The sequence below is a fragment of the Streptomyces sp. BF23-19 genome (assembly GCF_041106355.1).
Taxonomy (GTDB): Bacteria; Actinomycetota; Actinomycetes; order Streptomycetales; family Streptomycetaceae; genus Streptomyces; species Streptomyces virginiae_A.
The window spans coordinates 1-55544 of record NZ_JBGBPT010000054.1; the positions used below are offsets into that span (position 1 = coordinate 1).

Sequence of the window (55544 nt, forward strand, 5' to 3'; positions counted from 1 at the left end):
ACCACACCGGAGGTCTTCGCCATGTTCAAGACCTACCGAGTGTCAACAACGCTCGTGATCAATACACCTAGGGGGTGCGGCGCCGATCGGAACACGCGAGGTCCCCAGGCCAAGGACCGCGAGACCGCGCGTCCGGCGGGGTCAGGCCCCTACGGCAGGTTGCGGGCCTTTCGGATCACGAAGCGGGGACCTCCGTCCTGAGTCCGGAAGGGACGATCGGAGTCGCTAACCTGGCGGCATGTCCATCCCTTGGCGGTCCAGCGCCGCAGCGTTCGAGCAGATACTGGGTCGGCACGGCGTCACTCCCGGCGCCTGCACCATGGAGGCGGCGTGGGCCGCCTTCGAGGAGTTCGTGCAGGTACCGGTCGAGGGAATCGAGGGTCCTGAGGACGACGGGGACGGCTTCATCGTCGAGTGGGGCGTTTGGGACTGGACCGGGAACCGGCCCGCGCTGTCTCTTGGACGGCTGCTGGCCGTCAACGAGGACGCTGATCGGCAGGACCCGTACTGGCAGCCCCAGTACTGGAAGGTGGAGCTCGAGGCATGCTTCGCCGAGGACCCCGCCTGGGCGGACCTGCACATCAGCGGTGGTGGAGACAGTGGCTTCGATCATGCTGCCATCGGCGAGCCCAGAGCTGATGCGCTCGCGGCCACACGCCGTTTCATCGACCAGCACCCGCTGCTCAGCGTGATGTGGCGGTCGGCTCCGATCGACATCGAAGTCACGATCGACCGGGCAGGGTAGCTGCACCTCCGAGTCATCCGTCTGACCAGATGAAGATGGCGGCCAGGTGGAGTCCGGCGAGGTGGAGGGTGACGGTCCTGTCGTAGCGGGCGGCCAGGGCGCGCCACTGTTCGAGTTTGTTGACGCACCACCCAACGGTGTTGCGCCGCTTGTAGGCGTCGCGGTCGAAGGCCGGCGGGCGGCCGCCGGAGAGGCCGCTTCCTGCACTCAGCCGACCGCCCGGAGCCCGTAGTACGCGGCCGCCGCCGCAAGGAGGCCGCCACCGGCGCCGGCTTCACCGTCAAGACCCGGGCCCGTTTCGGCTGCACCGCACCCGTCGGCAACACCGACGACGGCCGTGTCCAACCCGGTCGACTCCGATCCACGTCCAGTTCGCCACCCGGTAGGCGATCTCGCCCTCCAGGCGCGCCGGTCCGCCCCGCGAGGCGTACCTGCCGCCGCCCGATTTCCGCCTGGTCCCCGGAGACGGAAGAATCTGCCGAGCACATGGCGCACGCTGGAAGGACGTCAATTGACATCGGACATAAGCACGTTTACCACCCCTTCATCCGAGCGCCCGCTCTCCTCTGTACCCATCGACTGGGCGGCCGTCGAGCACTGGCTCGGACTGCGGCTGCCGGCTGACTACAAGCGGCTTGCCGATCGGTACGGGCCGCTGGACTTCGGTGCGTACGTGTGGATCCACGTGCCATGCGTCCAGCGGGACCGCTTCGACTACGGCGAGTGGCTGCGCACGACGCACCGGCAGGCGCGGATCGAGGCGCGGGAGCTGCCCGAGGCCGAGCGGCCTGTGCTCCACCCCGAGCCCGGCGGCCTGTTGGCCTGGGGCTGCACGCGGGGCAGCGACCTGTTGTTCTGGGACACCTCGGTCTCCGTCGACCCCGACAAGTGGACCGTGGTGGTACGGCACTCGGGGGCGGTGCCGGGCAGTGGCCTGCTCCGGTGGCACCGGTACGACCTGACGCTCACCGAGTACCTGCGGCACACCGTCCGGGACACCTGGGAGCTCCCTTCTCCTCCCGGCCCGCTGTTGGGCCCGCTGCCAGGCTCCGTCGCGCGGACCGCCTTCCTACCCGACGCCGAGGAGTGGATCCCACCGGCGCCGGTCCCGCCTCGGCTCACCGAGGCCGAGCGCCGAATCGCGCTGGAGACCGGCACCGGGCTGGACGGGCTGCGGCTGCTGTCGCCGCCACCCGAGCGGCCGTACCTCGGCAACGGCTCCTGGGAGGGGCTGTTCGCCGAGCTGGGCACACGGCTGCCCGGGGAGTACGTGCGGCTGATGGACAGGTACGGCGCCGGTATCTGGAGCGGGTGGCTGCGTTTCCACACCCCGCTCCGGACCGGCGAGCGGCGTTTCCTCACGCACGTCGAGGACACAGCGGACGCCTACGGGCAGCTCGAGGACGGCAACGCCACCTGGTACCCGCTGGCCATCTGGCCCGAGCCCGGTGGTTTCCTCCCGTTCGCCAACTCCATCGACGGCGACTACCTCGGCTGGCTCACCGAGGGCGGGGACCCGGACACCTGGCCGCTGATCGTCTGGCCCCGCCACGCGGACCAGGGACCGCCACTCGAAGGCGGCCTCATCGACACCCTCCTCGACTGGCAACGCGGCACGCTGGTCACGCATGGGTTCGCCGCCTTGGACGAGGACGACGACCCTGTCGAGTTCGCGGACTTCCGGCCCTGGGACGACCGCGCCTACTGGTGAGTCCTCGGCCGGCGATCGCCCGGTTGCCCCGTCCGGCCGAGCACGGTGCGGCCGCCGCCGCGCGACCATCCATGTGGTGCAGCACCTGGAGAGATGGCTGTGCGGTGATCGACCGAAGCTCGCTGAGAGGTAGGGCAGGAACAGCGCCGAGGACGCACCAAGTAGCGCCACCGGGGGCACCACCTGCGGACGGTGATGGGCCGGAGCGCGGGGGAGAGTCCCCGGGCCCCGGCCACGGGACGCGGTACGGCCGGGGCCGTCCTCGCGCAGGGGCGGGCCAGGCACGCCGCGCTCCGGCCTGCGGGTCAGGTCAGGCGCAGGTCGATCCAGGGGACGGTGTCGCCTTCGCGCAGCAGATAGCGTTCGAGTTCGATGAAGCCGTGCTGCTCGGCGAAGTGCAGTCCGTCCGGGTTGGAGGCCAGTACCACGGTCTCGATGACCTGGGCGTCCAGCGCACGGGCCTGGCCCAGGGCGCGCTCGTAGAGGCGGGTGCCGAGGCCGCGGCGGCGGTACTCGGGCAGGACGCGGGCGATGACCGTGGCGGTGGCACCGTTGTCGCCGGTGGGCGGGCGCACGGTGGTGCAGCCGACCAAGGTGTCGCCGAGATGGGCGACCTCCATACGGTTGCGGCCGGTGCGGGCACGGACGTCGTCGAGGGACAGCACGTCCCCGGGGATGATCAGGTTGTGGACGAACTGCCAGTCGTGGATCGAGGCGTCGTCGTCCACCGCTCGGATACGAAGATCGGTCATCGGCCCAGCACACCGGTGCGCGCTTCGGCGGGTCAACCGTGATTGCCGTGTGGGGAATTGCAGGTCAGGGCCGCGAACCGGTGAAGGCGAGATCGATCGCGTTCGGGCCGCTGGTGGTCGCCTTGAGCAGAAACGGTTCGCCCTTGGTGGCCACGAGGAACACCCCTTGCACCGTGTTGACCGTGACCGCCTCCTGGCCGTCGATCTCGGTCAGTGCGCCCTTCTCCGCGTCCGGAATGCTGTACATGTCCCGGAGCAGGCCGTCGCGGTCGCACAGGCTGGTCAACCCCTTCATGGAGGGGTCCGAGGCCTCCACGCGCATCCAGCGGCCCGACATCTCCTTGCGGGCCCGGCCCGCCTGTTCCTCGGGCACGTCCTGCGTCCAGGCGAGGACGAAGGCCTCGTCGCCGCGGAGGAAGGTGTGATCCCGGGTGCGGACCACTTCGATGTTGCCGCCGCTCCGGGCCGAGAGGGTGCCCTTGCATTCGCCGGTCCCGCTGATCGACAGGTTCACCTGCGTGGGTACGCCCTGGCTGGAGGAGGTCCCGCTGACGGTGAACGTGGACGCGCCGCGGAGCGCGGTCACGGAGTCGTTCAGCACTCGGGAGCCCGGCCGGCCGGGGAAGGGTTCGGACGGCAGGCAGCCGGTGAGCCCGAACGCCGCGGTACCGGTGAGGGCGACGGCGGCGATCAGGCGGTGAGCGGTGTGCACGGAGGCTCCCTTCGGTGGGGGAGCGGGTCGGAAGGAGAGTACGGGCGTCCGGACGGCGGCCCCAGAGCGGGTTGGACTGTCGATGCGCCCGCACCGGTCGCCGTACGACTCGTGCCGGGCCGCGCGCTGCGTCCGGCCTGCGGGCCGCAACCCTCCGCGGTTCGGGATCCGTCCCGGCGCCGGCCGTTTCGTGGGTACTGCACGGCGAGGGGCCGGCCGGATTCGAACCGGCGTCCTCCCCTCTTGCCAAGAGGGCGCGTCTACCTCTGCGCTACAGCTCCCCGCCGTGGTACTCGCACCCTATGCGTTCCCGCCAGGACCCGCGTAGCGGGTTTTCGAGCCTGCCGTCCGCAGCCGTGCAGCGAACGGCAGCGGCCGCATCCAGCACGACTACAGGCTGCCCGCCGTAGTGGCGCTGCCAGTCGGGCGGCCAGGCCGGATTCTGCGGAGTGATCTCAAGGCGCCCAATTCCCGAAGCCCTGAGGGCTCTCCCGCATGACCGCTCATTGCTCCGGGAAGGGCAGGGTGGCGTCCATCACCTGCAGCAACTTCCGAGCAGATGTCGCCTCATCCGGTCGGACGGAGGAGGCGACACCCTCGATGACTGACCGGCCTGCGTACACGGCTGTCCTTGCGGCTGCCTCCCAGCCAGGCTGCTGCCGGTAGCTCGCGTCGTGCTTGCGGTGCCGGGTCGCCTCAGCGGCGGAATGCCACTGGTCGGTACGGCAGATGCTTCCCAGCAGGACCAGCAACTCGGCCTTGCAAACCACGTGCGGGGACCCGGCCAGTTCGAGAAGGTACGGGACCGTAGGAGCTGTCGCCTCGCCGACGACGAACCCCAGCGCACAGATGGCATCGCCCAGGTCATCGATGGCGATGCGGGCAGTGTCCTCATCGCCATAGGCGATCCGGGACAGCAGAGGTGGAATACCGCCGGCGGCAGCCCCCGTCGCATCGCGCAGTTCTCCCCAGCGACCCCCGGAGACGTTCCCCAACAGACTTCCCACGCCCTGCTCCTCATCAGATCCTCGTGCCGGCTCCGGCGGTGCCTCGAGCATGGTGCGGCTATGGGCGAGGACCCGGCCAGGCGGAAGAACGTGCATCGATGATCCGCTGCGCGCTCATACGCGCCGCTGCCCCTGTGGACCACCTCGCCCCCCGACGGCGAGCGAGCAGTGGCCGCGGCTGCCTTGGTCGTCGCCCAGTACCTTGACGGCGAGCCGGCCGGTTCGCACTACGGCCCATCAGAGCCGCTACCGGAGCTGCCCGCAGACCTTCGAAGCAGCCGCCGCCCGCATCCGGACCGAGCCGGCGCCCGTCCTGGACCGGCCCGAGGCACGAACCGGCCTGCTGACCGTCTGCGCAGGTCGTTCATGCCCAGGACCTCGTCGACCCTTATGCCGAGCCGGCGCCCTGGCCGGTCTCGCTGCTGCGGGGGGATGCGCAAGGCGGTGGGGTGCGCGTCACCGGGAGGCTGCCGGCTGGTCATGGCGGTCGTGGGGGAGCCGTGCGAGGGTTACCGCGCGGAGCAGCCATTCGACCGGGGCGTACCGGCATCGCGCCATGAGCCATCTGCTGAGGGCGAGTTGACCGGCGTAGAGCAAGAGTGCGCCGAGTATGACGACGGCCGGGCTGAGGCGGTCGTACAGGGCCAGTCCGTAGCCGGTGAAGACGAGGGCCATGATCAGGGACTGGCTCAGGTAGTTCGTCAGCGCCATCCGGCCGGCGGGGGCGAAGACAGCTGCGATGCGCGCGCCGCGAGCGGTCTTCATGAGCAGGAGCATCCCGCAGATGTATGCGGCGGTGAGGGCGGGGGCCGTGACCGTTCCCACCACCGTGCCGAAGGTCGACCATCGCGGAGCGAGCGGGCCGCTGACGGCCATGGCCATGAAGAGGCTGCCGGGCAGGCCGACGGCGGCACCGAGCAGGAAGATGCGGCGCATCTGCGCGCGGTGGTTCCCCGTGTCGCAGAGCAGGCGCCGCTTGCCGCAGTACAGCCCGACCAGGAAGGCCGTCATGACGAAGCCGCTCATCAGCAACATGGCGAGAAGCTGGTCGGGCAGCTGGCCGATGTTGGCCCGCACGACGGACGATGCGTCGCCGCGGTAGTCGGCGATGAGCTCGGGCAAGCCTGCAGGGAGTTCGGCGTCCGCCTCAGCTGTTTCGGCACCCAGCATGAGCAGGGCGCCCAAGCCGAGAAGGAGGAGGAAGACGCTGAGGCATCCGTACAGGATTCGGGCGGCGCGGAGTGCCGCGCCGGGCGTGCAGTTGCGTGCCGCGATGAGGACCAGGCCGAGCACCGCGTACGTCGTGAGGATGTCGCCGGTGTACAGGAGCACGGCGTGCAGGCCGCCCAGGACGAACAGGCCGAGCGAGCGGCGCAGCTGCCGGGGAACGGTGCTCGCGCCGGCGCGTTCGGCGGAAGCCAGCTGGAGGGTGAAGCTGTAGCCGAAGAGGAACGAGAACATCAGGTAGAACTTGCCGACCGCGAAGGTCAGGACGACACCCTCGACGGTCCGGTCAAGTGCGGAGGCCCCCGGATCGGTGACGGCTCCGAGGCCGTACGGACCGGCCATGACCAGCGCGTTGACCAGGAGGATGCCCATGAGCGCGAAGCCGCGCAGGGCGTCCACCTCCGGTATTCGCGCCGGTCGGTCTCCTCGTGTGTGCGCTGCCGTGAGAGGCACTACTTCCCCTAGGTAGTCGTGGGCGTGGGGGCTCCTACCCTGCCGTACATGCGGGCAGCGTGGACGAGTGGCTCTCGGGCGGAAGTCGGCAGAGCTGACGGGAGGAGCACCGCACCTTGGTCCGGTGACGGTAGCCCATGTGAAACGCCGCGACGCTGAGGGGTACCCGTGGCCCGGCGGGGATCTGACCGCCCGCCGGATCCTCGCGTTCACCGACTCGATCGTGTTCGTGGTGCAGACGATGCGCCGGGTCCCGGTGTTGAAGCGGAGGAACGGCGTGAACTCCTCCCACGCGTTCTCCCAGAGCCGCACGATCGCCGGGTACTTCTTGCCCCAGGCGTCGGGGAACTCGGCGAACCACGAGGATGCGGTTCAGGGCGGTGGTGTCGGACCCAGACGTCGATGCGGTTTCAGGGCACGGCGGTCGGCCTGCGGGGTGCGCTGGGTATGCGCACCGCGCACCACGCCCGGCGTGCGTCGTCCTGGGACATGCGCGTGGCTCCTTGACCGGCGCGGTCGCCGCGCGCAGAGTCGGGATGCGGTGCCGTGGCAGCGCCCTCCGACCCTATTTCAGCCGCTCTCCCGCGCAAAAGCGGCAGACGGCCCTGACCTGCGGGAGTGGCTGCGCTGATGGTTCTCGACCTGGTCGTGATCGGTACGGCCATCACCCTGGGACCCCTGCACAACAGCGCCTTCATCCTGCTGCTCTCCTCACGGCGCGGCGTCCGCAAGGGCCTGGCGTTCCTGTTGTCGTGGCTCGCCAACCTGGTTGCGGTGATCGCGTGCGTGCTGCTGCTGACCGGGGGTGAGCCCCCGGCCCGCCACAGCACGCCGTCTACCGCCGCGGCGTGTGTGAAACTCGCCATCGGCCTGGGGCTGGTGCTGTACGGCGCACACCGGCACCGTCGGCCGCCCCGTCCGCACGGCCCTCCGCGCTGGACAGCCCGGGTGGACGGCGCCTCACTGGCCACGGCCGCCGGGCTGGCCTGGCTGCTGCAGCCTTGGGCGCTGGTCGGTGCCGGTGCCGCGACGGTCGTCGCCGCGGATCTTTCCTCCCTCACCGACTGGCTCGCACTGACCGGCTACTGCCTGCTGGCCACGTTCGGCCTCATCGTCATGGAGTTGTACACGGTCCGTGCACCGGCGGCCGCGGGCGCCAAGTTGAACGCCCTGCGGACCTGGCTCGAGCAGAACCAGGACCAGCTGATGGTCATGCTCTCCCTGCTCGTCGGCCTGTGGCTGACAGCTCGGGGCGTCTACGAGCTGGTCGCCTGATAGCACGTCTGGCCGCTTTGTCGCTGCCGACCGGGCGCGGGAAGCGAAGGCCGGTGGACCGCGACCAAGCTGCGTTCGGGCCTCGCGGTCGATGAGCTGGAGCAGGACCGGCTGCTCGACCTCGCGGCGGCCGCCTGGGGTGATGTCCGTCCGAGGGTGTGCCTGGGGGAGGGCAGGGATGAGCGGGCGGGTATCTGTAGGGGTTGGGTCGGCCGGACGCCGGCAGTCGAGGAGGTGGTGGCCGGTTGCGGTGCCTGCTCTGGAACCTGATTGGGGGCCCGCGCCCGGATACCAGGGCAATCCGAATCCCGCGGCGCAGTACGGGATGTGGGATTCGATCACCGCGTGGCTCGACCGCCGGCACACCGACGACGAGGCCTCCCTCGCGGGGCTCGTCGAGGTCCTGGGCGTCCCGGGCGACTGCGTCCGCGATCTCACCTGGTGTCCGCACCCGGTTGTCCGGTTCATGGTGTCACCCGCGTCCGAAGACGGCCCGGGTGCATCACGCCGGACGCGCTTCCTCCGGAAACGCGCCAGGCCAGGGGCCGCTCCCGCCGTGCGATGACACCGCCACCCATTGGGTCTTGCGGCCAGGAGGGAGAGGTCAGGCTCCCCCCGTTCTGGCCCCCCTCGGAGAGGAACCGGGCTGCGTCGGCCGGGCAAGCGGGCCGCAACCGGCCGCCCCGCGGGGGCGGTGGACGCCGTACCGCGTAGCGAGCTCCCGCGCCGGGTTGCTGCGCTCCTCGATGCCGATCCGGCCGTCACCGTCGCCGGCGTCTGCGGCGCGTTGGGCGTCGCGCCGGCCACGGCGCAGCGCGCCCTGTCCCGGTTGCGCGATGAGCGGATCGCCCTACTCCGTGAGGTGCGGCCGGCCCTGACTGACGACCAGGCCGCGGACAGGCTCGGATACCCGGCCACGGTCCGACGACGAGCCCGCGGCAACGCCGAGCCCCGCCCCTCACCTCGGGGTGTCATGACGGATGGTCGATCAGCCTCTTGGCCGGTTGCTTCCCCTGCCTGTGATCTGGGCTGTTGCATCGCGGCCCGGTCGTCATCTCGGCCACGGTGCTTTCACCTGTTGGGTGACGCACCCATCCGGCGTGGCACAGCTGGCAGGCTGTGTCCATGGATATGGAGGCGCTCAGCGCAGATGACTACGAGTCGGTGCACCGGGCAAGCCGAGCTTTGGCGGCGCGGTACGGGAACGTGACGCTCAACGCCATGATGGAGGCGTGGGAGGCGTTGGTGGAGGATACCGAAGAGGGGTTCGACACCGAACTCATCTGGGAGTACGCGGAGAGGCTTCGCTGCCGTCGCTGGCTTGCGGAGGCATGGCCCGGGTTCACCGACAGGATTCGGGCGGCACGGCAAGCGGAGCTCGACGCCCTGGACGCCCGCTTCCAACTGGCTACCGTGCCCCTGAACGGCCAGGCAGACGACGTGCGATGGCATTCCCGGCGACCGCGGCTGATCGAAGGCGACCCGTTGCCGGAACTGCCCGGATCCTGGGTCCTGTGACACGTCAGAGCTGATGTTCAGCCGCAGGTCAGACCTGCCGGAGAACGCCTATGAACTGGGAAACAGGGCTTGTTTAGGGTCCTGCCCGGTCCTGCCCACCCCAAAGAGAGGCGCTCTCTGCGAGAGTGAGGAAGCGTAGCGGGACGTACGCGCGTCTCCGTATCGAGAGCGGCGGTCACGGGGTGGTCTCCCAGGCCGGTGCGGTGCTGTTGGTCGAGACCGCCCGCATGAGTGGACCCGATACCGCTCCGGTTCCAACGGCTGCGCTTGGACGTGACCATGGAGGACGTTCCGCGGTTCGGGCGGGACCGTCCGCCGCCGCCGGTTGAGCCCCCGAACAACCTTCGCCCACCACAGGATTCCGACGACTCACCTATGCCGCGGAGCCGGCCGACTACCCGTAGGCCGTCCGAGGGAGTAGCGGGGGCCGCGGTGGCGGCCCCCGCTACCGTCTGCCCGGAGCCGGTCCGCACCCCCGCAAGGGGGATTTTCGCTCTCCCGTACGCGTAGGCGACTTGTGCGGTGGGTCCCCAACTCACCTCGGAATCACGCCTATTGGCATCAAATGAGATCTTTCGGTGCGATCGGGTGCGGCCCGATCGTCGGGCCGCTTCGGTGCGTTGATTGGGGTGTGGGTCGTGGTGCGTTCGGTGCGTGAGGTGTTCGGCGAGGGGCAGGCGGCGGGCCGGCCGCGGGTGCCGGCGTCGGCGGTCGGTCACCTGGTCCGTGCCAGGTTCCTCGTTTACCTAGGCGGTGAGGTCGAGCTTCCCGACGTTCACCCGGACCAGGTCGCCGCGCTCGCGCGCCGCCGGGACCTGCCCGCCCTGCTCGACCGGCACGTCCCCCTCGGCCCCGGCCAGGCCGCCCGCCGGCTCGGCGTTCGCAGGGTCGATTTCGGTGGAGGTGGACTACAAGTCCCACGGCGGCGTCACGGTCGTCCCGCTGTTGTCGGCGGTCGACGTGGCGCCGCTGCCGGTCGTCCGGCCGCGGGTGCACTGGCGGGCGGTGGCCACCGCCCGGACCGGGCGCCGTTCTCCGCTCGCGGCCCTCACCCGGTCGTCCCGGGTGAGGACCGGGTACTGCTGGCGGGGGTGGGGCGGATCGCCGGGGTGGGCCGGGCCGCGGCGGCGAACTGGCGCCGCCGGCACGACGACTTCCCGGCGCCCGGTGGGCGGTAGGGAGACGAGCCCGGAGCTCGACCGGGGCGCGGTCGTCGCCCGGTTCCTGGCCCACGACGAGATCGCCGAATGCGTATCTGGGGTCCCGGATAGGGGCGGAGACCTGAGTAGGGCGCGGCCGCGTCGGCGGCGCTGGCTCCTCGGCGGAGCCTGGGTGAGGGAGGGGGCCACATGGTTCGTCCACGGGTGGCTCTGTTCAGGAGGCGGGTGCCGGTGCCCTCCCGGCCCAGGTCTGTCGGGCTGTGCATTCCGGTTGGCGGGCAAGGCGACTGACCGATGAGAAGGCCGTATTGCCTATGTGAGGGGAGTGTCCGGGGCCGGGTGCTCGGCGCGTCTGGTTCAGCCCTGGAGGGTGGTGAGCCAGTCGGTCAGCAGGCGGTTGACCTCGTCGGGGCGTTCCTGCTGGATCCAGTGGCCGCAGCCTTCCAGCAGGTGGGAGGCGGACAGGGCGGGGAGGGTGGAGGGGTAGGCGTTGATGGCGTCGGCCATCCAGACGGTGGAGGCGTCCAGGGTGCCGCCGATGAAGAGGGAGGGCTGCTTGATCGGGGCTCCGCGGTGGGGGGCGAGGTCCTCCCAGTCACGGTCCATGTTGCGGTAGCGGTTGAGGGCGCCGGTCAGGCCGGTGCGCTCGAACTCGGCGGCGTAGACACCGAGGTCGTCCTCGCTCAGCCAGGCGGGGAGCTTGCCTGTGGGGAAGCGGTCGCGCAGCCGGCCGCCGTGGGCGACGAAGTGCGGGTCGGGCTCACCCCGGGCGGGCATGGTGTCGGCGGACAGCGCCGCATAGAAGCCGGCGAGCCAGCCGCGGACGTCGGGCTCGATCTCCGCCTCGGCGCGGCCGGGCTCCTGGAAGTAGGAGACGTAGAACTCCTGCTCAGGGCCGCCGATCTGGCCGAAGACGTCGGTGGGCCGGGGGCCGCCCGGCGGGGCGTAGGGGACGCTCAGCAGGCCGACGGCCTGGAAGACCTCCGGGTGGAGCAGGGCGGAGGAGGCGGCGATGTTGGATCCCCAGTCGTGGCCGACGATCACCGCGCTCTCCTCGCCGAGGGCTCGCACCGCGGCGACGTTGTCCTCCACCAGGTCGAGCATCCGGTAGGCGTCGGTCGCGGCGGGTTTGGAGGAGCGGCCGTAGCCGCGCACGTCGATCGCCGCCACCCGGTAGCCGGCGGCGGCGAGGGCCGGGAGCTGGCGGCGCCAGGAGTACCAGGACTCGGGGAAGCCGTGCACGAGCAGGACCAGCGGGCCGGTGCCCTGCTCGACCAGGTGCAGGCGCCCGGCCGGGGTCTCGATGGTGCGGTGGTGGAGCTCGGCCGTCGGCTCGGGCTGCATGGGCTTCTCCTCGGTTCGCGGGCGGCGGCGGGTACCCGTCGATCATGCGGCGCGGCGGCCGCCCGACGCGAGCAGCGTTGCCATTCTGGCAAGCTCGCAGGACAGGAGGGTGGAGCAGTGCGGCTGAAAGGAGCGGGAACGGTGACAGGCGATGACCCGGACGGCACGCCGGCGGCGATGGGGCCCAGGCTGCGAGCCGCGCGCGAGCAGCGCGGCGCGACGCTCGCCGGTATCAGCTGTGCGACCGGCATCTCACCGAGCACGCTGTCGCGGATCGAGACCGGCCGACGCAATCCCACCCTGGAGGTGGTGCTGCAACTGTCGAAGGAGTACGGCGTCTCCCTCGACGAGCTTGCCGGTACCGCACCCGCCCCGGTGGCCGAGCACCGCACCTCGGCGCCGCTGAGCTTCGGCGACGACAAGGCGGTGCTGCCGCTCACCCGGTACGTCGGCGGTTTGCACGCCCACAAGCACGTACTGCCCGCCGTCGAGGCTCCGCCCGCGCGGCCCCGGCAGGTCTCCCACGAGGGCTACGAGTGGCTGTGCGTTCTGTGCGGGCGGCTGTGGCTCGCGCTGGGCAACCAGGATCTTGTCCTGGTCGCCGGGGACGTCGCCGAGTTCGACACCCGTACCCCGCACGGGGTGGCGAACGCCGGCCCCGGCGGGCCGGTCGAATACCTGATCTTGTTCGGGCCGCAGGGCGAACGCCTGCGGCCGCGGACCAAGCCGGCCCCCCGGTAGCACACAGACCCCGTGACCGATCCAGACCCGGTGCCGCGGAGCATCGCGCAGCGGCCCGCAGGCGACCAGGCATCGTCGGCAGCCCATGCCCCGACCGTTGATCACCGGACGGTAGTCCGGACCCACGTGTTCCGTGTTTCCTCAAGCGCCTGCGAGGGACCGCAGTGTTGCGGTCCTGGGTACTCAAGGGAGGAACGTCACCGCCGGGAAGGCTGGGGACGGCCCGTCGAGCAGGTGCCCCCGACGGTGGCGTAGGTGCTCGTCGAAGAACGCGAGCGGGTACGCCTGCTGGATCCTCACCGCCTGATCGGGATCGAGGGTGCCGATCACGTCCTGGAGCTGCTGCCCGCTCCATCCGAACAGCTTCGCCACCTGCGGGAACAGCGCCTCGTTGTCACCGTACGAGACATGGACGGCGCCTTGGGCCTGGATGTTCAGCCGCCGGCCCCGCAGGTGCGACCAGAATGCGGCGGCCTCGGGATCCGTGGCCCGGGTGAATACGGCGGACATCATCATGAACGGACGGTCCAGGTCGCCGGCGAGCGGCGGGTTCATCTGCATCGGGGCGTCGAGGCTCAACCCGGCCCGGATGCGCTCGTCCGCGAGCGTGGCGCAGGCGGTGGCGGTCCCACCCTTCGACCAGCCGAACGCGCCCATGCGCCCCGGGTCGAGGGAGCCGAGCAGTCCAGCAGGTAGCTTCCTCTGGGCGACGTCCGGATTGCACCCGGCGGCGAGCTGCTCGACGCAGTCGAGGACGAAGCGCAGGTCAGCGGCGAAGTCTCCGGGCAGCGTCGGCGCCTGCCTGCCACGGAATGGGACGGCGACCCGACCGTCGGGGAACTCGGTGTACGTGTCGTACTGGTGAGCCACCGTCACAACCGCGTATCCGTGGCTGGCGAGCTCCTGGACCATGACGGTGTGGTCGCCCTGGTGGCTGTGCGCACCGTGCGAGAACACGACGACGGGCAGCCGTCGGCCCGACCGACGGACCGGAGCGCCCACGTGGCCGGCCGTGAGCGGCCCCAGGGAGGCCAGAGCACTTAACCCCGTGTCGGCAAGGAACGCCTGAAGTGCGCCGGCCGGCATCCAGGGTGCCACCGGGTACCGCTCGACATCCCGGGCGGGGTACCAGACGGTGGCCATCAGCTCGCGGAAGTGCCCGGGGCCCGCGATGTCGTCCGGACGCGACCGGTCGACGAGGTGCAGCTGGACCGTGCCCACCGGGTGCGGCCCGGTCGGCACGGGCAGCATGAGCCGCGTCGATGCGGGGGCGCTCGGGTCCGCCCACGCGGGGCCGGCGACGGCGGCAAGAGGAACGGTGGCCCCGGCAGCCAGCGCGGCTCCCAGCATGTGGCGGCGCGTCAGCCCCTTCCGGCTGATGAACGGCGTGGTGGTCATGGTCCCCTCCAGTGGTGACGGATCGTCAATCGTGCCGCGTCGGCCAGTCCGTGGGCACAGGGGAACGCTGTCACGTGCCCCTCACGCGCATCATCGGCCCGCCGATTGATCACGCGCGCGAGCGTCGGCCCACGGGTTTACGCTCTGGGGCCGATGCGGTGAGCGGTGTCATCCGGTTGCGAGGCCAGAATGAGAACGCGCGGTGTGTCGGTGGATTGGGACGGGTGGGCGGTGGACTTCGGGGACGCGCACGTGGGCGCGGCGGGCGGGTGTACTGGTCTGCGGGAGCGAGCCGGGCCCGGTGTACTTCGATGGGGGAGCGGTCCCTCACGTGCCGTCGACCACGCACTGGTCGGCCTACGACGGCCGGCACGGCCGCCCGCGCGCGGAGGCGGTGCGGGCCCGTGCGTGCGTGCGGATGGCGCGGCGCCGCGGAGAACCCAGTGGACTGGGACGCTGTCGGTGACCGGCCGCTGTGCGAGGCGGACGTGGATCTTTCGGGACCGCTCTCGGACTGGACCGCGCACCTGTCCCGTCGTCCGAGATGCCGCCGTGCCGCTGCCCGAACGGCTCGCCGTGCTCCTGGTCGAGATGGCGGAGCAGCTGACCGCCACCTTCGCGGACGCGCCGTTGGCCGCGCTGTTCGCCGCGGGTGTGCTGGAGCGGATCGCCGCCCGGGTGAGCCGCGAGACCGCCGGCGTCATCCGTGACGACGGCATGTCCGCCGAAGCGGTGGCCACCGCGCTCGGCACGACCCGCTCCAAGGCCCTGGTCCTGCTCCTGACCGCGCAGGACGGGTAATGCCACGCACCACGGCGGCCTTGTCGGCTTTTCGGTTTCCGCCTACGGCTTCTCCAAGGGCTGGCGCACCGAGCTGGAGCGGGCGGATGTCTTCCACGTCATGGCCACCACCCGGCACGACACCGTCGTCACCCGCTGGGCCATGGACCACCCCGTCCACGACCTGTTCCCCGCCCTGCCCCGGCAGAAGTGGAAGCGCCGTTCCTGCGGCAGCGGCGCCCAAGGCCCGAGGGTCTACGACTGGGCCAGGGTTGAGGTCCGTCCCTGGCACCGCGAGGACCGCCGGCACTGGGTGATCGCCCGCCGAAGTGTCCGCCGGCCCGAGGAGATCTCCTCTACATCGCCTACTGCCCGGCCGAAACCACACTCGACGAGCTGATCCGCATCGCGGGAAGCCGGTGGGCGGTCGAGGAATGCTTCCAGACCGCGAAGCAGGAGTGCGGCCTGGACGACTACCAGGTCCGCCGCTACGACGGCTGGCACCGCCACATGACCCTGGCCATGGCCACCCACGCCTGCCTCACCGTCCTGCGGGCCCGCGAACTCGACACCGGGAAAGCAGAAACGGATCCTCCCAGCTCATACCCCTCACCCTGCCCGAACTCCGACGTCTGATCAGTCGGCTTGCCAGCCCCGCGCGAGCATCGACCACGTCCTGCACTGGTCACACTGGCGACGGCGACGACAGTTCCAGGCCCGCATCAGCCACTACAAACGACGCGGTCACACACCACCAGAAGCCAACAAACCGTCACGGCAAAGACCGTTGCAGTACTAGCCCTTCCTGCCCGCCTTGATGATGTGGTCGATCAGGGCCTGCAGCAGCTTGGCCTCGTTGCGGGTGCGCTCGGCCTCCGCGCGCTTGCCGAGCTGGTCCAGGAGACGTTCTCGACGATGTGCATGCAGCCCCCACGTCCCCTCGTCGAATGGACAGATGTGGACAGCGCGTCCGGATCCGGTGCCCGCGATGCGACCGTCTCGTCTTTTTCACTCTTGGGTGGTGTTTTGCCTGTGAGGGGGTGGGGGAGTAACGCGTTGCTGCCAGGCTGCGGTGTTCGCGGGCTGGGGCGGATCGGGAAGGCGTGTCATGGCTCAGGGGACTGTGAAGTGGTTCAACGCGGAGAAGGGGTTCGGGTTCATTGCGCCGGATGACGGTACTCCGGACGTGTTCGTGCATTTCTCCGAGATCGATGCGTCCGGGTTCCGGTCGCTCGAGGAGAACCAGCGGGTGGAGTTCACCACCGGCCAGGGCCCCAAGGGTCCCCAGGCGCAGCAGGTCCGCCCCATCTGATCTCTTCTCGCCCGACCGCCACCGCGGAACCCGACCCTGGCCCGTAGATGTCCGATCTGCAAGAACTCCTTCAGCGGATCGGGCAGGTGGCCGCCATCAGCTGCTCTCTCCGAAGGGCGGCACGACGGCGGTTCACCCGCGTTCGATGGACGGCTTGAAAACGATACGGCCAAACGGGGCATCTCCCGGGTCGCGCGCGTGGGTAGTGCCGCCCGGCCGCTTCGGTGAGCTGCCGGCGGCCGGGGCAAGTGCGTTGGCACGTGATCAAGTTCCGATTCCGCAGGGCGGCGGCGGGGGTCGCGTCCGGAGGGGTTGCGGGCCGACCTTGAGCGGTCGCTTCCAGTTGACCTAGGAGATTGCCCCCGCACCGGGGGCCTCAGGGCCGGCGTCCGGCCCAGGCCACGAGCCGGTCGATGGCCGGGGCCTCGGGATCCACGGCCACCACTTCTTCGAAGGGGATTCGCCCGCCACGGGTTTCGGCCGGCAGCGCGCGACGTACGACGCCGATCACACGCTCGATGAGAGCCGGGTCCCAGTCCGGGTCCTGTCCGGTCGCCCTGGCCAGGTCCCAGGTGTGCACCGTGAGTTCGTGGGTGTAGACGGCCGCGGCCGCCGCGCCCGGCAGGACGCCCATCGGCAGGCGCAGCTGCCGGCCGAGGATACCCGGATCCGCCCACACCTCCGCGACCTCGCGGGCGCCCGGCACCCAGGCCTCCGCCCATGCGCCGTCGGCGATCTCGTCGGCGAAGGACGGGACGCTGAACGGGTCCTCGCCGCGCCCGATCACCGAGATCCGGCGGACGACCGCGACGAGGTGGCTCGACAGTCGCCGTACATCGAACTCCTCGCAGGGGGTCGGGGCGTCGTACTGTTCGGGCCGGACGGCGGCCAGTGTTCGGCCCGCCAGCTCGACGGCCGCGGCCAGGTCGGTCCGCGGATCGAAGGGGGAGGGGGCGGCGACGGTACCGGTGGAGTCGGACGGGGTCTCGATGAGCTGCTCGGTCTTGTTCATGGGCTCATCCTGTAGGTAAAAGTGGCCACCTTCTGGCCTGTTTTCCGAAGAGAATTGAGAGGCGACGACGCGGCACCCACGAAGACGCGGCACCCACGAAGGAGGAAAAGGGCACATGAGAGCCGACCGGCTGGTGGCGACCCTGCTCTTCCTCCAAGAACGCGGCCGCGTCACCGTCCCCGAAGTGGCCGCCGAACTTGAGGTGTCCGAGCGCACCGCGCGCCGAGATCTGGAGGCCTTGGCCACGGCCGGCATCCCCGTCTACTCGCAGCGCGGCCGCGGCGGCGGCTGGTCCCTCGTCGGCGGGGCCCGTACCGACCTCACCGGACTGACCGCCGAAGAGACCCGGGCGCTCTTCCTCATCGCCGGCCCCCTGTCGGCCACCCCCGAACTGCGCACCACCCTGCGCAAGCTGGTCCGGGCCCTGCCGCCGAGCATGCGGGCGCAGGCCCAAGCCGCGACTCGCGCGGGGGTCGTGGACGCCACGGACTGGTCCCGCAACGCCGTCACCGCCGATGCAGCCCACCGCTCCGCGCTCCAGGGAGCCGTCGTGGACGGGATCCGCGTCCGCCTCGGGTACGCGGGCGTCGGCAAACCAGTCGGCGAACGTACCGTCGACCCCCTCGGGCTCGTGGCCAAGGCAGGGGTGGACTACCTGGTCGCCGGTACGGACAAGGGCCTGCGCACCTTCCGGCTCAGCCGGGTCACCTCCGTCGAGCCGACCGGCGAACCGGCGCTCCGGCCGCCCGACTTCGACCTCGCCACGGCCTGGCGGACGCTGTCCGGAGCCTTCCAGGACGGCATGTACGCGGTGACCGCCCGGGCCCGCGTCCACCCCGACACGCTGGCTCTGCTGCAACGGTTCCTCGGCGGCCGTGTGCGCGTCGGCGGTCCGCTGCCCGATGGCTGGACCGAGGTGTGGGTCGACGGCCCGGCCGCCAAGGCCCTGGCAGGACATCTGGCCGGGCTGGGAGCGGGGGTCGAGGTACTGGAGCCGCCGGAGGTACGACAGTGGCTGGCCCGGATCGCCGCCGAACTCACGGGGATGTACTCGGGGGAGGACGAACCGCACGCACCCCACGGCCAGTAGCCGATTTCGAACCGCGTTCGGGGCGTGAGTTCTTGTCCCTTGCCGGGTGTGACCGGACAGGTCAGATTGCGAACTCGCGCCACTCGAAGCAGCAGGCCAGAATGCTTCTGGACACGACTGTCTGCGAGTCACCGGACACTGAGTCCTGCGAGGGGGAGCCCTCGGCCCGCCCGGCCGGGCACAAAGTGCCAGGCCGCACGGATCCGCCGTCTCGCAGCCCAATGGTCGGGGCGGCCCCGTGCCCTCGCCCGATCGGTTCACCGAACATGCCGAGCGGAACCTCAGCCGCATGGGCCAGAGCGGCGGGCGTGCCGCTGAGGAGGCCAGTTCAACCCACACAGGCTTCGAGGGTCCGGTGCCTACATTGCAACTTCGGGTAGACCAGGCCGACTTCGATCGGCATGGGCTTCCCACCCTTCCCGTCCACCACCGTCTGGCAGCTGTGGCCGGATATGCCGAGCATCGGGACGAGGACGACCTTTGGAATGTTGCTGCAGCGCACGAGGTCGGGCCCGCTGTAGTCGTTGTAGACCTGGTTGGCGGCACCGTCGAGAGTAAGGATGCCCTTGCGGGGTTCAGCGCTCCACTGGACCGGCCTTCCGTGCGCGTCCGACGCTGGGCCCACGATGACGTCCCACTCGACCTCCAGGCCCTCGAACGTGCTCACGCACACTGCCTCGGCGCCGTCCTTCAATACGAGGTCGGCAGGGCACCTGGCGGTGGTCTCCCCGTCGGTGTTGGCCATGTCGATCGTCTTCCCTCGCAAGCCGGAGGCAACGACCTCGTGGAAGACATCCCCGGGCTGCGCCCACGGCATCGGCAGGTCGGACGGCTGCCGGACCGGATCGGCGACGGCCTGGGGCAGTTCCGGGAAGGAGTAGTCCTGCGCGCTGTCGTCCTTCGATCCGGCCCCGCAGGCCGTGAGGAACAGGCCCAGACCCCCTATCGCCGCAATGATTCTCTTCGTACGCATGCCTGAACCCTAGTCGGACGCTCCCCCACGCTCGGTGGTCCTGCGGCGGCCGCCGGGGGCCTGGCCTGCACTTCAGGCAAGCGTCCGCCCCCTGCTCCCCGAGCCGACGGCCTGCCCGGCCCTGTGCGGTGCCCGGGATGCGGGCCAGGCCGCACGGGTCCAACCTCCTCGAACGCTCCGGTCAGCAGATTCGGTGTCCGTTCGCAGAGCGTGCTGTCCGGTCACAATGCTGTGGCTGGACAGTGTTGTTTGCGAGCCGTGAGGCTATGTGCCAGTTCGAGAGCTGGATCGGCCGGGATGATTTGCGACGAAGGGCCGCGACATCTTGCGAGTCGCAACCACCGGCGGCCATCGGGTGATGGCCTGATCAGTAGAGATCAGCGTTGGGTGCCGGCGTCGAGCAGATGCTTGCGAAGCGGAGCCGAGCAGCGTGTCAGGTCGGGTGATGTCCAGAGGCGGCCCCAACGCGGGTGGGCCGGGTCCAGGGTGTGGGCGATCAGCTCGGTGAGGTGATCGGTGAGGTCTTGGTCCGGTAGACGCAGGCAGTAGGTGGCCATGGCCAGGACGGCTGAGGCTGCCGGTGCGGGCCGGGGCAGGACTCTCCAGGACGTGTCGAGTCGGGGTGGCCCTTTGGTCTGCGGGCGGGCCATCCGGGCGGGGCGCGGGATGCGTACGGCATGGCGCCCCAGGGGCGCGGCGCCCGGCGACGCATGCTGAGGATCCCCGCCCTGCAGGAGAGGCCTGTGAGTGATCCCAGACCGCGAGTGACCGCCACGAAGCCGCCGTCCGCCACAGCGGCCGAGGGCATTCCCGCCCCTGGGGTCATCGGCATCGGACTCGCCGCGGTGCTGACGTTCGCGCTGGCCCAGGGCTCGTGGCAGTGGTTCGCCACGTTCATCGGGGTGACGCTGCTCGCGGTGATGCTCGCCTTCCAACGACGGGCGGAGTGGAGCCCTGACATCCGCTCGCCGTACCTACGCAGCCTGATCGCGTACTCGCTGGTCGTCGGGCTGTGCGTGGCGATCGCCCTCGCCCCCCTGCTGCAACGCCGGGCCTGGCTGTTCCCTATGCCGGGTACGCGCGCCGACTGCGTGCTGGTGGGCAGGTACCAGGCTCTCCAGGTGGAGGCCGCGCTCGGGAACCTGGCCGCCGGTGACGGCGCGGCCGTGGCATTCGTGCAACAGGACCAGGCGCGCAAGGCGGTTGCCGAGTGCCTGGCGGCCACGACGACCCTGTGGCTGCCGGTGTACGGAGTGGGAGTGGCGGTACTGGTCGGCGTGTGTGCGTGGTTCCGCGACCGGGCCCGCGCCCGGTCGGTCACCGTCGGCTAGCCGGAGCCGGAGCCGGAGCCGGAGCCGGAGCCGGAGCCGGGACCGTGGCGGCCGGTCCCGAACGGGGTCCGACCGATGCGTACGGCTCACGTCGAGAGGGATGAGGGGTTCACCCATGTGCACGCGGATCTTGTGGAACACCAACAACCACGCCGTTCTCGCCGGCCGGACGATGGACTGGCCGGAATCGACCGAGCCGGTCCTGACCGTGTTCCCCCGGGGGATCGAGCGCGACGGCGGCACACTGGCGGGCGCCACCGTCGTCGGCGACAACCCGCTGCTGTGGACGAGCCGCTTGGGCAGCATCGTGACCACCGTCTACGGCGCCGGCACCGCCGACGGCCTCAACGAAGCAGGCCTCGCAGCCCACATGCTGTACCTGGACAGCACCGACCTCGGCCCCCGCGACCCCAGCAGGCCGGGCCTCCAGATCGCCCTGTGGATCCAGTACTTGTTGGACGGCGCCCACACGGTGCAGGAAGCCTTGGACCTGCTCGACACCTGCCAGTTGGTGCCGGTCGAGATGCGGGGCTTCCGGGCCTCCGTGCACGTGGCCTTGGAGGACGCGTCGGGGGACTCCGCGATCGTCGAGTACATCGAGGGCCAACGGCAGGTGCACCATGACCGCAGCTACACGATCATGACGAACGAACCCTCCTACGAGGAACAGCTCCGCCTGCTGCGGGAAAAGGTGCGCGCCGTGCAGGGGCTCGGCCACGACCGGCCGAGCAGCGAAGTACCCCTGCCCGGGAACGTGAACGCGGTCGACCGCTTCCAGCGCGCCGCCTACTTCAGCTCACTGCTGCCCGAGCCTGCCGACGACCGGCAGGCGGTCGCCGGCATCCTGGCCGTCACCCGCAACGCCTCGGTGCCCTTCGGCGCGCCGTACCGCGAGGGGAGGTTCCACACCTACAACACCGAGTACCGCACGGTCTGCGACCTCACCAGCAAGCGCTACTTCTTCGAACTCGCCACCAGCCCGAACCTCCTGTGGGCCGAGATCGACCGCTTCGACCTGTCGCCCGGCGCGCCGGTCATGACACTGGATCCCGAGGGGATCGACCTCGTCGGGGACGTCTCGGACCGGTTCACGCGCGCCCCCGCGCCGTTCTGACCGCTCGGTCTCTGCGGGCCGGGCCGGCCGAGCCACCCGAAGCCATTGACAGAAGTTGAACGCAGGCCGAGGCTGAGAGCGCTCTCAATCATCAACTCATGGGCGTGGGAGCGCCGCGCACCTCCCCCCACTTCCAGGTGTCCCCACAGGAGGCAGTTCGTGTTCCGCTTATCGAAAGTGCTTGCGTCCGGGCTCTCGGCGCTGGTTGTCGCCGCCGGCCTGATGACGTTCAGCCCATCTGCGGCAGAGGCCGTACCGGCGACCATCCCGCTCACGATCAAGAACAACTCGGGACGCAGCGAGCCGGTATACGTGTACAACCTGGGAACGCAGCTGACAACCGGCCGGCAGGGCTGGGCCGACGCCGACGGCGCGTTCCACCCGTGGCCCGTGGGAGGTAATCCCCCCACCCCCGCGCCCGACGCATCCATCGCGGGTCCGGCCAACGGCCAGGCCAGGACCATCCGCATACCCAAGTTCTCCGGACGCGTCTACTTCTCCATCGGTCAGAAGATCGTCTTCAAGCTCAGCACCGGCGGCCTGGTGCAGCCCGCCGTGCAGAACCCCTCCGACCCCAACCGCAACATCCTGTTCAACTGGTCCGAGTACACGCTCAACGACGCCGGCCTGTGGATCAACAGCACCCAGGTCGACATGTTCTCGGCCCCGTACGCGGTGGGCGTGAAGGCGGCCAACGGCACGGTCACGAACACGGGCCGGCTCAAGCCGGGCGGCTACAACGCCGTCTTCGGTCAGCTGCGTTCGGCCGGCTGGGGCGGACTGATCCAGAACCGCCCCGACGGCACGCCACTGCGCGCGCTCTCACCCGGTCACGGCATCGAGGCGGGCGGAATCCCGGCCGGCGTCATGAACGACTACATCAACCGGGTCTGGAACAAGTACAGCTCCTCCACGCTCACCGTGACGCCCTTCGTCGACCGACCCGACACCAAGTACTACGGCCGTGTCTCGGGCAACGTCATGAACTTCACCAACGGATCGGGAGCGGTGGTCACCAGCTTCCAGAAGCCGGACTCCGACAGCGTCTTCGGCTGCTACAAGCTCCTGGACGCACCCAACGACCTCGTCCGCGGCCCGATCTCCCGCACCCTGTGCGCGGGCTTCAACCGGTCGACGCTCTTGACCAACGCATCCCAACCCGACGCGAACGGTGCCAACTTCTACCGTGACGCCGTCACCAACCACTACTCCCGCATCATCCACGGACAGATGGCCGACGGTAAGGCGTACGGCTTCGCCTTCGACGACGTGGGCGCCCATGAGGCGCTGGTCCACGACGGCAACCCGCAAGAGGCCTTCATGACGCTGGAACCGTTCAACTAGGGCCGCCCGGGTATCCGCCCGTTCCGGCATGGCCGGGGCACGGAACCGGCCTACGAGCCGACCTTCGAACCGGCGACGGCGAGCCCGACGCCGGAGATCGGTATTGGCCTCACCTCACGCAGGCCGGTACAGCCGCGGCTACGGCTGGACGCCGGTGACACCCCCCCCATCACGGGCGCACGGGCGCACGGGCGCGCCCAGGCGCGCATGACCGAGACCCGGTGGATCACCGCACCGCCGTCACCCTCCGCACCTGCCCGTTCATCCGTCCGTCACGCGCTCCGGTTGCCCGGGGCGGAGCCGCGAAGGCGGCGTAATCTGGCTGAACCGCCACAGAATGCGCGTACGAGTGACACGGTGCGCGGTCCGTGTACCTCGCCGCGCCCACGATCCAGGGAGGCGGCGCGTGACCGATCCGTTCGGCTTCCTCAGGATCCCCCGCGAGGCCGTCCCGGCCCGCCCCGTCGAGCAACGACTCGGCGACTGGCACGAGGTCTACGCGGGCCAGGCGCTGCTGCCCCTCGTCTCCCGGCAGGCCGACCGCTGCATGGACTGCGGCATACCGTTCTGCCACACCGGCTGCCCCCTGGGAAACCTCATCCCCGAGTGGAACGCGTACGCCGCCCGCCGCGACTGGCATGCGGCGTACGAGCGGCTCCACGCGACCAACAACTTCCCGGAGGTCACGGGCAGGCTCTGCCCGGCCCCCTGCGAGGACGCCTGCGTCCTCACGATCAACGCGGACCCGGTGACCATCAAGAACGTCGAGCAGGCGATCGCGGACGAGGGCAGACGGCGCGGCTACATGACACCCAGACCACCGGACAAGCACAGCGGCAAGACGGTGGCCGTCATAGGCTCCGGCCCCGCCGGACTGGCGGCGGCGCAGCAGCTGACCCGGGCCGGGCACCGGGTCACGGTCCACGAGCGGGCCGACCGGATCGGCGGACTGCTGCGCTACGGCATCCCCGAGTTCAAGATGGAGAAGGCCCACCTGGACCGCCGGATCGAGCAGATGCGCGGCGAGGGCACGGTGTTCGTCACGGGTGCGGACATCGGCGGCGCCTGCGGTGCCGGGGCGGACGAGCTGCGGAGCCGGTCCGACGCCGTCGTGGTCGCGATCGGGGCCGGCGAGCGCCGGGAACTGCCGGTCCCGGGCCGTTCGCTGCACGGTATCCACCAAGCCATGGACTACCTGACCTGCGCGAACCGGGTACAGGAGGGCGACTACGCCGTGTCACCCGTCACCGCCGAAGGCAGACACGTGGTCATCGTGGGCGGCGGAGACACCGGCTCCGACTGCCTCGGGACGGCCTTGCGGCAGGGCGCGGCCTCCGTGCTCCAGCTCGACATCAACCCGGAGCCCGGCGCGGGCCGGACCGACGACGAGCCCTGGCCGGTGTACCCGAGGACGTACCGGATCTCCCATGCCCACGAAGAGGCCCGCGGGCGCGCGGGACGGGACCCCCGGCTGTTCGCCTGCGCCACCCTGCGCTTCGAGGGGGACGAAGCGGGCCGGGTACGGGCGCTGCGTCTGACCGCCGTCGAGCCGGTGGGCCGCAGCCCGCTGGCCGGTACCGAGCACGTCATACCCGCCGGGCTGGTCCTGCTGGCTCTCGGCTTCTCGGGCCCCGAGCGGGCCGGCGGCCTGCGCGAGCAGCTGGCGCTGGAGCTGGACGAGCGCGGCAACTTCGCGCGGGACGCGGGCTTCGCGGCGGGCGGCGGACGGGCCCCGGGAGTGTTCGTCGCGGGTGACGCGGGCCGGGGGCAGTCGCTGGTGGTGTGGGCCATCGCCGAGGGCCGGGCGGCTGCCGCAGCCGTGGACCTCTACCTGACCGGGTCCACCTGTCTCCCGGCCCCGGTCGCCGCGCACGACCGGCCGATGACGGCCTTGGGGCGCATGCGCTACGGGCTCTGACGGCGGGCCGTCCGGGCGGCCACGGACCCGCAGGGCCCCTGATCCTCCAGGAGTGCCTCGGCGATCCGCTCGGGGGAGGACCGGGCGGCCGTGGAGGGCGAACCAGCTCGCCGCCCCGCGAACGGCCGCCGTACGCAGGGCGGCATGAAACCCTCAGTTCCTCCAGGAACGCCGTGCACCAGGAGGTACGGATGACAGCAGCAGCCCGGGTCTTCGTCAACGAAGGCACCTTCGGCATCCTCGACGCCGGAGAAATACCGATCGAGACGGCCGACTGGTCCCAGGGACTCCTCGTGGCGCTGGAGCAAGGCGCGCTCGTCGTCACCGGCATCAATACCGGCCGAGTACAGGTGTGGGTGCGGGCTCTCGACGAGGCACCGCCCCCTGAGACAGGGGGCTGGGAAGAAACCTCCCGTTCGCGGATCTGCGCACCTGAGGGACAGCTCCGCGTCGAATCACTCACCCACGGCCCCGACCAACACCTGCCCCTCCTCAGCGCCGGCGGACCGGGCTGGTACGAGGTGGAGGTCAAGGCGCGAGGCCGCAGCCTCGCGCCCGACGGCTGCCACGCCCGATCCGGAGAGCACTACCTGATCACCGCATGGCCGTCACCCGATCGATCGCCTTTCCCCGCCCGGAAACCTCGCGCCGGCGAGCAGGAGGAGGATCCACAGGCAGCCGAACGCCGTCAACGGCTGCTCCGCGGCGGAGGCCCGACGTAGCGGCCAGGCCGGACCCCGGCCGTAGGGGCGCCGAAGCCGTCCACGCGGCTCGTAGGGACCTCAACGAAGGCCATCGGGCACAGCGGCCCCCATCGGTGCCGGAGCCACCGCACCGCCGGCGGCCTTCCAGGTCGCGGTGCAGCCGGACCGGCCCGTGGAACTGGGCCTCGATGTAGTCGTCGAGCTCGTCCTGGTGATCGGCGAGGGCGAGCTCGAGGAGCCCCATACGGGCCGCGACACCGAAATCCGGGGGTTCAAGAAAGCTGTCCGGGTAGCGGTAGCAGAACGTGGTCCGCGTCAGCGTCTGCGCGGTCAGCCGGAAGTGGGCGGAGCCGAACCGCGGCGCCCCGCCGACCGGCTTGCGACGGAAGTTCAACGCCCCGTGGACGGGCCGCTCCTGAGCGGTCGCCTCGTCGTACGCGCCTGAAGCCGGTGCGTCCAGGCAGACATTGGTGGCGATGCGGTACGCCACGGTCCGCAGCGCCGACCGGCCGTCGAACCGGCCGATGCCGCGCCACGCCCGGACCATGGTCTCCTGTACGGCGTCCTCGGCCTCGGCATAGGAGCCCAACATCCGGTAGCGGTAACCGGTCAGCTCTCCTCGGAGCTCCTCAAGCCCTCCCACCGCTGCGCCGACCGCCGCGATGCCCCCATCACCGACGCGCTCCTTCAGGTAGAAAGGCCCAGGTCACTGGCCTGAGGCTGCACGGTAGGGCCGGGTCGCCCTACGAACCTCAGCACCTCGGTCCGGGGTTCTCAGTGCCGTACCTGGCCAAGCGGGAACGTACCGGTGGCCTTTCGTCGGGCTCGGCCCCGTTCAGTGCGGTGGTGGTGCCGGGTTCAGGGCGTTGCCGACAGTGCAGCCGCCCTCTCCCGGCATCCGCTGGATCCGAGGTGGCACCCATACCTCGGTGGCGCCGGGGCCCACGCGGGCAAGCAGGCAGTCCTGTGCGTCGAAGCCGTTGCCCTTCACCGACAGGAGAACGCCGACCCGGCCGCCCTCTGGTACCCGGGGGAGTTTCGCGCGGAGCTCCTCGGCCGGAAGCCGGGGCAGTTCGGGTGGCGGGGCGAAGGTCAGCGGAGCGACATCCGGGCAGTCCACGTCACGGGGATCCGCACGCCATTCCGACTTGGGCGACACCCGCACCACGAAACAGCGCAGCACGGTGACCTCCTCGAGGTCGAACCAACTGTTGTACGCCGAACCGGACGTGCGGACGGCCACGTCGACGCCGTCCCCGTCGTGTGTCGAGGTACCCGTCACCCGCAGGACCTCCACCCCGTCGATGCCGGAAGCGGAGCGCCCGACCTCCTCCGCCGTGCGCGGACGCTGGCCGTAGAGCCGTTCGCCCACTCTCCTGGCCGCCTCTCGTGCGGCGTCCGTCGCCTCGCCCTTGGAGGACTGCACCACCCCGCAGCCGACGGTGAACAGCAACAGTGGGGCGAGCAACAGCAGTCGGCGCATGTCTCCACCCTTCCGGTGCCGCGCGTGGCGGGCAACCGCTCGCCTACTCGGACCGGCGTAGGCGATCGTACTCAGCTGGTGCGGCAATCGGACGAGGGGGCGGTCGGTGGGGGTCCGGCGACGTGTGACTGAGCACGATAGTTGGCCCGGATGGACAAATCCGATGCTCAGAATCTGCCGTACCTCCACGGCAGCCACGGAGTACTCCGTCCCAGAGGATGCCTAGTTGCCGTCTTCCCGGGCCTCGTACCCTTCGAGGCCGACTCCGAGGAGGGACGGGACGAGGGCGTGCAGGTACCAGGCGAGGTCGGTGAATTTCGACGCGCCCGGGATGCCTCGGCGGGCGATCGTGGGGAGGAAGGAGACTTTCCTGCGCTGGGCGTAGAGCATGAGCATGCCGCCAGTCCCTCCCTGCAGGTGGTACACGTTCAGAGCCACGGTGTAGGGCAGGTTCGCCGCGGCATCCAGCTCCGCGAGCACGGCGTCGAGGCGATCGGGGGTGCTGTCGTACCAGTAGTACATGTCGTCTGCGTCATTGACCATGTACGAGATGTGGCCGAGGCGTTCCTCGGCGGACCAGCCTGCGGGGGCCAGTACCTCCAGCAGGGCGCGCACGGTGGTTGGGTGCGTGAAGGTGAAGTCGATGTCGGCCTGTCGGTTTCCCACGCGCGTCTCCGGATGCTTGATCGGTCGCGTCGCATACTCCCCGCTGTGCAAGGTGCCGTCGACCAGATTTCTCTCGGGGCCGCTCCAGCCGTCGAGCGGCAGACGCTTTGACTGCACCGCGCTCGGGCCGGCCGGTTCCTCGGTCAGCTGCAGGGCCGGTTGTGAGCATCGGGGTTCTCCACCCGGGCCACCCATCTCTGGTCGGGTAGCGGGGTCACGACCGACCCATAGGGCCGGTTCAGGGACCCGTTCGGCACCCTGACAGCCGCAGGAACACCGGCCCCGGCCACTGTCCTCAAGCCACCGGTAGGGCATTCCAGCAGGTCAAAGGCCCATTGCTCGAAGCAGCGCTGGCTGAGAGGCCAACCCGGATGCACAGGGGCCAACCATCACGCTCAAGGGCCAACTGTCGCGCTCGGTCACAGACGGCCGCGCCTGCGGAACGACAGGCGGAGCAGAGCCAGTTGTTCGGTTTGTGTGTGGGTGCTCTCGCGCTCGCCTGTCCAGATCTCCAGGGCCGGTGGCGACGGATTCACGGCGGCGGCATCCCCACCACGGGCCGGCCCCTCTGCCATGCCCCCGTCCTCAAGCACGGCACGGTGAGCCGCGTGCCGTAGCCGGACGTGGGCGGCCGACGGCTGCGCCGCAGGAACGCTCGTCTTCTTCGCCCTCGCGGCACCGTCGGCTGCTGAGCAACGATCATCCTGTTCGCCTTCATGGCGTCGTCGCACGCGAGGCGCGGCCGCGTTCGCCTCGCGTACGGTCGACCGCTACGGGACGGACGGCCCTTGACATGGTGAACATCCGAGCGACGACCGGGTGCGGCAGCCGTAGCCTCCCTCCGCCCGCTGACGGAGTACCGATGACGGCTCCTCACGCACCCTTTCGGCTGACCCCGTCGTCGCCTTGGCGCCACCGGACCCCCCTGTGGAAAGGCCCCTGGGGGTTCCTGGTCGGCGTAGGGCCGGATGATTCGCTCCCGACGGTGGAAGGAACCCTGCCAGGATGGTGAAGCCTCTGATGCACGGTGCGAGGAGAACGAGTTGACCAGTCCCGAGGCCGAAGGGCCCAAGCTGTCGCCGACGTATCCGCAGAAGAAGCCGGTGGAGCCGACGCGACGGCAGCCGGCCACGGAGTCCAGAACGCGGCTGCCCGGTCTGTCCCGGCCGCGCATGCAGATCCGGAACCGGCAGACGGCGGCGTTGACGTTCCGGGCCGACGAGTGGGCGCCCGGGAAGGCCGCGGTCCAGGCCCTGGCTGTCGTTCGCGGGTGGTGCTGTCCGGGGTTGGACGAGCAGGACATGGAAGCCGCGGTGAAGCTCTTGGTTGCCGCGGCCGTGCACGACGGCGGACGCCGCGTCAGCGTCCACCTCGCCGACCAGGCGGAGAAGATCCTGGTGGTCGCCCTCAGCCACCAGCCCGGCGCCGCGCCCGAGGGCGAGGTCTTCGCCGCGCTCCAGGCCCTCGCCACGGTCGACAGTTGCGGTGACGACCTGGCCGACGACGGCCGCCGCCTGTGGGCGCTCCTGGACGCAACACCTCGGCCCCGCCGGACCCCGCGAGCGGCCTAGGCCGTCTCTTCCGGATCTTGCCGAGCCTTTCAGGTCGACCGGATCGGGGGAGCGGCGTCCCGTGTCGTGCGTTGCAAGGCGACCGGACCTGTGCGTCACGGGCACCCGGCCCCGGGGGCCGTCGGGTTGAATGGCGGCATGCCGAAACGACCCAGGACGAAGAAGCAGAGGCCTCCTTTCGGTATACCCAGGGAGATCATCCTGCTGGCGGGACGCGGCGACGTGTGGCCCTACACGCTCGTCACCGATGGGGCGGGTGGCGGATGCGGCAAGGTCGCGATGCCTGGCGATGCGGCCGTCGAGGACGTTCAGGCTGCGGTCTTCACACCGCTGGCGGACCTCGCGCGGACCCTCCACGGGGTCGAGATCGGCGTTACGTGGTCTGTCCTGACACCGGATTCGTGGGTCGGGCATGTCCGGCGCGACGTCGCCCCCGCCGACGCCGCGCCGTTCGACGGGGTACCTGAAGGCGGCTGATGCCGCCTCGCCGGTCGTTGAGCGGCCCGTCGACGACCGTGGATTCCTACCCTCCCGTCCAGCGCAGCCCATCAGGGGGCACCCTGCGGGTGACAGCCGCTCGCCGCGACCTCGGGCGGCGGCTCATCGGTCCTTCTTGGTGATCATGCCGATCAGGGCGTGAAGCCTGTCGTCGTCGGTGTCGATCCCGTGGACCTCGGCACCCTCGAAGACGACGACCTCGCTGCTCCGGGGGAACATGGCCTGCTCGTACTCGGTGAGCGCGGCCTCGATGTCGTCGGGGTGGGCGGCGAGGGCCTGGCCGAGTTCGGCGCCGTCGAGCATGGCGAGGTTGGCGCCCTCGCCGTTCGGGGCCGCGAGGTGGGCGGCGTCGCCGAGCAGGGTCACTCCCGGTACCCGGTCCCACCGGTGCTCGGCGGGCAGAGCGTAATGGGGGCGCAGGACCGGCCCCGTGTCGCCGTCGGTGATCAGCGCGGTGATTTCCGGTGCCCAGCCGTCGAACTCGCGCGCGATACGCGCGGTGGCCGCGGCCGTATCGGTGAAGTCGATGGCGGCGAACCAGTCCAGCGGCCTCGCCAGCGACACATAGGTGTGCAAGGTGTCCCCGGTTTCCCGGTGGGCGAAGATCTCCCGGCCCGGCGCGGCCACGATCAGCATCCCGCCGCCGACCGCCTTCGCTGCGGCCGGATGACGGGTGTCGGCGTCGAACAGGTACGTCTCGACGAAAGACGTGCCGGCGTACTCGGGCGTGGCGGTGGACAGCAGCGGCCGGACCCGCGACCAGGCACCGTCCGCGCCGACCAGGAGGCCTGTGACGACCCTGCTGCCGTCGTCGAACTCCACCTCGTGGCGGCCCTCGCCGAGGGCGCGGATGCTGGCGGCCTTGTGCCCCCACCGGACGGTTCCGGCCGGGAGCGAGTCGAGCAGGATCCGCCGTAACTCGCCGCGCTGCACTTCGGGGCGACCGCCCGTGCCGTCGTCGGCCCTGTCGAGCAGGACAGTCCCGTCCGGGTCGAGGACGCGCATCGCCTCGCGGCCCTCCAGGACGATGGCGTGGAACTCGTCCATCAGTCCGGCGGTCTTGAGGGCGAGCTGCCCGTTGTAGTCGTGGATGTCGAGCAGCCCGCCCTGCAGGCGCGCCAGGGGGGAGGCCTCGGCCTCGTAGACCGTGACCGGGAAGCCGTGGACGTGCAGGACGCGGGCCAGGGTGAGTCCGCCGAGTCCGGCGCCGATGATCGTGACGGGTGTGTGCATGGCTGTTGCTCCTTCGGGGTCGGGCCGCCCGGTGGAGGGCCGGCCGTCTACGGAAAAGGTGCCGGGCCCCGCCGACGAGCCACCGACAGCTGACCGACAGGACCCGACAGAGAGCCGATACCGCAGGTCCGCCACCCCGACCGGGCCATACCGCCGATGGCGGGTGCCCGGCACCTTCTACCGTCTGCTGCCGCCCTGACGGCCCGGCCTCACTTCAGGTGCCGCCCGAAGAACCGGTTCCCGTCCTCCACCTCGAACCACGGGGTACCGGTGTGTCCGCCCGGATTGGCGTGCAGCGTCTTCTCCGTGGTGCCGAAGGCGTCGAACAGGTCCAGGGCCCGTTGCCGGGGGTTCCCTTCGTCGTCCCAGGGGAACGCCTGAGCGGGATCGCCGTACGCGCCCTACGACAGGCCGGGCTGCGCGGCATCCTTCAGTCGGGCAGCGCCGGACTCGCCGCCGACGCGGGCGACGACATCCTGACCGTCGGCGACGTACCGCACGCCCTGCTGTTCCCGCGCCTCGCTGCCGTCGTGCACCATGCCGGGGCCGGGACCACGGCGGCGGCCCTGCGCGCCGGGATCCCGTCGGTCACCGTTCCGGTGGCCGCGGACCAACCCTTCTGGGCCACGAGACTCGCCGCGATCGGCGCGGCGCCGATGCCGATCCCGTTCCGCTCCCTGACCGCGGAACGCCTCGCCGACTCGCTCACGAGCGCGGTGCGGGAGTCCTCGTACGCGCAGGCGGCGGAGGCTGCCGCACGGCACATGGCGACGGAGGACGGAGCGGAAGCCGTGGTGAGGGCCGTGCGACGGCTGGAGCGATGAGCGCGGGGTGACCGGCGGGATCCCAAGGGCACCGGGTCGAGGCCCCCGGGTACGGCGTTCACCCTGGCCGGGCGGCCTCGGGCTGTGCGGCGGCGCCTCCGTGCCGTCGGCTGGATGGTTCACACGGCGGACGGGCTGGGGGCGGGTGGGCCGGGCGGCGGCGGGGCGGTGGCGGCGCTGGTGATGGTGAACTGGCCGCTGTATCCGATGTCCGGGTTGGTGCCGAGAGCGATGGCGTAGGTGGAGTCCGCGGGGAGGCCGGCGGGGATCGCCCAGGAGTACCGGTTCGCGGCCCCGTCGACCATGGCAAGGGTCATGACTTCCTGCAAGGCCGTCGATGAGCCACGCATGAGCCGCAAGGGCTGCATTCCGGGGGACGCGTCGGACCAGAGGATCGCTTGGTCGGTGCCTGCCCGCCACACGGCATGGGTGAGGGGCTGCGCGAACCTCGCGGCTGCCCAGCTGGGCGGCGCCGCCGGTCCGAGGAGCAGGCTCGCGGCGGCCAGCACGGCAGGGGTGAGCAGGGTGAGGAGACGCGGGCCGATCCTCTGCGTGCGGGGGAGGCGCACCGCTACCGCGGCCGTTGCCGCTGCGGAGCACGGTTCAGTGATCACTTCTCATCAACGGCGAACCCTGCACGCACGTCACGGCCCAGGCGATCCCCCGGACCTGATGACCCCGCACCAGCAGGCACCCCGAAGGCTCCGAGAGCGCGGAGTCAGGGTCGGCGTCCGACGTTCGGTCATGGCCCCGAGGCGAGGAAGTCGTGCGAGCTGTGCCGCAGTCGGGCGTCTTCCGCAATCCGCCGCACCTCCTGATGTAATAATCATTCAGCATCTGCATCCATTACCAATGAGGGGGGAGTCTTGCCTTTCACGCACACGGCCGAGGCCGTGCGGGCTTGGGTCCACGGGTGGTCCGCCTCGCGCGGCGCAGCCGAACCCGCGCCCTCCGCCTGGGGTTTCACCGTCGACGTGGGCCTATCCGGACATGTCATGCGCCACGTTCTGCACTCCGCGGACGAAGCGACCGTCCACAGGATCACCGAACATGCCACCGCGCCCGGCGTCTGGTTGAAGGCCTTCGTTCCACCGGAAACACTCGAACCGTGGCTCGCCCCTGGCTGGCATCTCGCCGGGGGACCGGGCTACCTGATGTGCGCCTCTCTACCCGTCGCTCCCACCCGAGCCCTGGGCCCGATCCCCGCGGGCTACCGGCTGAACACCTGGACACGCGACGGCGTCACCCGCGCTCTGGTGCGTACCGCCGACGGCGTCTTCGCCGCGCGCGGCCAGATCGCCGTCACCGGCCGCACCGCCGTCGTCGACCAGGTGGAGACCGACCCGGCCCACCAACGCCGCGGCCTGGGACACCTGGTGATGCACGGACTCACCGCGGCTGCCGCGGAGCAGGGGGCCACGGCAGGGGTGCTGGGCGCGACGCCGCAGGGCCGCGCTCTGTACGAGACGACAGGCTGGCGCGTGCTGGCCCCGCTGACCAGCGCGCTGCGGGGCCCGGACCCGGCCGACACCTGAGAGAAGCGCGTAGGCTGCGCGGCCGAGGCGAAGACCACCCGGCCCGGCCCGGGCGGCCGGCGGCGGACCTCCCACGAACAGCGGGGCTCGCGCCGTGGACAACACGGACTTCCCGGAGCGGCTTCGAGGTGCTGGCACAGCGCGCGCGGGCGCCGCGACTCCATCGAAGGGCCTGTTGACGAACAGTCAAAGTGCCTGCTGAGAGGGGGTTTCCCGAAGGTTTCCCGTTTCCCGTTCCAGTGGGCGACCCGCGCTTCCTCGACACGGAGGGGTGGCGGGGCACAGGCTCGGAGTGTCCGGCAGACGGCCGGTGCGTGCTCCGTACGGCGAGCACGCTGTGAAAACCACGATGAGCATGACGCCCCGCGGGAGACCGCGTGGTGGGACGGGGGACCCGAAATGGCGATGCGGAAAACGGCGGCGGTGGCGGTGGCGGCATTCACCCTCCTGGCCGCGTGGGGAGGTGCCGGCAGCGCCGCAGCGGTCGCGCCGGCCACGACACAGAAGGCGGCGGAGGCGTGCGGAGTACTCGCCCCCGGTGCCTCCGCGGCGGCCGAGAAGGCCGTAGCGGCCGCGTGCGAACAGATCGGCGTCTGGTACACCTGGGGCGGCGGCCACGGGCCACAGCCGGGGCCGACCTACGGCCAGGTCGACCCGAGCGACCCGGACAGCGCACACGACCCCGAGCGGCTGGGCTTCGACTGCTCGGGCCTGGTCCGGTACGCCTACGCCCGCGCGGTCGGCGGCGATCCGCTGTCCGGCAACGCCTACCACCAGTTCCATTCGCCGCAGGTGAACCAGCGTTTCACAGCCGCTCAAGGGACCGGACCGCTGCTTCCCGGGGACCTGCTGGCATGGGGGTCGGGGGGCTCCATCCACCACATCGCGATCTACCTGGGCGCGGGGAAGATGGTCGAGGCGCGGGAATCAGGCACCCGCATCACCGTCAGCGACGTACGGCTGGGCGGGGACTACGCGGGAGCGGTCCGCATCGCGCCGGCGACGGCACCGGGCACGTTCAGCACGTGGGGCACGGATGTGTGGACCCACAAGGAGCCGTCCACCACCAGTCCGCGGGTACACCGGTTTCCCGGCCCGACGATGGTGCGCGTCGAGTGCCAGAAGCACGCCGAACCGGTGACGGCGGAGGGCTACACCAACGACGCCTGGTCCTACCTGCCCGAGTACGGGGCGTGGATCACCAACATCTACCTCAAGGGCCCCGCCTGGCTGGACGGCGTACGTACCTGCCCCTGAGCACCGCGCCACCCGAGCCACCTGCACCGCACGAACCACCCGCTCCACCGATGAGCAACCACCAATCACCCATCATCCGGCTCCCCCGGGAGCCTCTTCGAGGAGGAAGCATGTCCGCAAGCAGGAAGATCGCTCTCGGTCTCGCCGCCGCCGCACTCGCCGGTGGCATGGCCACCGTGACCGGCCCGGCCCAGGCGACGCCCGCCACGGGGAAGAGCGCCGCCGCCGAATGCGGAGTCCGCGCCGACGGCAAGCTGTGGTGCGGCAACCGGGTCGGCGCCAAGGGCTACGAGCACCGCCGGTACAACTCCGCGGTGCGGGGGCCGCTGAACACGAGCCCCAGCTGGTTCCAGTGCTGGGGCCGCGGTGACCAGCACGCCGGCGGCAACAACGTCTGGTACTGGACCCAGTTGGACAACGGCCAGTGGGGCAACGTCGCGGCCGTGGACGTCCACACCTCGGTCGACCCCGCGCCGGGCCTGCGTGAGTGCTGACGCTGAGCCGGCTCGTCACCACCGGCCGGACGCAAGGCCTGGTGAACGACGCTGAGCCCCCTGCCCTCCTCGGCGAAGCCGAGGAGGGCAGGGCTCGTTGCTGCCGCCCGGCCCGACAGGTCCTCGCCGATGCGGGCGACGGGCATGTGAGGTGTTCAGCGGCCGGGCAGCGCGTCCGACATGGCGGTCCGGGAGGGGTCGATGCTGGTCCTCCCGTCCTCGATGTCCCACAGCGTGTTCTGCAGCAGTCGGGCCAGGGTCCAGCCGACCGCGCGCCGGCGGTCCGGCCCGAGCGCCTCGGTCAGCAGGTCGAAGCGGCGCCGTACCACCCGTGGCGCGTCCCCGGTGGCCCGGAGTCCTTCCCGGCCTGAGTCCAGCCAGGCCCGCAGCCCGATCAGCGCGGCGGTCGTCTCCTCGCGCGGCATCTGGAGTTTGAGCGCCGCGGCCCGGGAATCGTCCGCACGGCGCACCGGCACCACCGTGGGTTTCCCACCGCGACCGCGACCACGGATAGGGCCCATGGGCACGCGGCGGCTGCTCGGGGGTGCGGGTCTCGTGGGGCCGGTGCCGTGGCAGTGGGTCAGGGTTGGGGGCGCGGGGTGCGGGCGGGACGTAGTCCGACGTCTTCGATGCGCAGTGTGGGGTGGCTGCGTCGGCGGACGGAGGTACGGCAGCTCCAGTGCGGGTCGTACCAGCCGCCGCCTTTCAGGACTCGGTAGGAGCCGTACACCTCGGGGTCGTAGAGGTCCCAGCACCATTCCCAGATGTTGCCGAGCATGTCGTACAGGCCCCAGGGGTTGGGGCGGCGGGTGGCGACTTCGTGGATGCCTTCCTGGGAGTTGCCGCGGTGCCAGGCGATGTCGTCGAGGGGTCCGTAGCGGGGGCCGGCGGTGCCGGCGCGGCACGCGTGCTCCCATTCGGCTTCGGTGGGCAGACGGTAGCCGTCCGCGTTCCGGTCCCACGTGATGCCGCCGTCCGCGCCGTCCGCGCCGTCCGCGCCGTCCGCGCCGTCCGCGCCGTCCGCGCCGTCCGCGCCGTCCGCGCCGTCCGTGGTGTCGTGGAGGTGGTAGGCGGGGGTGAGTCCCTCCTGCAGGGAGAGGGCGTTGCAGTAGCGGACCGCGTCCCACCAGGACAGGCTGTGCGCCGGGAGCCGCCCGCCGTCCGGCGTTCCGGTCGTCTGCGCGTGGGCGGCCTGGGTGAGGGGGTGTCCGGCGAGGAGGTAGGGGGCGACGTCGACGGTCCAGCTGCGTTGGGTGCGGCGGTCGGTGAGGGTGACCTGCCCGCCCGGCACGGTGATCATCAAGTTGGTTGTTCCCGTTCCTGGTGGTGGCTGTTGTCGTGGTGGTCGGTGACGGCGGGTCCGGGTGGCAGCGGGCGTGCGGCCTTCTCGTGTTGCGCGGTGCCCAGGACGGCGTGTGCGTCCTCGACGCGGTGCTTGCCGAACGTGTCGGTGGTGGTGTCGAGGGACCACACGGAGGCGGGGGTTCCCGTGGGCGACGGCCCGATCCGGGGTGTGGCGGCGCCGAGTTGGTACCCGTTCTCGATCACCGGACCGAGCGTAGACCAGGTGGTCGGTGAACGGCGTGCCCTCGTCTCCCACATGGTGGATCACCGGCCCTGACGCGTTCCGAGCGCCTTGTGGCCTGTCGGGTGTGGTCCGGCGGGGCTTCTTCGGACTGTCGGCCGACGGCGATACCGGGTGGAGTCCGGCCTCGATCACAGCCCGTGGTCTACTGCTGATCGTGCCGTTGCTGATGCTGGATCTCGACAACACGCTGATCGACCGCGACGCCGCGTTCCGCGACGCTGTCACCACGTTCCTCGCTGAGCATCACCTGCCCGCCACGGATGTGACGTGGGTGATGACAGTTGACGCCGGTGGATATACGGCCCGCCACGATGTCGCCACGGCCATGAACGACCGGTTCCGGGGCAGGGTGCCGGCCACGGCCGTCCAGGCTCTGCTCGACCGTGGCGGCGCTGATCACGTCGTGCTGACGGATGCTGCCCGCGCTGCCTTGGACAGGGTGTCGGCTGACGGCTGGACCTGTGTGATCGTCACCAACGGCCGCACTGTCCAGCAGGAAGCCAAGATCTTCCGTACCGGACTGGACCGGCTCGTCCAGGGCTGGGTGATCTCGGAGAAGGTCGGCTTCAAGAAGCCCGATCCGAAGATCTTCCACGCTGCCGCCGGCGCCGTCGGAGTACCCCTCGCCGGGGCGTGGATCATCGGCGATTCCGCGCCTGCCGACATCGCCGGCGCCGACGCGCTCGGGCTTCGAAGCATCTGGGTGTCGAACGGCCGGACGTGGTCCTATGACTCGTACGGACCCACTCGTATCGCCGAGGACTTCGCCACCGCGATCGACCGCCTCATCAGTACGACGAGATAGGGCAGGACCTCCCCCCAGCCCTCTCGCTCAGGCCCTGCAGCAGCGTTGCGCCCACCTCCTGCGGTGCCCGTCGGGGGTTGCGGAGGGAGTGGTTGTTGGTGGTGGTGCCTGCAGGGTGAGTACGGTCTGTTCATGTACTTCTACGGTTCGGGGCAGCGGCGGGGGCATGTTCTCCTGATAGCCGGGGATGCCGTTGTGCGGCGTCGCACGGTGCAGTTGGCGCCGAGCGCGAATCTTGCGGCTCTCGCGATGGTGCCGGCTTCGGTGTTGCTCGGTGGTGAGCTCCCCACGGATACGGTGTGTCTGGACGGGGCGCGTGATCCGAACACGGTTTTGACACGGCTGCGTTCGGCGGCTGCGACGCCGGGTCCGTTGTTGGTCTATCTGTCGGGCCGGCTGACCGCGGATCGGCGAGGCCGGTTGTATGTGGCGTTGGCGGGGACGACGCGATCGGCCGTCCGTTACACGGCCTTGCCGTGGGAATGGTTGGGCGGTGAGTTGCGTGGGCGTCCGGCGGGGTTGACGACGGTGCTTGTCGATCTGGTCGCGGACGGGGATGCCTGGCCGGTGCTGCGGGAGTGCGAGGGTCTGCCCGTGGCTTCGGGTACAGAGGTCTACGGGGTGGTGTGTCCGCCGGGTTTCGCCACGGGTGGCGGTACGGCCAGCGGTTATACCCGGCATTGGATCGAGCAGTTGCGTCGTGGTCCGGCCCGGCCGGCCGATGTGCAGTTGCATGCCCTCGCGGCGGGGGCTGCGGGCCTTCCGCCGGGTGCTCTGGTCCTGCCGACCGCCCGTGAGCTGAGCATGCGCCCCGCCCCGCCGGCGCCCGACCCGTACCAGCCGGGTGGGCGGCGCCCGAACCCGTACCAGCCGGGCGGGCAGCGGTGGCCGGGGCGCGGGGACGGGCCGGACTCCGCCCCGAACGCCGGTGCGACCCTTACCCCAGCCGCCGGTGCCGTGGTCGGGTCGCCGCTCGGTGGGGTGCCGGGTGGGGATCCGCGGCCGCACATCCATGCGTTGGCGACGGGGGCCGCCATCTCGAGGCGGCGGCTCTTGCGCGAGCCTGGGAGGAACACGTCCAGCACACGTACGGGTTCTCCTCGATGGAGGCGGTCGAGTGGGCGGAGATCCGGGCGGATCTGGCGCGGATGGCCGGTGATTTCCCGTTGGCCACGGGGTTGTGGATCGGGGCGTGCCGGGCCCGGTTGGCCGGCCAGGGCGTGGCCGGCCCGGAGGTCCATGCGGCGGCTGCGGGTGCTTTGTACTGTTGGACCCAGCTCAAGGACCGGGCGTCGGTGGTGGAGTCGGGTCCCGAACTGGTCGCTGTGTTGCGGGCTTTGCCCGCGCTGGACCCCCGTCTGCTGCGGTTGACGCAGGCACGCCTGGACGCCTCGCGTGCTCCGGGTCTGCCCCGGGCCGTCCGTACCTGAGCACCGGGACCGGGCCGTGACCGGCAGGGGGGCAGGGCTGCCCCCCATGCCGGTCCCGGCCGGTACGCGTGGTGTTCCGCCCGTTCCCGTCAGGCCCTTGGAAGGCCGCCTGTTGAGCGGCGGGCCGCCCGCCCGGCCCCTCTCAGGCGCCGGTGACGGTGTGTGTGATGCGCGGTGTCGATGCGTTGCGGGTCATGGTTGGCGGGCGAGCGCGGTGGGTGCGCCGGTTGATTGACTGCCCTCGGTTTCGAGGGTGAGTTGGTCGGTGTCGGTCAGGGTGAGTACGTACAGGTTGCCTCGGGGGCACTGGATGGCGGCGGTGGGATCGGTGGGGTGGCTGGTGACGGCTTCGAACACGGCGTTGCTTCCACGGACCTGTCGTAGTTGGAGCGCTTCGGTGCATCCGAGGTTTCGTCCGGTGGTGGTCTCGTGGAGGTTGCTGACCTGTCGGCCGACGAGTTCGCCCACCGCGCCGCCGTTCAGTGTGACGGTGACCGTGAACTGACCGGTCCTGGCTCGGGACACGCCGTCCGCTTCCGGTGTTCCGGGTCCGACGCCCGTCCATGTACCGGCCCACGCGGCGGGCAGCGCCCCCACCACCCCCGTCGACTGCGCGGGGGTGCTCGGTGGGGGTGCTCCGCGGCCGCCGTTGCCGCCGTCCCCGCCGTCGCGCGCTCCGGGGAGCCATGCCGCGAGTGCGACGACTGCGGCGACGGCGGCTGTGCCCACGGTGGCACCGGCCGTCCGTGAGCGTAGGACCGCCCGTCCGCGCCCGCGCCTGGGGGCCGGGGCGGGGGAGTACGCCGGGGTCGCGGCACCCACGGGCATCCCCGGCAACAGCCCCGCTCCAGCCCCCGCCCCCGCCGACGGCAGCGGTAGGGGTGGCGGTGGCAGCGGCACGGGTGCGTGTGCCGGTGTGGGGGGAGCGCTGTTGTCCGTCCCGGGAGTCCCGGTGGTGTTGGGGAGGGCGAGGAGTTGGTGGAGCTCGCTTTCCCGGCGGCCGGTTTCGGCCAGCAGGTTTTGTGGTGCGGTCGGTCGCCAGGCCTTCTCGGGGCCGTCGTCGAGGCGGGCTGTGATCTCTTGAGGGTCGGGGCGTTGTCGTGGGTCCTTGGCGAGGCAGTCCTGAAGCAGGGCGCGTAGTGGCTGGGGTACGCCTTCGAGTTGCGGTTCGTCGTGCACGATCCGGTACAGGAGGGCGGGGAGGTCGAGTTCTTCGCCGGGGCCGAGGAAGGGGCTGTGGCCGGTTGCCGCGTACACGAGGACCGCGGCGAGGGAGAACACGTCGGCCGGGGCTCCGGCGATCGTGCCGGTGGCTTGTTCGGGTGCGAGGAAGCCGGGTGTGCCGATGACCGTGCCGGTGCGGGTGTGTCGTGGGTCGTGGACGGTGCGGGCGATTCCGAAGTCGATGAGGAAGGGACGTTCCGCGCCGAGGAGTACGTTCGCGGGCTTGATGTCACGGTGGACGACGTCGGCGTCGCGCACGCTCACCAGCGCCACGGACAGTTCCTGTCCCAGGCGTCGGACGGCGGGTGTTTCCAGCGGGCCCCAGCCGTGTACCTAGTCGGCCAGGGAGGGGGCGGGTATGTACTCGGTCGCCAGCCATTGCGGGGACGCCCCGGGTGGGCTGAAGTCCACCACCGACACCGTCCACGGGGAGCGCACCCGGTCGCTGGTGCGTATCTCGCGGTCGAAGCGTTCGGCGAAGTCCGCGTCCCGGCTGAGTTCTCGGTGAACGGTCTTGAGCGCGAGTGCCCGCCCGGAGGCCGTTCGGGCGAGAAACACCTCACCCATGCCGCCTGTTCCGAGTCGTGCCAGCAGACGGTATCCGCCGATCTCCGACGGGTCTCCGGGCCGCAGTGACTCCATCGGTTCCCCCTGCCCCTACGGCCGTTGCCGGCCTGTACCGTGCCACCCGCCGGTCGGGCCGTTGTGATGGACCTTAGCTTGTTCTTTATGGTCTGACCTGGTCACGTTCGGCGATACTGTCGGGCCGTCTGACCGTTTTGCCCACGTCGTAGCGGGTGGCGGGGTGCCGGTTCTTCGAGCCGAGTGGCCTGCCGGGGCCGGGCCGGTTGGGTTTCGGCGCACGGGCTGGACAGGGCAAGTTCGGGCGGAGGTTCCTGAACCCTCGGCGGACCCGGGCGGGGGTGAGCCGTCCAGGCTCGGTCGGCTTCTCCCACGGGCGGCGGAGATCCGCGGCCAGCGGCCGGGCGAGACGGAGTTGGGTGTGCGCGGCAATGACCAGCCAGGTCCACCGGTCCGCCGCCTCGGGCGTGCGGAGCTTCGGGCGGGTCCAGCCCAGCGTCTGCTTGATCATCCGGAAGGTGTGTTCAAGATCGAATCTGCGCAAGAACGCCTGCCATCGCAGGTCGACGTCCTCGCCCAACAGGCCGGTGGCAGAGGTCCACAGCCAGACGGGGAGTGGATCGTGTCCGCCGGGCAGGCGGTCGACCTGCAGGCGGATCAACGTGCCCTCGATGACAGGGAGTTCGCCGGTGTGATCGATCCACGCGGAGCGGGTGGTCAGACGAGGATGGATGCGGTCCCATGCCATCGTGCGAGCGGTGCCATAGCGGTCCGTGACCTGCACGGTCGCGGCATCGGGCTCGCCCCAGGTGTCGGGCTTGGCGAAGCGGAACTCCTTGCCGTGCTTCGGTGGTCGTCCGCCCTGCGGTGGTGAGGTCCACGGCACCGGGACCGGCTTGCGCATCACACGGTCCGTGCGCATCCGCCCGAGGACCTCCACCGGCAGCCCTTCCAGTAGATAAGCCATGCGCGGACCGTCGTAGCCGGCGTCGAAGACGATCAGGATGTCGCGGTCGCCCTGCTGCCAACGCCCCATGTCGATGGGGTTCTCGACCACTCGGCGGACCTGGGCTGCGGTGGCCTCGGCGACATCGTCAGCCGGTCCCAGCCGCAGCGCATCCAGGATCTGGCACCAGGAGGTCCGGCCCGACTCCAGCGCGGCGACGAACGAGTAGGGCCAGCCGGGTACGAACTGGTCCGACGAGCGTCCGCTACGGCCGTAGACGTGACAAAACAAGCGGTCCGGACTGGTCGGTGCGTCCGGCCGGAGCCAGTGGGTGACGTCCACCGCCAGGACCAGGCGCCCGTCGCCGGCCTCGGGCTGCGGCAGCCCGGCCAGCACCCGCCGCAGCCGCGGCACATCGACGTTCCCGCGGTTCAGCGCGTCGTACATCGCGCCGTGCCCACGCCTGTGTTCAGCCGTCAGTGTGAGGTCCACCGGCGTGGTCACCGGCCCGTCCGCGCACAGCAACGCGTCGGTCAGCTCGAAGAGCGTGTCCCGGCGCACGGGCAGGCAGTCGAAGAAGTCGTCCCGGAAGTGTGACGCCACCGCGAACGCTTCCCGCCGGACATCGTGATGCAGCAGACTCATTCCCCACGGCCTTCGTGCTGATCAAGTGCCTCTTTGGTCGGAGCACAGGATCAGACGGACGCCGTGTTCACGTCCCCGGAATCCTCGTACGAGCGATCACGTTCGGGGCATCGTTCGAGACCAGACCACCCTCTCGTCGCAGCCGGAGCATGCTCACCGAAGGCCCGCGCTGGTGCCTTACCCGCCGATTCCGAAGAGCAGTCCTTTTTGACCACTGCTCAGTGACCTTCGTATGGCGTTGACCAGCCTCACCTGCGCCTCGGCAGGTGCCTGCCTGGCCTGCTCGAACTCCTCTGGACTCACCGGGTCACAAAGTGGGTCGCGCCCTCGCGCAACTTGGTCCAGGAAGGAGTTGATGGCGCGGCCGAAATCATCGACCTCGGTTGCGACTTCCAGAGGTGCGACCAGGCTTACACGCATCAAAGCCGCACTCCACTGGCCCCAGTCGTAATCCCAGCCACGCTGGTCGCCATGCGCCCGCCTGAGTTCCATTGTGAACTTGGCGTAGTGACTGAACAGCTCCTGGTAGGCGACAAGCTGCTGGTCACGTAGCCACTGACGATCCTGAGCGCGACGTGTGACGATACCGCCGACCAGAACTCCCACCGTGGCTGCAAGAGCCCCAGCGGCCGTCGTCACCAGCGTGTCCAGCATCAGCCCCCCAGCCGCCCTCAACCTTTGTCGAGATGAACCTACGGGTCATCAGTCTTCGGGGACAACGGTCAGCTTCGACAAGATCGGGCAGGAACCCCTTAAAGAACAAGCTTAGCCTCGCTGTTTCGGTTGGGGTGATGAGACGTCGCTGATCGTCTGCTGCCAGGTGGGCGAGGTGACTTCGTTGCTTGAGCATGGCGGAGTCCCGGCGCGGGGGTCGGGTTCTCCAAGGTCTTTCGGGTCGTGGGCGGTCAGGGGTTTACTGGTCAGCCGGCGGGACGGGGCAGTGCGGCAAGGCGGTGGAAAGCCGTGGTCAGTTCGTGTCTCCAGGGCCAGGTCTGCGATATCCGCAAGCGCAGTCGCCGACCGCCCCTGGTGAGGCGGGCGGCGACGTGCAGTAGCCGGTAGCGGAGCTTCTTCGGCTCGGCAGCCGCCAGCTCCCCGTCCAACAGCAGGACGCGCATCCAGGCCAGCAGGTCGATCGCCGCGAGGCTGAGTTCGAGCCAGGCCGAGTTGATCGCGAAGTGGCGGGAGGGGAAGCGGCCGAAGCCGGTGGTCTTGCCGCACCGGATGTGGTCCTCGACGGTGGCATGCCCGCGGTGACGGACCTCCAGGAACTGGGCGGAACCACCACCGGAGTAGGGAGTGTCGGTGAGAAACACCTGGTGCCGCAGGCCCTCGTCCTGGTCGAACAGGGAGAGTTGGGCGCCGGGGTGTGGTCGCTCGCGGCGCACGATGATGCGGGTGCCGGCCGGATAGCCGGTCAGCTCGACCATCCCGGTCAGCTCGGCGACCTTAGCGCCGGCACGGAGCGAGCCGTCCTGGTCCAGGGCGGGATGCCAGAGGTGGTCGGGCATGGCTCGGATCGCGTGGCGGACAGGCTCGGAGACCGCGTATCCGACTGAGAAAAAGGCACGGATTCCTCGTTTCCGCGCATCTCGGACGTGGGTGAGGAAGGCCTTCGCGGATCCGGCGCTGTCGGTGCGGACAAGGATGTCAGTGCCGTGCCGGTGGGCGTCGGGGATCTGCGCGAGTGCCTGGTCGAGCACCGTGATGTGGTCGCTCGCGGTGTTGGCGCCGGCGTTTCCGGGCCGCAGCCGGCCGGACAGCCCCTCTCCGGTGTTCGCGAGGAAGCACAGCAGCGGGTGGAATCCGAAGCCGCCCTTGTAGGTGGGTGCGGCCTGGTCCTTCTCGGAGTGGCAGGTGACCAGCGTGGCGTCGAGGTCCAGGACCAGCCCGGGCAGCATGCGTCCCGCGGCCCGGACTGCGGGTATGCCCTCACCTTGCTCGGCGGCTTGCAGCCAGGCGACTTCCCGGGCCCGGGCACGGGCCGAGCGCAGAGCGGTCAGTGTCCTCTCGTCGGTGTCGGCGAGCAGTCGCCAGGCCGTCGGTGTCGAGGCGACGGGGCCGAACACCTCGCCCTGGTCGCGCAGTACTGCCAGGTCCGCGATGGCCTCGCCTCCGTCGGCGAGCATCACCGCCAGGTCGGTGGCGATCCGTCCCGGATCGTGTCCGGTCCCGCGCGGCCGAAGCGGCCTGAGAACGGCGGAGTACGCGGCGGTCAGCGCGGTGGCATCAGCGAGATCCGCCAGCAACCGTGCCCCGGCATGCCCGACCACCCCCGAACCATCGGCACTGACATGGACCTTGGGACGCAACCCGATAGCCTGCACGTAGAAAGTGCCCTCCGCTTGGACCGACAGAACCCCTCAGCAAGGTTCATCGTTCCAGGTCAGGAAGGCACTTTCGCGTTTCTGCCTCACCAGCTGCCGTACCCAACCGAAACGGCGAGGTTAGGCAGTGCTTCTTATGGCGTGGGCGCTGTTTCGGCGGGTGGTGCCCCCGACGCCCTCCAGGTCGCCGACCGGTTCACCCGCGGCAGGGACTCGGCCGAGCCGTGGAGACACGCGTCGCCGTTCACCGCGACTGCCCGCGCAATCCTTCGCCGGTGGCCGGCGGCCACCGGACTGGCTTCCGGCCGACGAGCCGAGGGCAAGAAGGCCGCACACGCCCTGGTCCACGAACCTTGCCCAAGGTCACTCACGTCGGACGATCGCCCGGCACCCAGGGCTGGGCCTCAACACCGTGCTCAGGTACGCGAGCGCCGCACGGGGGCAGGACACCATCCGCGAGAACCGGCCCCGGCCCAGCAGATTGGACGCCTACAAGCGCCATCCGGAGCGATGCTTCGCCGCAGGCTGCAACAGCGTCACCCACCTCCACGGTGAACTCGTCGCCGACAACGCACCGGTCAATCAGAGGTCATCTCACGTGGCGTGGGATGGGTCGCCTGCCACGAGCACTGCGAGCTGGTGCAACCGCTGACAGTACTCGGCTGCTGCAGGCTCGATGATCTCAGGGATGACTCGGGCCAGATCCTCGATGCAGCTCTGTACGATGCGGGAGTTCTCCGAGTCGAGAGTGCAGCCGTTGTCCAGCCAATGAAGTACGCAGCCGGCGGTGTACAAGTCGAGCGGCCACACGTACATACCCGCGGACTTGGCACTCCGCAGGCTGTCGGGGAAGGATGCTTGGCGGTGTTCCTGCCAGAGACGGGCCACTGTCTGCATCTGCTCAGTCGTTTCGCTCACTTGAACCATATTGCAGTAGTCGCTCAGCTGGTTTGGCGTTCGTCTTCGAGCGGCGGTAGAAGATGAGGGCTGCGGCGATGGCGGCGAACCACAGAAAGTGTTCGGCCTTACGTTCGTAGCGCCGGTGTGAGCGACGGCAGCCTGAGAGCCAGGAAGCCGTCCGCTCCACGACCCATAGGTGTCGGCCGACGCGGTGGATGACAGCTGGCTACCCGGCCTCACCGGCTTCGCACTCCACCTTGTCCAAGACCTCGACGGAGTGACAGCCGGGCTTACATTCGACGGGAGCTCCGGCAGCATTGTGGGCGCCGTCAACCGCATCAAGAAGATGAAGCGCCAGCTCTATGGCCGAGCTGGATTCTCCAGTAACGCCGCAACGGGCTGGGCGTCCCTAATTGGCCACCGTCGAAGTCTGCCGCGCATAGACGTTCCGGCCGCACGGCCGCGGGCAACTGCAGGCTCCGACTGCCACGAGCTCCGCCCGCAGGGCCTCCGAGGCGTTGGGGTGATGAACGATGCGTTCGCGAAGAATGAACCATCTCGTTCCAGCCTCCTTCGCCTCCAGATCGGCGAGCCGGCGCAGTGCAGTGTCCGGCAGGTTCGGGTTGATCAACGCATTCCACTGAACCGCCGAATCCATGTCCCGTGCGAGCCGGTCCAACGCATCAGGCGGTGCCAGGGGACTGCGCGCCGTCCACAGTCGCACCGGTCGAATCTCATCGACCGCGAGCGAACGCAGACGCTCAGTGGTCACGTTCGGACTCCTTGCCTCAAGGACGCGGCGGTATCCACCAAGACGTTCGGCCTGGGTTCGCACCACTCGTCCTGTCACGGGCCTGATGATGCCACGGGCCATCGGCCGTAAACGCACGAGATCACCGACCCGGCGATCGAACGCCGATATGACGCTCCGCTCTGGAGACTTGCTTCGGCACCATGGTTGTGCGCTTCACGATGAGGGAGCCGGGTGCTGCCGAAGTCCAAGGTCGATTCCGCAGTTGATGGTTCGCTGCCAACGCGTTGCGCCGACCGGTGACTGTGAACCTCACCGATTGGTGCCGGCGGCGTACCGCCGGCGGCTGCTGCGCGTGGCGGAGACCGTGGCGATGGTCCAGGCCGTCACCCATACGGCTCCGACGAGCAATGCCGCCAGCGCGGTGGGCATGTGGGGAGGGGTGGCACCCAGGCTCGGTGCCAGGCCCGCCGCGCGGGCGCCGAAGCCGAGAACGCCCGCTCCCACCATCGCGATGCCCGCCCAGGAGACGACGCGCGCCGGCCAGAGGATCAGGGGGGTCCGCGGCAGGCGGACGAGGAGCAGCGCAACGACGGCCACCAGCAGGCCGAGAGCCGCGTTGGCCAGTTGGGCGGTCTCGACATCGGCAACGGCGGCGTAGGCCTCGGCCGGTGCGGGGAAGCCCGGCATGCCCAGCTCACCCCTCCTCGCCAGGTCCACCTTGCTGACGGTGTAGGCGAGGGCGCCGAAGCAGGCGGTGAGGGCTGCGGCCAGGTGCTTCTTGCGGGATCGGGACATGGGTTCATCCTGCGGTGAGCAGCGGCCGGGCCACCTCCTTCGCTCGTACCGACTTTCTCCCCCGCCTGGGGGAGGAAGTCGGGCTCCGACCCACCTGGCCGATTGCCCCCAACGCTCCAGGTGCGGCTATTTCTCATCGGCATCTCCGAGCATCTCCGAGCATCTCGAGCGAGAGCCGAATCCACCGTTCTCACCCACGTAGCCAACTCTGTGATTGCCGACGAATGTGGGCTGACTCTGGATATCGACGCGGCCGGCAGTGGCACAACCGCATGCCGCAGGTCAGTCGCACCTCTGAGAATGACGCCATGGTCCACCGAATCGAAGCGCCCAGTCCTGACGATGCTGCATCCGTCGGCCGTATGCAGCTCACGGCCTGGCTCCAGACCTACCCCAACGAAGAAGCCGGCGTTGATGAGACGTGGATCCGCGAGCAGCGAGGGTCCGCTGTCACCATCGAGGGCATTGCGCAGTGGCGAGAGTTCATTGACGAGGTCGCGCACCACCCTGAACGGCTCTTCTGTCGTGTCGTCCGATCCGGGGCTGAGATCACTGGTGTCCTCTGTGGCCGCCGAGACGAACTGGTGACCCTCGGACCGATGTATCTGCTGAACGAAGCACAAGGCCAGGGCATCGGCGGTCAGCTGATGGGTGAGTTCTTCCTATGGGCGGACGGAGCACCCATGCACCTGCGGGTGACTGAGTACAACGGGAGAGCGATCCGGTTTTACGAGCGCCACGGGTTCCAGCTCACGGGTGAGCGCGAGCTGTGGCGAGGCAGGTTGCCCAACGTGCGTATGGCGCGCGCTCGCGTGCCGCATCGTGGGACCGCATGAGACGCGGGCGGTACGGAGGGTGATCGGCCACAGAACTTGAGCCGGAACCGCAACTCGCGTACGGAGGTACTCGCGTGCGAGGGCTTCGCCGGAAGGGAGTTCGAGACCTTCTTCCGGGAGCGGCTCGGCGCCCACCTCGTGCGGCCGGACCGGCGGAACGAGTGGAACCGGCAGGGTTCCTCACCGAGGTCCTGGACCAGGTACTGGCCAGACCGGTCCCCATGCCGAGCGCCTGAAAGGGGCGCTTTGAGGTGGGCGCGGATCCGAAACGGTCCGGCGGTCGGTCAGTGACCGGCAGGGGGCTCGAAGCAGCCGCCCTCGGGGTACGGGCCGTTGGTCTTCACCACATAGTTGGTCTTCTGCACGAAGGCGGTGACGCAGGCGTCGTCATGGACACGGGCACCGACCAATGCCCCCGCGGGCGTGATGTAGTGGTCGGTCTCGAAGCGCGGCTCCTTCTCCCGCACGCTGAGGGTTCCGCCGAGCCACTCACCCTTCGGCCCGAACCGTTCCTCCTGGAACCCGAGCTCGAGCAGCGCCGCGCGCACGCTCGTCGGATCCCAGGTCCCGCCGTCCCGGAGCCGCTTGAGGACGGGCTCTATGCGGTCGGCTTCCTTCTGCGCGTTCTGCGTGTCGTGCGCGCTCGCGGGGGACATCTCACCCGGGATGCGGAAGGCGTTGTTCTCGCCATGGCGTGAGGCCGCACCTTCCGACGCCGTACCAGCAGGGCTGGGATGGGAGCGGTCCCAGTAGTGCTGCGCGAGCATCAGCAATGCCCCCGCCAGGGTGGCGGCGAGCAGCTGGGTCAGCACCGTCCAGCGCGCACGGAACACGAGCGCGAGGACCGCGACCACGAGCACGGCCACGAGGTAATCCTGGAGCCGCGCCAGGTATGCGAGGTCTGCCGCGTCGATCCGTTCCCGGTCTCCCTGCGCGGCCCAGACCTCCAGGCCGTGCCCGAACATGTAGTCCAGTGCGAGCCATCCCACCCCGAGCAGTAAGAGGGCGATACCGATGGTCAGGTCTGCGCCGCGGGACGTCCGGCGCGACCAGGGTCGCCAGTTACGCCGGGGTCGAGGCTCGGTCAGGGAATCCGTCATGGCCGCATCATGCCGAGTCTGCCGTGGGCAGGCATGAGTACGCGTACTCACCGGCGACCGGAAGACCCGCGATCCGGGGTGGCCGGCCTTCACCGGCGCCGGGATGTGGTGCGTTCCTTGACGGTGACCGTGAGGGCCACTGCGACGGTGATCACGATTGCGCAGAGCAGGAGTGTTCCGGCCAGGTAGGCGAGCATGCGGGTTGCTGCCCAGAGCAGTTCTCCATTCGTGAACGTCACGGGGGCTCCTTGTCCGGGCGAGGCTGTCCTGCGGCCCACCGGGTTTCCGGGTGGGGTGGGGCATCTGACCACGATGTGGTGATCCGAAGGAAAGCGGTCTAGCCGCCCGCGAGCGGGTTCGGCCCGCTGCGCCGCCGCCGTATGCTCACCATCACCGCTGCGGCCAGCAGCAAGCCCAGTGCACCGGTGAGGACGAGCTTGTCCGACCCGCCGGGGTTCTCGCCGAAGCACACCAGCGGCAGGCCGGCCAACAGGACGGCCGGTGCGGTGCGCAGCCGCGTGAACGCCTGCCGCCCTGCCAGGACCAGTCCGTAGGCCATCGGTACGGCGAACTTCAGTTCGGGGAGCGGGTACGACAGCGGGAGGACCAGCAGTGTGCCGGCCATCACCGCCGTCCACGCCAGCACTGCGACGACCCCGGTCCGCGTACGGGTCCGGGGAGTCGGACGCAGATCGGGCGGGCACAGCAACGCCACCAGCGACAGGACGAGCAGCGGAATGCCGAACTGGAGGGCCACCCCGACGAGATCGGTGCCCAGCCGACCGGCATAGACCGCGATACCCGCGACGACCCCCGCCAGCGCGGTCCACGTACCCAGGGCCCATCGCCCGGCGAGAGCGAGGAACGCCCCGAGCACGGCAACGAGGTGGGCCGCCATCAGTTGGGGAAATGCGTCGTCGAATCCGAATCCGCCGCTGATCGTGAGGACGAATGCGCACATCCTGGCCCAGCTCATCGCGGCCGCCCCGACCGCGACGACGGCGAACGGTGCCACCGCCGCCAGCAGCTGACCGGCGCGTCCCGCGGAGCCCAGCCCGAGCCGCAGGCGCAGCGCGTGCCCGACGACATCGACGGCCTCAAGCATCCGGACACGCCCACTCGCCCCGCGTGTGCCCTCGCGATAGGCGTCGGCGCCCTCGTCGCCAAACTCCCGCCGGAAGGCGCCCGGGTACAGCTTCACCCACGCGCTCACGCGGTCACCGCCCGACCGTCCAGTCCCAGCCGTCGAGCGGCCTCATGAGCGGTACGCGCGATCCGGGCCGCCTGGGCCGCCAGCAATTCACGCCCGCGCGGCGCGAGCGCATAGCTGCGCCGCATGCGCCCGTCGACCACCTCCTCCGCGTGGACGGCGACGAGCTCCTGCTCCAGGAGCCGCTCCAGCGCCCCGTACAGGGTTCCGGTGCCCATCCTCGTGCGGCCTCGCGAGATCTCCCCGACCTCCTGGGCGATCGCGTATCCGTGCCGTGGGGCGTCGGCGATCGCGGTGAGGATGAGCAGGGTCGGCTCACGTAGAGCTTGATCATTCATGCGCGCCACCATAGCTCGGCAGCCGACATATGTCGATGCACGTCTCGTCTCTCTCTCGTTGCGTGCTACTCGTTGAACAACGCAGCTGGTACTCGGTGCGTGTTCTTCAACGGTTCGATGCTCCGGCGCGGAGGTTCGCGATGGACGGCGGCCGGCCAGGGTAGGTGGCGCAGCGGGAGTACGGGACGGTGTCGGCCCGGCAGGAGTGATCGTCCGCGACCTGGGCCGACTGCGGCGGACCGCCGGGCAGGGATCAGGTGGACGGCGGCCTCCTCCGCGAAGCTCCGGTCACTCGGCCCGGTACATGCATCCGAGACCGCGGTGAAGCCCGTGCGCAGTCCCTCGATCCCGTCGCAGCGGCCCGGCAGCGTCCGGAGCCTCACCTCCTCGGCATCCCGCTTGTGCTGCGCTTCGGCGGTGGTGGCCATGGCGCGCAGCTCCCCGCTGTCGGGCAGCGTGGAGGAGTCGTTCGTCAGGGCCGCCGTGCTCAGTGCTGCCACGACGGCCGCCAGGCGCCTCCTCGCCCGTCCCATCCCCGCCGCCGCCCCACCCCACCCCCGCCCCCGTCTCGTCGACTCCGAGGCTCATCCTCGTTCCCGGCCGGACGTGGGCGCATGAGTACGCGTACTCACCGCAGGGACCGCAAGAACTTCCCCCGAGGCCTGGATACGGGCACGCGGCCCGTATCCAGGGGCTCCGCGAAGTCGGAGGTCCCAGCTACGCGCGTACGGGCTTCCCGCGCCCGGGAGCGGAACGGCGCCGCGCGCCGGCGAGCCTTCCCGGAGCGTCGGAGAACGGTCGGCGGGACTCGCCGGCCCGCTCGGGTCAGCCCGGGCTCGGGCTGTCGTCGCCGGCGCTCGAGGGCAGGGGGCCGGTGAGGTAGTGCTGGATGGTGGGGGCGAGGAGGTCGGTGACGGATGAGGCGGGGAGGGTGGCGATGGCGCCCAGCTGCCAGATGTAGCGGTTCATGACCATGCCGACGATCTGGGTGGAGATGAGGCTGGCCCTCAGGTTGCATTCGGTGTCGGGCAGGCTGTGGGAGACGACGGCCAGCACGAGTTCGGAGAACAGCTGCCGCAGGCGTTGCAGGGCGGCGGGTTCCTGGGCGGCGGTGAGGATGATGGAGCGCAGGATCTCGGCGGAGACGGGGTCCTCCCACAGGTTCAGGCCGGCCTGCACGAAGGCGCGCCCTCGCCGCTCCATGGGCTGTTCGGCGGCGGCGGCCACGGCTGCGCCGAACGCCTCCGGGGGTTGCATCACCTCTTCCAGCAGCCCGGTCTTGGTGCGGAAGTAGTAGTTCACCAGGCCGGGGTCGACGCCGGCCTCCTGGGCGATCGACCGGAGCGACGTCGCGGCGTAGCCGCGGGTGGCGAAGGATCTGCGGGCTGACGGGCTCCGCAGCGGCTCACGGTGACCGCATCGCCATACGACACGAGACCACTACGCTGACCTATGCCCAACTCGACGACCTGACCGCCCGGACCGCCGCACTGCTGCAGGACCGCGGCGTGCGCCCGGGCGACCGGGTGGCCGTCATCACACCCAACGTCCCGCACTTTCCCATCGCCTACTACGGCATCCTCCGCGCGGGCGCCGTCGTCGTGCCGATGAACCCCTTGCTCAAGGCCCCGGAGATCGCCTTCATCCTGCGCGACGCCGGCGCCCGGACGGTGCTGACCTCCCCGATGTCGGCGGCGGAGACGGCCGAGGCGGCCACGGCCACCGAAACCGACTGCCTGGTACTCGAACCGGGCGGTTTCGACGCCCTGCTCGACGGTATCGAGCCGGTCGTCGCCGTCTTCGACGCGCAGGACACCGATTCCGCGGTGATCCTCTACACCTCAGGCACCACCGGTACCCCAAAGGGCGCCGAACTGACGCACCGCAACCTCCTCACCAATACCGCCACTACCGTGCAGACCCTTTTCCACGTCGGCCCCGGCGACGTGCTCTTCGGCGGCCTGCCCCTGTTCCACGCCTTCGGCCAGACCTGCGGCCTCGACACGGCCGTGGCCGCGGGAGCCACCCTGAGCCTCCTCACCCGGTTCCATCCGGCAGCGGCGCTGGAGACCATCCACAGGGACGCTGTCACCGTCCTCCTCGGCGTCCCGACCATGTACGCCGCGCTCGTGCACGCCGAGCTTCCCGACGGCTTCGACGCCCCGCGCCTGTGCCTCGCGGTCTCCGGAGGCGCGTCGGTTCCGGTCGAGGTGCTGCACGGCTTCGAGCAGCGTTTCGGCGTTGACGTGCTAGAGGGGTACGGCTTGTCCGAGACGTTCCCGGTGGCCGCCTTCAACATGCCGGACCGGCCGCGCAAGCCCGGCTCCGTAGGCCTGCCTGTTCGCGGCGTCGAGCTCCGGCTGGTCAACGAGGACGGGACGAGCACGGGGACCGGCGAGGTCGGCGAGATCGTGATCCGCGGCGAGAACGTCATGGCCGGCTACCACGGACGGCCGCGCGCCACCGCGGAGGCGATCCGCGGCGGCTGGTTCCACACCGGCGACCTCGCGCGCGTCGACGAGGACGGCTACTACTTCATCGTCGACCGCGCGAAAGACATGATCATCCGCGGCGGCCACAACGTCTACCCGCGTGAGGTCGAGGAGGTCCTGTACAGGCACCCGGCGGTCGCCGAAGCCGCCGTCGTCGGCATACCGGACCCGCGGTTGGGGGAGGAGATCGCAGCGTTGGTGGTCCTCATGCCCGAAGGACAGGCCACCGCCGAGGAGATCCGCGACCACGTCAAGGCTCAGGTGGCCGCGTATAAGTACCCGCGGATCGTCAAGCTCACCGATGCACTCCCCAAAGGGCCGACAGGGAAGATCCTCAAACGGGACATCGTCATCACCCCCACCGATTCCTGACCCGTGTCACATCCCGCCAGCGGTGTTGTCCCGCCTGCCGCCGGCCCCGCACGCCCGAGGACCAGGAGCGCGCCTTAGCGCACGAGTAGCCGGAGCTCACCAGTGAACAGCCCCGAAGGGCGGGGACCCACGACATCGACAGGAGGCCCTGCCATGGCCGACCCTGCCCGGATCCACCCGATCGCGGCCGCCGTCGGCGCCACGCGCGCGGCCGCCGCATGGGCCTGGCGCCGCTACAAGGCCGCGGCCCTGGACGGCGTGTACCTCGGCTCTCCGGAACACCAGGCCGCGCTCAAGTCGGTCGAGGACCGCACCGCACCCCAGTTCACGTACTGGCCCGTACCTGCCGACCACGACGACGCGGACCGCGCACGACCAGACGGCCATCGACCGTGACGCATGGAGCATCCGTCCGCCGTCCCGGCGGATCGTGAGGGACACGCCCCACCCACGAGAACCACCGGCCGGCCCCCGTCCAACCCGCATCGCATCCGTCCCGCGCACGTCCCATGGGCCCCACACGACTGCTCACAGGTGCCATTCCTCCCCTCATGCATGAGCAGTACCTCGATCCCGGACAAGGAGTCCTACCCCCGTGACCCGCACACCCGACGTCGTCACCCCCGACGGTGTCACCCTCGCTTCCCTCGACACGCACCGCCTGATCGTCACCCTTCCGAACCAGGGCCCCGCCGACGTCCGCTCGAACCTCCCGCGCGCCACCGCAGCCGCCATGCTGCGCCGCCTCGCCGACGAGCTCGACGCCGCGCGGCCCCTCGCAGCCCTGCCCGGGGAAGCCTTTGCCACCCTCACCCAGCAGCTCACCCGCCGCCACCGCCCTCGCCCACCACACCCGCGAGCTCGCCACCATGCCTGCCGCCGCCCTCGACCGGGGCATCCCCGCCGAAGCCCCGTCGGTCGGCCGGCATCTGATCTCGATGCTGCGCAGCCACGCCGTTGATCTCGACAGCCCGCCCCGAACCGCCATCGACGATGTACTCGACCTCTCTGCCGCCCGCCACGCCCGCCGGACGCAGCGATGAACAGCGACACCACCCTCGGCGTGGCCGCCGCCGTCGACGCCCCCAACCCCCGCCGGGGCCGCGCCGTGCGGGCCGGCCCCGGCCGAGGTGCCCGGTCCGCAGTGAGCGTCAGCCAGGACGGGACGGCTGCCGTTGCCCGCGTTGCGCAGCGGTGGTGGTCATGGCTGTCACGGGTTGCGGCGATCGTTCGAGGGGGTGCAGCGCCGGGCCCGCCGCCCGCGCCAGATGATCGATTCCAAGCAGCCCCGAGGGGAGCAGGAGGCAGGAAGGCGCGGTCTTTCACAGCGGCCCCGGCTGTGTTCGGATAGGGGTATGAGCGGGCGGGTGCGCGAGGGATATCGAGGAACCGGGCCGGGAGCGATCACGCCGGACGGGTGTGCGGTCGAGCTGTACGAGCGGCTCCCCGTGGGCGACGAGCCCGACATCATCGAACGGGCGGTCCCCGCCCAGGCCCGCATCCTCGAACTGGGATCCGGTGTGGGCCGCGTGACGCATCCGCTGGTGGAGCGGGGCTTCACCGTGACTGCCGTCGACGAATCTCCACAGATGCTGGAGCGGGTCCATGGTGCCCGCACCGTGTGCAGTCCGATCGAGGAACTGGAGCTCGACGAGCGCTTCGATGTGGTGCTGTTGGGGTCATTCCTTGTTCACGCCGGTGATGAACAGGTGCGCCAGGGGCTGCTGAGGGCCTGCCGACAGCATGTCGCGAACGACGGCTGCGTGCTGATCCAGAGGGAGAGCGAAGACCGGCACGAGAATCTGCCACGAGAGCGGAAGATCGCCGGCGGTCTTGTCCGGGTGGTGTCCTCCGAGCCGGTGGGCCCAGGTGTGCGGTCCGTCCGCGTCGCATACATCTTCTCGGACGCGCAGTGGACCCAGACGTTCCTGTCACGCCCCCTGACTTCCAAGGCCTTCGAGTGTGCTTTGAGGGAGGCGGGGCTCGCCGTCGACGACTACCTGACCGGCGACCGCACC

General features: G+C 70.3%; 53 protein-coding genes, 1 tRNA gene and 9 pseudogenes (1 of these 63 running past the window's edge). 28 read left to right on the forward strand and 35 right to left on the reverse strand.

The window, feature by feature from the left end; all coding sequences use genetic code 11:
* Positions 1 to 238: 238 nt before the first annotated feature.
* The 3 genes and pseudogenes from AB8A24_RS27180 (at position 239) to AB8A24_RS27190 (ending at position 2456) form a co-directional block, all read left to right on the forward strand.
* Positions 239 to 745 (forward strand): hypothetical protein, encoded by a 507-nt coding sequence (locus AB8A24_RS27180; RefSeq protein WP_328965304.1) that lies wholly within the window; start codon positions 239 to 241, stop codon positions 743 to 745.
* Between the two features lie 216 nt (positions 746 to 961).
* Positions 962 to 1090 (forward strand): annotated as a pseudogene (locus tag AB8A24_RS27185) (XRE family transcriptional regulator); the annotation flags it as partial.
* Positions 1091 to 1256: 166 nt separating this feature from the next.
* On the forward strand, positions 1257 to 2456 hold the full coding sequence (locus AB8A24_RS27190; RefSeq protein WP_369477851.1) for an SMI1/KNR4 family protein: 1200 nt from the start codon (positions 1257 to 1259) through the stop codon (positions 2454 to 2456).
* Between the two features lie 305 nt (positions 2457 to 2761).
* Here AB8A24_RS27190 and AB8A24_RS27195 read toward each other — a convergent pair whose 3' ends face one another.
* The 6 genes and pseudogenes from AB8A24_RS27195 to AB8A24_RS27220 all read right to left on the reverse strand — a co-directional run.
* Complete coding sequence (locus AB8A24_RS27195; protein WP_328965306.1) at positions 2762 to 3208, reverse strand: GNAT family N-acetyltransferase; 447 nt, start codon at positions 3206 to 3208, stop codon at positions 2762 to 2764.
* Positions 3209 to 3272: 64 nt separating this feature from the next.
* Positions 3273 to 3920: a hypothetical protein gene (locus AB8A24_RS27200; RefSeq protein ID WP_328965307.1), complete on the reverse strand. Its 648-nt coding sequence runs from the start codon at positions 3918 to 3920 to the stop codon at positions 3273 to 3275.
* A 207-nt stretch (positions 3921 to 4127) separates the two neighbouring features.
* Positions 4128 to 4202: transfer RNA gene (locus tag AB8A24_RS27205), tRNA-Ala, on the reverse strand.
* A 221-nt stretch (positions 4203 to 4423) separates the two neighbouring features.
* Complete coding sequence (locus AB8A24_RS27210) at positions 4424 to 4927, reverse strand: hypothetical protein (RefSeq protein WP_369477852.1); 504 nt, start codon at positions 4925 to 4927, stop codon at positions 4424 to 4426.
* 456 nt (positions 4928 to 5383) lie between these two features.
* Positions 5384 to 6553, reverse strand: coding sequence for a DUF418 domain-containing protein (locus AB8A24_RS27215; RefSeq protein WP_369477853.1), 1170 nt, complete (start codon positions 6551 to 6553; stop codon positions 5384 to 5386).
* Positions 6554 to 6775: 222 nt separating this feature from the next.
* Positions 6776 to 6964 (reverse strand): annotated as a pseudogene (locus AB8A24_RS27220) (transposase); the annotation flags it as partial.
* A 273-nt stretch (positions 6965 to 7237) separates the two neighbouring features.
* On the opposite strand from AB8A24_RS27220, the gene AB8A24_RS27225 reads away from it, so the two are divergent.
* Complete coding sequence (locus AB8A24_RS27225) at positions 7238 to 7882, forward strand: GAP family protein (RefSeq protein WP_369477854.1); 645 nt, start codon at positions 7238 to 7240, stop codon at positions 7880 to 7882.
* A gap of 1125 nt (positions 7883 to 9007) precedes the next feature.
* Complete coding sequence (locus AB8A24_RS27230) at positions 9008 to 9400, forward strand: hypothetical protein (protein WP_328965312.1); 393 nt, start codon at positions 9008 to 9010, stop codon at positions 9398 to 9400.
* A gap of 1517 nt (positions 9401 to 10917) precedes the next feature.
* Here the strand turns inward: AB8A24_RS27230 and AB8A24_RS27235 are convergent.
* Complete coding sequence (locus tag AB8A24_RS27235) at positions 10918 to 11904, reverse strand: alpha/beta hydrolase (protein WP_369477855.1); 987 nt, start codon at positions 11902 to 11904, stop codon at positions 10918 to 10920.
* A gap of 141 nt (positions 11905 to 12045) precedes the next feature.
* On the opposite strand from AB8A24_RS27235, the gene AB8A24_RS27240 reads away from it, so the two are divergent.
* On the forward strand, positions 12046 to 12645 hold the full coding sequence (locus AB8A24_RS27240; protein ID WP_369477856.1) for a helix-turn-helix domain-containing protein: 600 nt from the start codon (positions 12046 to 12048) through the stop codon (positions 12643 to 12645).
* Positions 12646 to 12828: 183 nt separating this feature from the next.
* On the opposite strand, the gene AB8A24_RS27245 is transcribed toward AB8A24_RS27240, so the two are convergent.
* Positions 12829 to 14043, reverse strand: a complete 1215-nt coding sequence (locus AB8A24_RS27245) for an alpha/beta hydrolase family protein (RefSeq protein ID WP_369477857.1) — start codon at positions 14041 to 14043, stop codon at positions 12829 to 12831.
* A gap of 552 nt (positions 14044 to 14595) precedes the next feature.
* Between AB8A24_RS27245 and AB8A24_RS27250 the strand changes: the two genes are divergently transcribed.
* From AB8A24_RS27250 to AB8A24_RS27260, 3 genes and pseudogenes are all read left to right on the forward strand, one after another.
* Complete coding sequence (locus AB8A24_RS27250) at positions 14596 to 14844, forward strand: hypothetical protein (protein WP_369477858.1); 249 nt, start codon at positions 14596 to 14598, stop codon at positions 14842 to 14844.
* 37 nt (positions 14845 to 14881) lie between these two features.
* Positions 14882 to 15459 (forward strand): annotated as a pseudogene (locus AB8A24_RS27255) (transposase); the annotation flags it as partial.
* A gap of 472 nt (positions 15460 to 15931) precedes the next feature.
* On the forward strand, positions 15932 to 16135 hold the full coding sequence (locus AB8A24_RS27260) for a cold-shock protein (RefSeq protein ID WP_314247744.1): 204 nt from the start codon (positions 15932 to 15934) through the stop codon (positions 16133 to 16135).
* A gap of 376 nt (positions 16136 to 16511) precedes the next feature.
* Here the strand turns inward: AB8A24_RS27260 and AB8A24_RS27265 are convergent, their stop codons facing one another.
* Positions 16512 to 17147, reverse strand: a complete 636-nt coding sequence (locus AB8A24_RS27265; RefSeq protein ID WP_328965317.1) for a TIGR03086 family metal-binding protein — start codon at positions 17145 to 17147, stop codon at positions 16512 to 16514.
* A 115-nt stretch (positions 17148 to 17262) separates the two neighbouring features.
* On the opposite strand from AB8A24_RS27265, the gene AB8A24_RS27270 reads away from it, so the two are divergent.
* Positions 17263 to 18237, forward strand: a complete 975-nt coding sequence (locus AB8A24_RS27270; protein ID WP_369477859.1) for a helix-turn-helix transcriptional regulator — start codon at positions 17263 to 17265, stop codon at positions 18235 to 18237.
* A 328-nt stretch (positions 18238 to 18565) separates the two neighbouring features.
* On the opposite strand, the gene AB8A24_RS27275 is transcribed toward AB8A24_RS27270, so the two are convergent.
* Positions 18566 to 19210 (reverse strand): hypothetical protein, encoded by a 645-nt coding sequence (locus tag AB8A24_RS27275; RefSeq protein WP_369477860.1) that lies wholly within the window; start codon positions 19208 to 19210, stop codon positions 18566 to 18568.
* 377 nt (positions 19211 to 19587) lie between these two features.
* Positions 19588 to 19767: a hypothetical protein gene (locus AB8A24_RS27280; protein ID WP_328965320.1), complete on the reverse strand. Its 180-nt coding sequence runs from the start codon at positions 19765 to 19767 to the stop codon at positions 19588 to 19590.
* A 186-nt stretch (positions 19768 to 19953) separates the two neighbouring features.
* Here AB8A24_RS27280 and AB8A24_RS27285 point away from each other — a divergent pair, with 186 nt between their 5' ends.
* The 4 genes from AB8A24_RS27285 (at position 19954) to AB8A24_RS27300 (ending at position 24917) form a co-directional block, all read left to right on the forward strand.
* Positions 19954 to 20541, forward strand: a complete 588-nt coding sequence (locus AB8A24_RS27285; RefSeq protein WP_369477861.1) for a hypothetical protein — start codon at positions 19954 to 19956, stop codon at positions 20539 to 20541.
* Between the two features lie 115 nt (positions 20542 to 20656).
* A complete protein-coding gene (locus AB8A24_RS27290; RefSeq protein ID WP_328965322.1) occupies positions 20657 to 21655 on the forward strand; it encodes a linear amide C-N hydrolase in 999 nt (332 codons plus the stop codon).
* A 201-nt stretch (positions 21656 to 21856) separates the two neighbouring features.
* Complete coding sequence (locus AB8A24_RS27295) at positions 21857 to 22999, forward strand: glycoside hydrolase family 64 protein (RefSeq protein ID WP_369477887.1); 1143 nt, start codon at positions 21857 to 21859, stop codon at positions 22997 to 22999.
* A gap of 406 nt (positions 23000 to 23405) precedes the next feature.
* On the forward strand, positions 23406 to 24917 hold the full coding sequence (locus tag AB8A24_RS27300; protein WP_369477862.1) for a glutamate synthase subunit beta: 1512 nt from the start codon (positions 23406 to 23408) through the stop codon (positions 24915 to 24917).
* A gap of 867 nt (positions 24918 to 25784) precedes the next feature.
* Here AB8A24_RS27300 and AB8A24_RS27305 read toward each other — a convergent pair.
* The 3 genes and pseudogenes from AB8A24_RS27305 to AB8A24_RS27315 all read right to left on the reverse strand — a co-directional run.
* Positions 25785 to 26264: pseudogene (locus tag AB8A24_RS27305) on the reverse strand (DUF3626 domain-containing protein); the annotation flags it as partial.
* A gap of 192 nt (positions 26265 to 26456) precedes the next feature.
* Positions 26457 to 27104, reverse strand: a complete 648-nt coding sequence (locus AB8A24_RS27310; protein ID WP_369477863.1) for a translation initiation factor IF-2 — start codon at positions 27102 to 27104, stop codon at positions 26457 to 26459.
* A gap of 222 nt (positions 27105 to 27326) precedes the next feature.
* On the reverse strand, positions 27327 to 27770 hold the full coding sequence (locus AB8A24_RS27315; RefSeq protein WP_328965326.1) for a hypothetical protein: 444 nt from the start codon (positions 27768 to 27770) through the stop codon (positions 27327 to 27329).
* Positions 27771 to 28813: 1043 nt separating this feature from the next.
* Here AB8A24_RS27315 and AB8A24_RS27320 point away from each other — a divergent pair.
* Positions 28814 to 29341, forward strand: coding sequence for a hypothetical protein (locus AB8A24_RS27320; protein ID WP_369477864.1), 528 nt, complete (start codon positions 28814 to 28816; stop codon positions 29339 to 29341).
* A gap of 138 nt (positions 29342 to 29479) precedes the next feature.
* Positions 29480 to 29818 (forward strand): hypothetical protein, encoded by a 339-nt coding sequence (locus AB8A24_RS27325; protein ID WP_369477865.1) that lies wholly within the window; start codon positions 29480 to 29482, stop codon positions 29816 to 29818.
* A 123-nt stretch (positions 29819 to 29941) separates the two neighbouring features.
* Here the strand turns inward: AB8A24_RS27325 and AB8A24_RS27330 are convergent, their stop codons facing one another.
* A complete protein-coding gene (locus tag AB8A24_RS27330; protein WP_369477866.1) occupies positions 29942 to 31072 on the reverse strand; it encodes an FAD-dependent oxidoreductase in 1131 nt (376 codons plus the stop codon).
* 209 nt (positions 31073 to 31281) lie between these two features.
* Positions 31282 to 31440: pseudogene (locus tag AB8A24_RS27335) on the reverse strand (alpha/beta hydrolase); the annotation flags it as partial.
* Here AB8A24_RS27335 and AB8A24_RS27340 point away from each other — a divergent pair.
* Positions 31441 to 31896: pseudogene (locus AB8A24_RS27340) on the forward strand (glycosyltransferase); the annotation flags it as partial.
* 119 nt (positions 31897 to 32015) lie between these two features.
* Here AB8A24_RS27340 and AB8A24_RS27345 read toward each other — a convergent pair.
* Positions 32016 to 32510: a GPI anchored serine-threonine rich family protein gene (locus AB8A24_RS27345; RefSeq protein ID WP_328965330.1), complete on the reverse strand. Its 495-nt coding sequence runs from the start codon at positions 32508 to 32510 to the stop codon at positions 32016 to 32018.
* Between the two features lie 381 nt (positions 32511 to 32891).
* Between AB8A24_RS27345 and AB8A24_RS27350 the strand changes: the two genes are divergently transcribed.
* The 3 genes from AB8A24_RS27350 (at position 32892) to AB8A24_RS27360 (ending at position 35182) form a co-directional block, all read left to right on the forward strand.
* Positions 32892 to 33431, forward strand: coding sequence for a GNAT family N-acetyltransferase (locus tag AB8A24_RS27350; protein ID WP_328965331.1), 540 nt, complete (start codon positions 32892 to 32894; stop codon positions 33429 to 33431).
* A gap of 399 nt (positions 33432 to 33830) precedes the next feature.
* The gene (locus tag AB8A24_RS27355) at positions 33831 to 34688 is read left to right on the forward strand and encodes an NlpC/P60 family protein (protein WP_328965332.1); all 858 of its coding nucleotides are present in this window, start codon (positions 33831 to 33833) and stop codon (positions 34686 to 34688) included.
* 110 nt (positions 34689 to 34798) lie between these two features.
* Complete coding sequence (locus tag AB8A24_RS27360) at positions 34799 to 35182, forward strand: hypothetical protein (RefSeq protein ID WP_266385782.1); 384 nt, start codon at positions 34799 to 34801, stop codon at positions 35180 to 35182.
* Positions 35183 to 35337: 155 nt separating this feature from the next.
* Here AB8A24_RS27360 and AB8A24_RS27365 read toward each other — a convergent pair.
* The 3 genes and pseudogenes from AB8A24_RS27365 to AB8A24_RS27375 form a co-directional block, all read right to left on the reverse strand.
* Positions 35338 to 35559: pseudogene (locus tag AB8A24_RS27365) on the reverse strand (hydroxyurea phosphotransferase); the annotation flags it as partial.
* A 203-nt stretch (positions 35560 to 35762) separates the two neighbouring features.
* Complete coding sequence (locus AB8A24_RS27370; RefSeq protein WP_369477867.1) at positions 35763 to 36482, reverse strand: formylglycine-generating enzyme family protein; 720 nt, start codon at positions 36480 to 36482, stop codon at positions 35763 to 35765.
* Positions 36482 to 36730 (reverse strand): hypothetical protein, encoded by a 249-nt coding sequence (locus AB8A24_RS27375; RefSeq protein WP_328965334.1) that lies wholly within the window; start codon positions 36728 to 36730, stop codon positions 36482 to 36484. Before AB8A24_RS27375 ends, AB8A24_RS27370 begins: the two co-directional genes overlap by 1 nt.
* A gap of 26 nt (positions 36731 to 36756) precedes the next feature.
* Between AB8A24_RS27375 and AB8A24_RS27380 the strand changes: the two genes are divergently transcribed.
* Both AB8A24_RS27380 and AB8A24_RS27385 read left to right on the forward strand, forming a co-directional pair.
* Positions 36757 to 37575 carry an HAD family hydrolase gene (locus tag AB8A24_RS27380; protein ID WP_369477868.1) on the forward strand — a complete coding sequence of 273 codons (819 nt, stop codon included), beginning with the start codon at positions 36757 to 36759 and terminating at the stop codon, positions 37573 to 37575.
* A 1103-nt stretch (positions 37576 to 38678) separates the two neighbouring features.
* Positions 38679 to 39005 carry a hypothetical protein gene (locus tag AB8A24_RS27385; protein ID WP_369477869.1) on the forward strand — a complete coding sequence of 109 codons (327 nt, stop codon included), beginning with the start codon at positions 38679 to 38681 and terminating at the stop codon, positions 39003 to 39005.
* Positions 39006 to 39197: 192 nt separating this feature from the next.
* On the opposite strand, the gene AB8A24_RS27390 is transcribed toward AB8A24_RS27385, so the two are convergent.
* From AB8A24_RS27390 to AB8A24_RS27430, 9 genes and pseudogenes are all read right to left on the reverse strand, one after another.
* Complete coding sequence (locus AB8A24_RS27390) at positions 39198 to 40544, reverse strand: protein kinase (RefSeq protein ID WP_369477888.1); 1347 nt, start codon at positions 40542 to 40544, stop codon at positions 39198 to 39200.
* An 18-nt stretch (positions 40545 to 40562) separates the two neighbouring features.
* Complete coding sequence (locus AB8A24_RS27395; RefSeq protein WP_369477870.1) at positions 40563 to 40871, reverse strand: hypothetical protein; 309 nt, start codon at positions 40869 to 40871, stop codon at positions 40563 to 40565.
* Positions 40872 to 40956: 85 nt separating this feature from the next.
* Positions 40957 to 42402 carry an NF041680 family putative transposase gene (locus AB8A24_RS27400; protein ID WP_369477871.1) on the reverse strand — a complete coding sequence of 482 codons (1446 nt, stop codon included), beginning with the start codon at positions 42400 to 42402 and terminating at the stop codon, positions 40957 to 40959.
* Positions 42403 to 42579: 177 nt separating this feature from the next.
* Positions 42580 to 43056 carry a hypothetical protein gene (locus tag AB8A24_RS27405; protein ID WP_369477872.1) on the reverse strand — a complete coding sequence of 159 codons (477 nt, stop codon included), beginning with the start codon at positions 43054 to 43056 and terminating at the stop codon, positions 42580 to 42582.
* Between the two features lie 266 nt (positions 43057 to 43322).
* Positions 43323 to 44759 carry an IS1380 family transposase gene (locus tag AB8A24_RS27410; protein WP_369477889.1) on the reverse strand — a complete coding sequence of 479 codons (1437 nt, stop codon included), beginning with the start codon at positions 44757 to 44759 and terminating at the stop codon, positions 43323 to 43325.
* Positions 44760 to 45323: 564 nt separating this feature from the next.
* Complete coding sequence (locus AB8A24_RS27415; RefSeq protein WP_369477873.1) at positions 45324 to 45647, reverse strand: hypothetical protein; 324 nt, start codon at positions 45645 to 45647, stop codon at positions 45324 to 45326.
* Positions 45631 to 45837 (reverse strand): annotated as a pseudogene (locus tag AB8A24_RS27420) (hypothetical protein); the annotation flags it as partial. The gene AB8A24_RS27415 and the pseudogene AB8A24_RS27420, both read right to left, overlap by 17 nt.
* 201 nt (positions 45838 to 46038) lie before the next feature.
* A complete protein-coding gene (locus AB8A24_RS27425) occupies positions 46039 to 46401 on the reverse strand; it encodes a hypothetical protein (protein ID WP_369477874.1) in 363 nt (120 codons plus the stop codon).
* Between the two features lie 291 nt (positions 46402 to 46692).
* Complete coding sequence (locus tag AB8A24_RS27430) at positions 46693 to 47178, reverse strand: hypothetical protein (protein WP_369477875.1); 486 nt, start codon at positions 47176 to 47178, stop codon at positions 46693 to 46695.
* A gap of 308 nt (positions 47179 to 47486) precedes the next feature.
* Here AB8A24_RS27430 and AB8A24_RS27435 point away from each other — a divergent pair, with 308 nt between their 5' ends.
* Together AB8A24_RS27435 and AB8A24_RS27440 are read left to right on the forward strand one after the other, a co-directional pair.
* A complete protein-coding gene (locus AB8A24_RS27435) occupies positions 47487 to 48014 on the forward strand; it encodes a GNAT family N-acetyltransferase (RefSeq protein ID WP_369477876.1) in 528 nt (175 codons plus the stop codon).
* 66 nt (positions 48015 to 48080) lie between these two features.
* Positions 48081 to 48194, forward strand: a pseudogene (locus tag AB8A24_RS27440) (IS982 family transposase); the annotation flags it as partial.
* Between the two features lie 104 nt (positions 48195 to 48298).
* Here AB8A24_RS27440 and AB8A24_RS27445 read toward each other — a convergent pair.
* From AB8A24_RS27445 to AB8A24_RS27470, 6 genes are all read right to left on the reverse strand, one after another.
* Positions 48299 to 49114: a DUF6234 family protein gene (locus AB8A24_RS27445; protein WP_369477877.1), complete on the reverse strand. Its 816-nt coding sequence runs from the start codon at positions 49112 to 49114 to the stop codon at positions 48299 to 48301.
* 89 nt (positions 49115 to 49203) lie between these two features.
* A complete protein-coding gene (locus AB8A24_RS27450) occupies positions 49204 to 49353 on the reverse strand; it encodes a hypothetical protein (RefSeq protein WP_369477878.1) in 150 nt (49 codons plus the stop codon).
* A 98-nt stretch (positions 49354 to 49451) separates the two neighbouring features.
* Positions 49452 to 50327 (reverse strand): hypothetical protein, encoded by an 876-nt coding sequence (locus AB8A24_RS27455; RefSeq protein ID WP_369477879.1) that lies wholly within the window; start codon positions 50325 to 50327, stop codon positions 49452 to 49454.
* Entirely contained in the window at positions 50324 to 50662 is a 339-nt protein-coding gene (locus AB8A24_RS27460) for a PadR family transcriptional regulator (protein WP_369477880.1), read from the reverse strand. The genes AB8A24_RS27455 and AB8A24_RS27460 overlap by 4 nt, the downstream gene beginning before the upstream one ends.
* A 65-nt stretch (positions 50663 to 50727) precedes the next feature.
* Positions 50728 to 51162 carry a hypothetical protein gene (locus AB8A24_RS27465; protein ID WP_369477881.1) on the reverse strand — a complete coding sequence of 145 codons (435 nt, stop codon included), beginning with the start codon at positions 51160 to 51162 and terminating at the stop codon, positions 50728 to 50730.
* Between the two features lie 325 nt (positions 51163 to 51487).
* Complete coding sequence (locus tag AB8A24_RS27470) at positions 51488 to 52063, reverse strand: TetR family transcriptional regulator (RefSeq protein WP_369477890.1); 576 nt, start codon at positions 52061 to 52063, stop codon at positions 51488 to 51490.
* On the opposite strand from AB8A24_RS27470, the gene AB8A24_RS27475 reads away from it, so the two are divergent.
* The 4 genes from AB8A24_RS27475 to AB8A24_RS27490 form a co-directional block, all read left to right on the forward strand.
* Positions 52048 to 53526, forward strand: coding sequence for a long-chain fatty acid--CoA ligase (locus AB8A24_RS27475; protein ID WP_369477891.1), 1479 nt, complete (start codon positions 52048 to 52050; stop codon positions 53524 to 53526). The two genes, AB8A24_RS27470 and AB8A24_RS27475, sit on opposite strands and share 16 nt — an antisense overlap.
* A 153-nt stretch (positions 53527 to 53679) precedes the next feature.
* Positions 53680 to 53922: a hypothetical protein gene (locus tag AB8A24_RS27480; protein ID WP_369477882.1), complete on the forward strand. Its 243-nt coding sequence runs from the start codon at positions 53680 to 53682 to the stop codon at positions 53920 to 53922.
* Positions 53923 to 54326: 404 nt separating this feature from the next.
* Positions 54327 to 54569, forward strand: coding sequence for a hypothetical protein (locus AB8A24_RS27485; RefSeq protein ID WP_369477883.1), 243 nt, complete (start codon positions 54327 to 54329; stop codon positions 54567 to 54569).
* A 312-nt stretch (positions 54570 to 54881) separates the two neighbouring features.
* On the forward strand, positions 54882 to 55544 hold the 5' portion of the coding sequence (locus AB8A24_RS27490) for a class I SAM-dependent methyltransferase (protein ID WP_369477884.1). 36 nt of this gene lie beyond the right edge of the window; the window shows 663 of its 699 coding nt (coding positions 1-663); its start codon is at positions 54882 to 54884; its stop codon lies beyond the right edge, outside the window.

Bases quoted from the DNA above. Each gene is read 5' to 3' on its own strand.
- AB8A24_RS27435 (WP_369477876.1), top strand. From the start codon at position 47,487: ATGGTCCACCGAATCGAAGCGCCCAGTCCTGACGATGCTGCATCCGTC.
- AB8A24_RS27180 (WP_328965304.1), top strand. From the start codon at position 239: ATGTCCATCCCTTGGCGGTCCAGCGCCGCAGCGTTCGAGCAGATACTG.
- AB8A24_RS27405 (WP_369477872.1), bottom strand. From the start codon at position 43,056: ATGCTGGACACGCTGGTGACGACGGCCGCTGGGGCTCTTGCAGCCACG.
- AB8A24_RS27355 (WP_328965332.1), top strand. From the start codon at position 33,831: ATGGCGATGCGGAAAACGGCGGCGGTGGCGGTGGCGGCATTCACCCTC.
- AB8A24_RS27445 (WP_369477877.1), bottom strand. From the start codon at position 49,114: ATGACGGATTCCCTGACCGAGCCTCGACCCCGGCGTAACTGGCGACCC.
- AB8A24_RS27275 (WP_369477860.1), bottom strand. From the start codon at position 19,210: ATGCGTACGAAGAGAATCATTGCGGCGATAGGGGGTCTGGGCCTGTTC.
- AB8A24_RS27370 (WP_369477867.1), bottom strand. From the start codon at position 36,482: ATGATCACCGTGCCGGGCGGGCAGGTCACCCTCACCGACCGCCGCACC.
- AB8A24_RS27430 (WP_369477875.1), bottom strand. From the start codon at position 47,178: ATGTCCCGATCCCGCAAGAAGCACCTGGCCGCAGCCCTCACCGCCTGC.
- AB8A24_RS27395 (WP_369477870.1), bottom strand. From the start codon at position 40,871: ATGGAGTCACTGCGGCCCGGAGACCCGTCGGAGATCGGCGGATACCGT.
- AB8A24_RS27235 (WP_369477855.1), bottom strand. From the start codon at position 11,904: ATGCAGCCCGAGCCGACGGCCGAGCTCCACCACCGCACCATCGAGACC.
- AB8A24_RS27230 (WP_328965312.1), top strand. From the start codon at position 9,008: ATGGATATGGAGGCGCTCAGCGCAGATGACTACGAGTCGGTGCACCGG.
- AB8A24_RS27270 (WP_369477859.1), top strand. From the start codon at position 17,263: ATGAGAGCCGACCGGCTGGTGGCGACCCTGCTCTTCCTCCAAGAACGC.
- AB8A24_RS27195 (WP_328965306.1), bottom strand. From the start codon at position 3,208: ATGACCGATCTTCGTATCCGAGCGGTGGACGACGACGCCTCGATCCAC.
- AB8A24_RS27265 (WP_328965317.1), bottom strand. From the start codon at position 17,147: ATGAACAAGACCGAGCAGCTCATCGAGACCCCGTCCGACTCCACCGGT.
- AB8A24_RS27480 (WP_369477882.1), top strand. From the start codon at position 53,680: ATGGCCGACCCTGCCCGGATCCACCCGATCGCGGCCGCCGTCGGCGCC.
- AB8A24_RS27400 (WP_369477871.1), bottom strand. From the start codon at position 42,402: ATGAGTCTGCTGCATCACGATGTCCGGCGGGAAGCGTTCGCGGTGGCG.
- AB8A24_RS27260 (WP_314247744.1), top strand. From the start codon at position 15,932: ATGGCTCAGGGGACTGTGAAGTGGTTCAACGCGGAGAAGGGGTTCGGG.
- AB8A24_RS27310 (WP_369477863.1), bottom strand. From the start codon at position 27,104: ATGCGCCGACTGCTGTTGCTCGCCCCACTGTTGCTGTTCACCGTCGGC.
- AB8A24_RS27385 (WP_369477869.1), top strand. From the start codon at position 38,679: ATGGAGGCGGTCGAGTGGGCGGAGATCCGGGCGGATCTGGCGCGGATG.
- AB8A24_RS27245 (WP_369477857.1), bottom strand. From the start codon at position 14,043: ATGACCACCACGCCGTTCATCAGCCGGAAGGGGCTGACGCGCCGCCAC.
- AB8A24_RS27350 (WP_328965331.1), top strand. From the start codon at position 32,892: ATGCGCCACGTTCTGCACTCCGCGGACGAAGCGACCGTCCACAGGATC.
- AB8A24_RS27225 (WP_369477854.1), top strand. From the start codon at position 7,238: ATGGTTCTCGACCTGGTCGTGATCGGTACGGCCATCACCCTGGGACCC.
- AB8A24_RS27290 (WP_328965322.1), top strand. From the start codon at position 20,657: ATGTGCACGCGGATCTTGTGGAACACCAACAACCACGCCGTTCTCGCC.
- AB8A24_RS27325 (WP_369477865.1), top strand. From the start codon at position 29,480: ATGCCGAAACGACCCAGGACGAAGAAGCAGAGGCCTCCTTTCGGTATA.
- AB8A24_RS27460 (WP_369477880.1), bottom strand. From the start codon at position 50,662: ATGAATGATCAAGCTCTACGTGAGCCGACCCTGCTCATCCTCACCGCG.
- AB8A24_RS27360 (WP_266385782.1), top strand. From the start codon at position 34,799: ATGTCCGCAAGCAGGAAGATCGCTCTCGGTCTCGCCGCCGCCGCACTC.
- AB8A24_RS27280 (WP_328965320.1), bottom strand. From the start codon at position 19,767: ATGGCCACCTACTGCCTGCGTCTACCGGACCAAGACCTCACCGATCAC.
- AB8A24_RS27330 (WP_369477866.1), bottom strand. From the start codon at position 31,072: ATGCACACACCCGTCACGATCATCGGCGCCGGACTCGGCGGACTCACC.